This is a genomic window from Glycomyces sp. NPDC047010, from assembly GCF_040644205.1.
Classification (GTDB): domain Bacteria; phylum Actinomycetota; class Actinomycetes; order Mycobacteriales; family Micromonosporaceae; genus Glycomyces.
In genome coordinates this window covers 1-56587 of the sequence record NZ_JBEYVY010000003.1, presented here as the reverse complement: position 1 = coordinate 56587, position 56587 = coordinate 1, and the positions used below count along the sequence as shown (strand labels likewise).

At 71.9% G+C, this 56587-nt stretch carries 49 protein-coding genes (1 of these 49 cut by a window edge); 27 read left to right on the top strand and 22 right to left on the bottom strand.

Going from position 1 to position 56587, the window contains the following annotated elements:
• The 3 genes from AB0A65_RS06650 to AB0A65_RS06640 form a co-directional block, all read left to right on the top strand.
• Positions 1-1257, top strand: partial view of an MFS transporter gene (locus tag AB0A65_RS06650; protein ID WP_359947374.1) — the 3' portion only. It extends 39 nt beyond the left edge of the window; 1257 of the gene's 1296 nt are visible here — the last part of the coding sequence; its start codon lies beyond the left edge, outside the window; its stop codon occupies positions 1255-1257.
• A gap of 86 nt (positions 1258-1343) precedes the next feature.
• The gene (locus AB0A65_RS06645; RefSeq protein ID WP_359947371.1) at positions 1344-3884 is read left to right on the top strand and encodes a tetratricopeptide repeat protein; all 2541 of its coding nucleotides are present in this window, start codon (positions 1344-1346) and stop codon (positions 3882-3884) included.
• 113 nt (positions 3885-3997) lie between these two features.
• A complete protein-coding gene (locus AB0A65_RS06640) occupies positions 3998-4774 on the top strand; it encodes a maleylpyruvate isomerase family mycothiol-dependent enzyme (RefSeq protein ID WP_359947368.1) in 777 nt (258 codons plus the stop codon).
• 182 nt (positions 4775-4956) lie between these two features.
• On the opposite strand, the gene AB0A65_RS06635 is transcribed toward AB0A65_RS06640, so the two are convergent.
• Positions 4957-5460 carry a sigma factor gene (locus AB0A65_RS06635; RefSeq protein WP_359947365.1) on the bottom strand — a complete coding sequence of 168 codons (504 nt, stop codon included), beginning with the start codon at positions 5458-5460 and terminating at the stop codon, positions 4957-4959.
• 434 nt (positions 5461-5894) lie between these two features.
• Between AB0A65_RS06635 and AB0A65_RS06630 the strand changes: the two genes are divergently transcribed.
• Together AB0A65_RS06630 and AB0A65_RS06625 are read left to right on the top strand one after the other, a co-directional pair.
• On the top strand, positions 5895-6845 hold the full coding sequence (locus AB0A65_RS06630) for a sensor histidine kinase (protein ID WP_359947362.1): 951 nt from the start codon (positions 5895-5897) through the stop codon (positions 6843-6845).
• 166 nt (positions 6846-7011) lie between these two features.
• Positions 7012-7953, top strand: a complete 942-nt coding sequence (locus tag AB0A65_RS06625) for an aldo/keto reductase (RefSeq protein ID WP_359947359.1) — start codon at positions 7012-7014, stop codon at positions 7951-7953.
• Between the two features lie 98 nt (positions 7954-8051).
• On the opposite strand, the gene AB0A65_RS06620 is transcribed toward AB0A65_RS06625, so the two are convergent.
• The 4 genes from AB0A65_RS06620 to AB0A65_RS06605 form a co-directional block, all read right to left on the bottom strand.
• On the bottom strand, positions 8052-8465 hold the full coding sequence (locus AB0A65_RS06620) for a glyoxalase superfamily protein (protein WP_359947356.1): 414 nt from the start codon (positions 8463-8465) through the stop codon (positions 8052-8054).
• A gap of 130 nt (positions 8466-8595) precedes the next feature.
• A complete protein-coding gene (locus AB0A65_RS06615) occupies positions 8596-11559 on the bottom strand; it encodes a glycoside hydrolase (protein WP_359947353.1) in 2964 nt (987 codons plus the stop codon).
• Between the two features lie 41 nt (positions 11560-11600).
• A complete protein-coding gene (locus AB0A65_RS06610) occupies positions 11601-12752 on the bottom strand; it encodes a PP2C family protein-serine/threonine phosphatase (protein ID WP_359947350.1) in 1152 nt (383 codons plus the stop codon).
• A gap of 61 nt (positions 12753-12813) precedes the next feature.
• Positions 12814-13272 (bottom strand): helix-turn-helix domain-containing protein, encoded by a 459-nt coding sequence (locus AB0A65_RS06605; protein WP_359947347.1) that lies wholly within the window; start codon positions 13270-13272, stop codon positions 12814-12816.
• A 96-nt stretch (positions 13273-13368) separates the two neighbouring features.
• Between AB0A65_RS06605 and AB0A65_RS06600 the strand changes: the two genes are divergently transcribed.
• A complete protein-coding gene (locus tag AB0A65_RS06600) occupies positions 13369-14229 on the top strand; it encodes an SDR family oxidoreductase (protein ID WP_359947344.1) in 861 nt (286 codons plus the stop codon).
• A gap of 229 nt (positions 14230-14458) precedes the next feature.
• Here the strand turns inward: AB0A65_RS06600 and AB0A65_RS06595 are convergent, their stop codons facing one another.
• Complete coding sequence (locus tag AB0A65_RS06595) at positions 14459-15271, bottom strand: NmrA family NAD(P)-binding protein (protein ID WP_359947341.1); 813 nt, start codon at positions 15269-15271, stop codon at positions 14459-14461.
• A 126-nt stretch (positions 15272-15397) separates the two neighbouring features.
• The gene (locus tag AB0A65_RS06590; RefSeq protein ID WP_359947338.1) at positions 15398-16117 is read right to left on the bottom strand and encodes an MBL fold metallo-hydrolase; all 720 of its coding nucleotides are present in this window, start codon (positions 16115-16117) and stop codon (positions 15398-15400) included.
• Between the two features lie 327 nt (positions 16118-16444).
• On the opposite strand from AB0A65_RS06590, the gene AB0A65_RS06585 reads away from it, so the two are divergent.
• Positions 16445-17632 carry an MFS transporter gene (locus tag AB0A65_RS06585; RefSeq protein WP_359947335.1) on the top strand — a complete coding sequence of 396 codons (1188 nt, stop codon included), beginning with the start codon at positions 16445-16447 and terminating at the stop codon, positions 17630-17632.
• A 94-nt stretch (positions 17633-17726) separates the two neighbouring features.
• Here AB0A65_RS06585 and AB0A65_RS06580 read toward each other — a convergent pair whose 3' ends face one another.
• Together AB0A65_RS06580 and AB0A65_RS06575 are read right to left on the bottom strand one after the other, a co-directional pair.
• Entirely contained in the window at positions 17727-18050 is a 324-nt protein-coding gene (locus tag AB0A65_RS06580) for a hypothetical protein (RefSeq protein ID WP_359947332.1), read from the bottom strand.
• Positions 18043-18369 (bottom strand): hypothetical protein, encoded by a 327-nt coding sequence (locus AB0A65_RS06575; RefSeq protein ID WP_359947329.1) that lies wholly within the window; start codon positions 18367-18369, stop codon positions 18043-18045. Before AB0A65_RS06575 ends, AB0A65_RS06580 begins: the two co-directional genes overlap by 8 nt.
• Before the next feature lie 346 nt (positions 18370-18715).
• Between AB0A65_RS06575 and AB0A65_RS06570 the strand changes: the two genes are divergently transcribed.
• The gene (locus AB0A65_RS06570) at positions 18716-19582 is read left to right on the top strand and encodes a Scr1 family TA system antitoxin-like transcriptional regulator (protein ID WP_359947326.1); all 867 of its coding nucleotides are present in this window, start codon (positions 18716-18718) and stop codon (positions 19580-19582) included.
• On the top strand, positions 19482-19727 hold the full coding sequence (locus tag AB0A65_RS06565) for a DUF397 domain-containing protein (protein ID WP_359947323.1): 246 nt from the start codon (positions 19482-19484) through the stop codon (positions 19725-19727). Before AB0A65_RS06570 ends, AB0A65_RS06565 begins: the two co-directional genes overlap by 101 nt.
• 45 nt (positions 19728-19772) lie before the next feature.
• On the opposite strand, the gene AB0A65_RS06560 is transcribed toward AB0A65_RS06565, so the two are convergent.
• Positions 19773-20081: a metalloregulator ArsR/SmtB family transcription factor gene (locus tag AB0A65_RS06560; RefSeq protein ID WP_359947320.1), complete on the bottom strand. Its 309-nt coding sequence runs from the start codon at positions 20079-20081 to the stop codon at positions 19773-19775.
• 57 nt (positions 20082-20138) lie between these two features.
• Here AB0A65_RS06560 and AB0A65_RS06555 point away from each other — a divergent pair, with 57 nt between their 5' ends.
• The 3 genes from AB0A65_RS06555 (at position 20139) to AB0A65_RS06545 (ending at position 24137) form a co-directional block, all read left to right on the top strand.
• Positions 20139-21998, top strand: a complete 1860-nt coding sequence (locus tag AB0A65_RS06555) for a heavy metal translocating P-type ATPase (RefSeq protein ID WP_359947318.1) — start codon at positions 20139-20141, stop codon at positions 21996-21998.
• 205 nt (positions 21999-22203) lie between these two features.
• The gene (locus AB0A65_RS06550) at positions 22204-23217 is read left to right on the top strand and encodes a DUF1720 domain-containing protein (RefSeq protein WP_359947315.1); all 1014 of its coding nucleotides are present in this window, start codon (positions 22204-22206) and stop codon (positions 23215-23217) included.
• Between the two features lie 98 nt (positions 23218-23315).
• Complete coding sequence (locus AB0A65_RS06545; RefSeq protein ID WP_359947312.1) at positions 23316-24137, top strand: HAD hydrolase family protein; 822 nt, start codon at positions 23316-23318, stop codon at positions 24135-24137.
• Positions 24138-24237: 100 nt separating this feature from the next.
• Here AB0A65_RS06545 and AB0A65_RS06540 read toward each other — a convergent pair whose 3' ends face one another.
• Complete coding sequence (locus AB0A65_RS06540; protein ID WP_359947309.1) at positions 24238-25713, bottom strand: family 43 glycosylhydrolase; 1476 nt, start codon at positions 25711-25713, stop codon at positions 24238-24240.
• Between the two features lie 14 nt (positions 25714-25727).
• The gene (locus AB0A65_RS06535; protein ID WP_359947306.1) at positions 25728-26798 is read right to left on the bottom strand and encodes an arabinan endo-1,5-alpha-L-arabinosidase; all 1071 of its coding nucleotides are present in this window, start codon (positions 26796-26798) and stop codon (positions 25728-25730) included.
• Positions 26799-27119: 321 nt separating this feature from the next.
• Here AB0A65_RS06535 and AB0A65_RS06530 point away from each other — a divergent pair, with 321 nt between their 5' ends.
• The 3 genes from AB0A65_RS06530 to AB0A65_RS06520 all read left to right on the top strand — a co-directional run bounded on the left by AB0A65_RS06530 (position 27120) and on the right by AB0A65_RS06520 (position 31194).
• Positions 27120-27446, top strand: coding sequence for a hypothetical protein (locus AB0A65_RS06530; protein ID WP_359947303.1), 327 nt, complete (start codon positions 27120-27122; stop codon positions 27444-27446).
• The gene (locus tag AB0A65_RS06525) at positions 27439-28362 is read left to right on the top strand and encodes a hypothetical protein (RefSeq protein ID WP_359947301.1); all 924 of its coding nucleotides are present in this window, start codon (positions 27439-27441) and stop codon (positions 28360-28362) included. Before AB0A65_RS06530 ends, AB0A65_RS06525 begins: the two co-directional genes overlap by 8 nt.
• Before the next feature lie 78 nt (positions 28363-28440).
• The gene (locus tag AB0A65_RS06520) at positions 28441-31194 is read left to right on the top strand and encodes a BTAD domain-containing putative transcriptional regulator (protein ID WP_359947298.1); all 2754 of its coding nucleotides are present in this window, start codon (positions 28441-28443) and stop codon (positions 31192-31194) included.
• A gap of 4 nt (positions 31195-31198) precedes the next feature.
• Here AB0A65_RS06520 and AB0A65_RS06515 read toward each other — a convergent pair whose 3' ends face one another.
• A complete protein-coding gene (locus AB0A65_RS06515) occupies positions 31199-32017 on the bottom strand; it encodes an NAD(P)H-binding protein (protein ID WP_359947294.1) in 819 nt (272 codons plus the stop codon).
• A gap of 87 nt (positions 32018-32104) precedes the next feature.
• Here AB0A65_RS06515 and AB0A65_RS06510 point away from each other — a divergent pair, with 87 nt between their 5' ends.
• Positions 32105-32500, top strand: coding sequence for a helix-turn-helix domain-containing protein (locus tag AB0A65_RS06510; protein WP_359947291.1), 396 nt, complete (start codon positions 32105-32107; stop codon positions 32498-32500).
• Here AB0A65_RS06510 and AB0A65_RS06505 read toward each other — a convergent pair.
• Genes AB0A65_RS06505 through AB0A65_RS06490 form a run of 4 tightly spaced genes read right to left on the bottom strand, consistent with a single transcriptional unit; the run spans position 32497 to position 36967 of the window.
• Positions 32497-33330: an RICIN domain-containing protein gene (locus tag AB0A65_RS06505; RefSeq protein ID WP_359947289.1), complete on the bottom strand. Its 834-nt coding sequence runs from the start codon at positions 33328-33330 to the stop codon at positions 32497-32499. The genes AB0A65_RS06510 and AB0A65_RS06505 overlap by 4 nt on opposite strands.
• A 22-nt stretch (positions 33331-33352) precedes the next feature.
• Entirely contained in the window at positions 33353-34060 is a 708-nt protein-coding gene (locus AB0A65_RS06500) for a hypothetical protein (RefSeq protein WP_359947286.1), read from the bottom strand.
• 55 nt (positions 34061-34115) lie between these two features.
• Positions 34116-36611: a hypothetical protein gene (locus AB0A65_RS06495; protein ID WP_359947283.1), complete on the bottom strand. Its 2496-nt coding sequence runs from the start codon at positions 36609-36611 to the stop codon at positions 34116-34118.
• Between the two features lie 26 nt (positions 36612-36637).
• Entirely contained in the window at positions 36638-36967 is a 330-nt protein-coding gene (locus tag AB0A65_RS06490) for a hypothetical protein (protein WP_359947280.1), read from the bottom strand.
• A 257-nt stretch (positions 36968-37224) separates the two neighbouring features.
• Here AB0A65_RS06490 and AB0A65_RS06485 point away from each other — a divergent pair, with 257 nt between their 5' ends.
• The 9 genes from AB0A65_RS06485 (at position 37225) to AB0A65_RS06445 (ending at position 46764) form a co-directional block, all read left to right on the top strand.
• On the top strand, positions 37225-37569 hold the full coding sequence (locus tag AB0A65_RS06485; protein ID WP_359947277.1) for a hypothetical protein: 345 nt from the start codon (positions 37225-37227) through the stop codon (positions 37567-37569).
• A 15-nt stretch (positions 37570-37584) separates the two neighbouring features.
• Complete coding sequence (locus tag AB0A65_RS06480; RefSeq protein WP_359947274.1) at positions 37585-37887, top strand: hypothetical protein; 303 nt, start codon at positions 37585-37587, stop codon at positions 37885-37887.
• Entirely contained in the window at positions 37884-38207 is a 324-nt protein-coding gene (locus AB0A65_RS06475; RefSeq protein ID WP_359947271.1) for an ABC transporter permease, read from the top strand. The genes AB0A65_RS06480 and AB0A65_RS06475 overlap by 4 nt, the downstream gene beginning before the upstream one ends.
• Before the next feature lie 11 nt (positions 38208-38218).
• Positions 38219-39550 carry a type VII secretion integral membrane protein EccD gene (gene eccD / locus AB0A65_RS06470; RefSeq protein ID WP_359947268.1) on the top strand — a complete coding sequence of 444 codons (1332 nt, stop codon included), beginning with the start codon at positions 38219-38221 and terminating at the stop codon, positions 39548-39550.
• Positions 39550-43509, top strand: a complete 3960-nt coding sequence (eccCa, locus tag AB0A65_RS06465; protein WP_359947265.1) for a type VII secretion protein EccCa — start codon at positions 39550-39552, stop codon at positions 43507-43509. Before eccD ends, eccCa begins: the two co-directional genes overlap by 1 nt.
• Before the next feature lie 93 nt (positions 43510-43602).
• Positions 43603-44346: an SDR family oxidoreductase gene (locus AB0A65_RS06460; RefSeq protein ID WP_359947262.1), complete on the top strand. Its 744-nt coding sequence runs from the start codon at positions 43603-43605 to the stop codon at positions 44344-44346.
• A gap of 1 nt (position 44347) precedes the next feature.
• Positions 44348-45565: a metallophosphoesterase gene (locus AB0A65_RS06455; RefSeq protein ID WP_359947260.1), complete on the top strand. Its 1218-nt coding sequence runs from the start codon at positions 44348-44350 to the stop codon at positions 45563-45565.
• 75 nt (positions 45566-45640) lie between these two features.
• Positions 45641-46006 (top strand): nuclear transport factor 2 family protein, encoded by a 366-nt coding sequence (locus tag AB0A65_RS06450; protein WP_359947257.1) that lies wholly within the window; start codon positions 45641-45643, stop codon positions 46004-46006.
• A gap of 56 nt (positions 46007-46062) precedes the next feature.
• Positions 46063-46764, top strand: coding sequence for an alpha/beta hydrolase (locus AB0A65_RS06445; RefSeq protein ID WP_359947254.1), 702 nt, complete (start codon positions 46063-46065; stop codon positions 46762-46764).
• Between the two features lie 36 nt (positions 46765-46800).
• Here the strand turns inward: AB0A65_RS06445 and AB0A65_RS06440 are convergent, their stop codons facing one another.
• A complete protein-coding gene (locus AB0A65_RS06440; RefSeq protein WP_359947251.1) occupies positions 46801-49446 on the bottom strand; it encodes a tetratricopeptide repeat protein in 2646 nt (881 codons plus the stop codon).
• A 206-nt stretch (positions 49447-49652) separates the two neighbouring features.
• On the opposite strand from AB0A65_RS06440, the gene AB0A65_RS06435 reads away from it, so the two are divergent.
• On the top strand, positions 49653-50306 hold the full coding sequence (locus tag AB0A65_RS06435) for a phage antirepressor KilAC domain-containing protein (RefSeq protein ID WP_359947248.1): 654 nt from the start codon (positions 49653-49655) through the stop codon (positions 50304-50306).
• A gap of 133 nt (positions 50307-50439) precedes the next feature.
• On the opposite strand, the gene rhaS is transcribed toward AB0A65_RS06435, so the two are convergent.
• Genes rhaS through AB0A65_RS06415 form a run of 4 tightly spaced genes read right to left on the bottom strand, consistent with a single transcriptional unit; the run spans position 50440 to position 55076 of the window.
• On the bottom strand, positions 50440-51507 hold the full coding sequence (gene rhaS / locus AB0A65_RS06430; protein ID WP_359947245.1) for a rhamnose ABC transporter substrate-binding protein: 1068 nt from the start codon (positions 51505-51507) through the stop codon (positions 50440-50442).
• Between the two features lie 14 nt (positions 51508-51521).
• Entirely contained in the window at positions 51522-52538 is a 1017-nt protein-coding gene (locus AB0A65_RS06425) for an ABC transporter permease (RefSeq protein ID WP_359947242.1), read from the bottom strand.
• Positions 52528-53544 (bottom strand): ABC transporter permease, encoded by a 1017-nt coding sequence (locus tag AB0A65_RS06420; RefSeq protein WP_359947239.1) that lies wholly within the window; start codon positions 53542-53544, stop codon positions 52528-52530. The genes AB0A65_RS06425 and AB0A65_RS06420 overlap by 11 nt, the downstream gene beginning before the upstream one ends.
• Complete coding sequence (locus AB0A65_RS06415) at positions 53541-55076, bottom strand: sugar ABC transporter ATP-binding protein (protein ID WP_359947236.1); 1536 nt, start codon at positions 55074-55076, stop codon at positions 53541-53543. Before AB0A65_RS06415 ends, AB0A65_RS06420 begins: the two co-directional genes overlap by 4 nt.
• Positions 55077-55301: 225 nt before the next feature.
• Between AB0A65_RS06415 and AB0A65_RS06410 the strand changes: the two genes are divergently transcribed.
• On the top strand, positions 55302-56528 hold the full coding sequence (locus tag AB0A65_RS06410; RefSeq protein WP_359947233.1) for a beta-1,3-glucanase family protein: 1227 nt from the start codon (positions 55302-55304) through the stop codon (positions 56526-56528).
• The last annotated feature ends 59 nt before the right edge of the window (positions 56529-56587 follow it).

Here is a 56587-nt window from a genome sequence, read left to right as displayed (position 1 = left end):
ATCGGCGAGTTCAGGGTCCTGTGGCTCGCCCAGGTCCAGTCCCGCATGGGCGACCAGTTCGCGCGGGTCGCGCTCGCCCTGCTGGTGTTCGAGCGCACCGACTCGGCCGCGATCACCGCCCTCGTGTACGCCATGACGCTCATCCCGCCGCTCATCACGGCGCCGCTCCTGGCCGGGATCGCCGACCGGTACTCGCGCCGCACCGTCATGGTCGCCACCGAGGTCGTCAGGGCCGCGCTCAGCGCCCTCATGATCATCCCGACGCTGCCGCTCCCCGTGCTCGCGGTCCTGGTCCTGCTCGTCACCTGCCCGCACCCGCTGTTCTCCGCCGCCCGCACCGCGACCACCCCGCGGGTCCTGCCCGGGCCGCTCTTCCCGGTGGGCCAGGGGATCATGAGCGCCTCCGACAACATCGCGCAGATCCTCGGGTTCACCCTCGGCGGCGCGCTCGTCGCCGCGACCGGCAGCCCGCACCTCGCCATCGCCGTCAACACGGTGACCTTCGCGCTCTCCGCGATCGTGCTCCGGCTCGGCCTGCGGCCCCACCTGCCGGACGCGGCCACGGCCGGCACCGGCACCCGCAGCGGCTTCGCGCTCGCGGGCATCCGCTACGTCGCCGCCGACCGGCGCCTCCTCGGCCTGGCCGGGATGACCTGGCTGTTCGGGTGCTTCGTGGTCCCCGAGGCCCTGGCCGTGCCCTACGCCGCGCAGATCGGCGCCGGGGACGCGGCGGTCGGCTGGCTCATGGCCGCCGACGTCGTCGGCGCCGCGGTCGGGATGATCCTCGTCGCGCGCCTCGGCCCGACCCTGCGCCGCAACCTCACGATCCCCCTCGCCGCGGCCACCGGCGTGCCGCTCGTGCTCACCCTCGCCGGGCCGAGTCTGCCGGTGACCGTCGCACTCTGGACGCTCTCGGGCCCCTTCGGGTCCTATATGGTCCTCGCCCAGGTCGCGTTCACCGAGGGCATCCCGGACGGCATGCGCGCCAGGGCGATCGGCTTCGCCGCCGCGGGGCTCCAGACCGCGCAGGGCCTCGGCATGGCCCTCGCCGGGCTCCTCGCCGAAGCCGTCACCCCCTCGGTCGCGATCGCCTTGAGCGGCGCCGTCGGATCGGTCGCCGCCGTCGCCGTCGGCCTCCACGCCCGCCTCCACCGCACCCCCGACCGGCCACCGGCGGCCCCGCCTGCGGGCCCGGCCGCCGCCGACACGAGCACAGAAGGGAGGGAACGACATGCGCGATCGCGAGTACCGCGGTAACAAGGACTGGCGCCAGGCTCCGGCAGACTGGTAGTCCCCGCCCGCCGCGGCCCGGCGGCCGCGGCGGCTTCACCACGGAGGCACCCATGGCTTCACCAGCGCCCCCGCCCCCGCTCACCGAGCGGCTGGCCGCGCTCCTGACCGAGCACATGGCCCGCACCGGCGACACCGCCGCCGACGCCGCGCGCCTCCTCGGCGTCGCCGAGGAGGCCGTGCGCCGCTGGATCGAGCAGGCCGGCGGCGACCCCGACGCCGCCGAGTTCGCGCACCTCGACACCCCCGCGAAACTCGGCGCCTGGCTGCGCGCCCGCATCGCCGACACCGGGCGCACCGTCCGCGACCTCGCGGACGCCACCGAGTCCGTCAGCACCTCCACGGTCTACAACTGGCTCAAGGGCGACCACGTGCCCCCGCCGCCGGTCGGCGACGAACCCGACCGCTTCGACCTGTTCCTCAGCCACCCCGCCCTCGACCTCGACCTGCGCCAGCGGGTCCGCCTCGACGAGGTCCGGCGCCGCCTCACCGGGACCTCCCTGCGCCCCGCCGCCGACCCGGGCGCCGACTGGCCCGCTCGCGCCCTGCCCGCCGGGAACCGCACCTTCACCGGCCGCACCGACGAGCGGCGGCGCCTCGACCGGCTCCTCGCCCGGCACGCCCGCGGCGACACCGTCGTCTCCGCCCTCACCGGCATGGGCGGCACCGGGAAGACCGCGCTCGCCGTCCACTGGGCGCGCACGCGCGAGGCCCGCGCGACCTTCACCGACGGGTGCCTCTACCTCGACCTGAACGGGTACGCCGCGACCCCGCCGCTCGGCGTCGACACCGCCCTGCGCAAGCTCCTCCAGCAGTTCGGCGCCGACGCCGCGTCGCTCCCCGCCGACACCGACGCGCTCGCCGCCCGCTACCAGGAGACCGTCGCCGGGCGCCGCCTCCTGCTCGTGCTCGACAACGCCCACGCCGAGCCGCAGGTGCGCCCGCTCCTGCCCGCCGGACCCGGATGCCTCACCCTCGTCACCAGCCGCAGCCGGCTCCAGGGCCTCGACGTCACCGGCGGCCCCGTCGCCCACGTGCCGCTCGACGTCCTCACCGCCCGCGAGTCGGCCTCCCTGCTGCGCAAGCTCCTCGGGGCCCTCGTCGTCAAGTCGGCCGCCGACGCGGACATCGACGCCCTCGCCGACGCCTGCGGCCACCTCCCGCTCGCGCTCCAGATCGCCGCGGCCAACTACCTCACCCGCGCCCGGCCCGAGCGCGTCCCGCTCCGGGAGTACACCGGGACGCTCGCCGACCGGCGCATGGACGCGCTCGCCGTGGGCCCCACCGACCCCGCTTTCGCCGTCACGGCCGTGCTCGACGCCTCCTACCGGCACCTGTCCGCCGGGACCCGCCGGACCTACCGGCTCCTCGGGCTCCACCCCGGCCCCGACTGGACGACCGCGGCGGCCGCGTCCCTCACCGCCCGGGACCGCGACACGACGGCGGCGCTCCTGACCGAGCTCGCCGAGGCGAACCTGGTGTCCGAGCACGACGGGCGGTGGTCCTTCCACGACCTGGTCCGCGACCACGCCGCCCTGACCGCCCGCCGCGCCGACGCCGACGGAGTCCGCGCCGAGGCGGTCGCGCGGCTCCTCGACCACTACCTCCACAGCGCGTTCGCCGCCGACCGGGCGCTCGCGCCCGCCCGCGACCCCGTCGACCTCGCGCCCGCGGCCGAGGGGACCGCGCCCGAGCGGCCCGGCACCTCCCAGGAGGCGCTGGCCTGGTTCGGCGCCGAGCAGCGGGTGCTCCACCACGTGTGCGCGCGCGCCGACGCCGACGGGCACGACGCCCGCGCCTGGGCCCTGGCGTGGAGCCTGTCGAACCTCCTCGACCACGGCGGCGCCTGGACCGAGATGGCCGCGGTGTGGCGCAGCGGCCTCGCGGCCGCCCGCAGGCTCGGCGACGACGCGGCCACCGCCATCGCACTGCGCACCCTCGCCTACGCCCACCTGCAACTCGAACAGCACGACACCGCGCAGCGCCACCTGGAGCAGGCCCTCGCCGTCTTCGAACGCCTCGGCGACCGCACCGGGCTCGCGCACACCTACATCATGCTCAGCCACGTCTGCGAGAGCCGGCGGCTCCCCGAGGCGACCCTCGACATGCTCCGGCACGCCCTGGAGCACTACCGCGCCGCGGGCAGCCTCGACGGCGAGGCCCGCGCGCTCAGCGGCATCGGCTGGACCCTCGTCCTCCTCGGCCGCTACGAGGAGGCGATCCCCGACTGCGAACGGGCGCTCGCCCTGCACCTCCAGTGCGGCAACCGGTCCGGCAGCGCCGGCCCCCTCGACAGCCTCGGCTACCTCCACCACCGGCTCGGAAACTACGAGACGGCCGTGGACTACCTGCGCCGGGCCCTCGCCGTCCACCGCGAGCACGCCAACCTGCGGCCCCAGGCCACCGTCCTCGTTCACCTCGGCGAGGCCCACGAGGCCGCGGGCCGCCACGGGGCCGCCCGGGACGCCTGGACGCGGGCGCTCCGGATCTACGACGACCTCGACCACCCCGAGGCCGCAAGCGTGCGGGACCGCCTCGCCGCGCTCCCGCAAGCCGCCGGCGAGGGTCCCGCACCCGGTCTACCCTCGACGTGAGCTCGGCCGCCCACCCGCCGCCGACGGCGTTCCAGCGGATTCCAACGGCGCCTTTCCGCGGCGGTCCGGAGCAGGTGCAATGGCGGGGTCCGCGAGCACTTGGAGGTGCAGTCATGAAGACGTCCGCATACCTGGACGGCGTGGTCGAGCAGACCCGCGAGTTCGCCGGCCTGGTCGACGGGAAGGACGCGGCGGCGCCCGTGCCGACCTGTCCGAAATGGAACCTGTTCGACCTGGTCGACCACGTCGGCTCGGTGCAGCGCATGGTCACGATGCTCGTCAACGACCGGATGTCCGAGCCGAGCGACGCGTTCGCCCGCTACGTGCCGGCCCCGTCCGACTCCGCGCTGTGGCGCGACTGGCTCGACGAGGGCGCGGCCGAGGCGCAGCGGGCCTTCACGTCCGTCACCGGCGACACGCCCGTGTGGGACCCCTCCGGCGCCGCCGCGGGCGTGCCGTTCTGGTCGCGCCGCCTCTTCGGCGAGATCTGCGTCCACGGCGCGGACGGTGCCGCGGCGCTCGGCACCGACTACCGGCTGCGGCCCGACTACGCGGTCGAGGCCGTCGAGGACTGGCTGGACACCCTGACGTCCGAGGGCTACTGGGAGAACCGGCCGGACTTCGCCGACGGCATGCGCGGCGACGGCCAGACCCTGCACTTCCACGCGAACGACGCGGACGGCGAGTGGCTGGCCCGCCGCGAGCGGGACCGGGTGGCGCTGGAGCGCACGCACGGCGGGGCCGACCTCACGGTGAGCGGCCCGGCCTCGGACCTCCTCCTCGTCATCAGCCGGCGCCGGCCGCTCAAGTCGACCCCGTCGCTGGAGATCGCAGGGGACCGGGCGCTGCTCGACCGCTGGATCGAGCACATGGACTGGGTCACCGACTGACCGCGGCGATGATCCCTCCCCTTCCGCCGCAACGCGAACGGAACCTCAGGCGGATCGGCGGCACCGCGGTCGCGCCGCTCGCGGCCGCCATGGCCGGGCTAGGTCCCGTCCGGTGAATCCGGGCGGGCGGCGGGGGCGGTGTGCGGGAAACCCTGGCGGCGTCGGGCTTCCCACACACCTTCTCAGGGTTGGTCGGTGCGGGCGCGGGGGCCGGCGTGGCTGGTGCGCAGGGAGCCGGAGACGGGGGCGGCGAGCAGGCGCCGGTCGAGTTCGGCCAGTGTCGCCTCCATCGCGCGGGAGACGGGTGCCGGCCGGGCGTCGCCCCGGTCGGCGCGGGACGGGGCGTCCTGCGGCCGGGTCGCCTCGCGGCGGTGGCATCGCACCGCGTCGGTCATGGAGAGGATGGCGAAGGTGAGGAAGTCGTCCTCGGCCGGGTCGAACCGGTCGACGGCCTCGATGAGGCCGGTGCAGGCCGAGCGGAGCAGCTCCGCTTCGGAGTCCCTGCCCGCGTAGCACTTCGCGATGTGCGCGGCCAGCGGCAGGTGGCCGGTGATGAGCCGGTCGCGGATCGGGCCGCGTTCGGGGTCGCCGTCCGCGAGCGCGGAGAGCCGGGCGAACAGCGCCGCCCGGATCGGGTCGCCGTCGCGGCCGAGCATGGGGTCGTGGTCGGGTTGCCGTGGAGCCATGATGAGGCACCGCCTTCGAGCGGTCGGGAGTCACCGGCACGCGGCCGGTCGTTCGTCGAGCGGGTCTTGTCTGCGACCAGGCAAATGCCGGTGAGCTGTGGGCGACCCGCTGCGGAGAGGTCCATTCCCAAGGCGGACACCAAGTCCGCCACCCATCGATATCCGCTGGAGTCCTCGAACGACCGTTCCCCGCCCTTGACCGGCATCGCAAGCACTGGTCCACGCGGGTACCCGAAATCCTCCACTGTGCTCTTCAGCCTAGCCGTGCCGAACCGGCCTGTCACGGGGCGTAGCCCCCCTCTTCCCGTCGGACCGCCCCTGGCGGGCGCTCGCATTGAAATCGGGCCGTCACCCGTTTAGACTCGTTCTCAAGGCTTCACGTCGATTCCTGGTGGGTATCCGCTCAAGCTTGTTGCGATCGAAGGAGATCCGCGTTGAAAGCTGAAGCCGGTCCCGCGGCCGACGGGCCCTTCAGCCACACCGCGCTCCTGTACTCGGACGACGACGAGTTCCTGTCGGGCACCGTCCCGTTCGTGGAGACGGCGCTCGCGTTCGGCGATCCTGTCGTGATCGCGGTCCCCCAAGCGCACTTCGGCCTCCTCCGGAAGGCCCTCGGCGACTCGGTCGACCGTGTCCGGCTCCTGAACATGACCGAGGTCGGGGTGAATCCGGGCCGCATCATCCCCGGGGTGCTGCGCGCGTTCACCGACGTCCACTTCGGGCGGCGCTCCTGGGTCGTCGGCGAGTCCACCTGGCCGGGCCGCACCGACGACGAGTACCCCGCCTGCGCGCAGCACGAGGCGCTCATCAACTTCGCGTTCGCCGGGCACGACGTCGCCATGCTGTGCCCCCGCGACGTCGGCGGCATCGGCTCCCGGGAGCTGGCCGACCTGCGCGCCTCGCATCCGGTCTACACCGACGGGGAAGGGGCCCACGCCAGCGCCGACTACGACCCCGGCCGCATCGTCGGCGACTACAACACGCCGCTCAAGCCGCCGCCGAGGTTCGCGGTGGAGCGGCCCGTCGAGACGGACACGGTCGACCACGCGCGGTGGTTCGTCGTCGCCTTCGGGCGGCGGGCCGGCCTCACCGGCATCCAGCTCATCGACCTGGAGATCGCCGTCACCGAGCTGCTCATCAACAGCATCGTCCACGGCGGCGGCCGCGCCGGGTTGCGCATCTGGACCGACGACCGGGCCCTGGTGTGCGCCGTCACCGACGCGGGCCACATCACCGACCCGCTGGCCGGGCGCCGCCCGGTCGACGCGACGCAGCCGTTCGGTCGGGGGCTGCTGCTGGTCAACAGCGTCGTGGACCTCCTGCGCACCTACACGAGCGAGCAGGGCACGGAGACGCGGATCCACCTGCTGCTCCAGGACTCCTGAGCGCGCGGCGCGGCCGGGCCGGCGGGCCGGGCTCGAACGGCCGTCCGGATACCGGAGCGGTGTCCGCGCGGTGTGTGAAAGGATCGCTTCGGAAATCACCCGGCCCGCGCCGGGCCGAGAGGGCGCCGCCGCGCCTCCCCGGGAGCCCACCACGGAAGGCCACGCAATGAGCAAGCTCGGCAGGACCGGCATCGACGTCCACCCGCTCGTACTGGGCACCAACACGTTCGGATGGACCACCGACGAGTCCGAGGCGCACCGCATCCTCGACGCGTTCGCGGACGCGGGCGGCACGCTCGTGGACACCGCGGACTCCTACTCCGCATGGGTCCCCGGCAACGGGGGCGGGAAGTCCGAGACCGTCATCGGCTCCTGGGTCGCGAAGCACCCGGGGCGGCTCATGGTCGCCACGAAGGTCTCGCAGCACCCCGAGTTCAAGGGCCTCTCGGCCGCGAACGTCAAGGCCGCCGCGGAGGCGTCGCTCCGGCGCCTCCAGTCCGAGGCCATCGACGTGTACTACGCGCACTTCGACGACGCGGACACCCCGCTGGAGGAGACCGTCGCCGCGTTCGACGCGCTCGTCACCGACGGCAAGGTCAGGCACGTGGCCGTCTCCAACTACAGCCCCGAGCGCCTGCGCGAGTGGCTCGACATCGCCGAGCGCACCGGCGCCGCCCGCCCGGTCGCCTTGCAGCCCAAGTACAGCCTGGTCAGCCGGGCCACGTTCGAGCTGGGCCTGCGCGACATCGCGGTCGCCGAGGACCTGAGCGTCTTCCCGTACCACGCGCTGGCGAGCGGCTTCCTCACCGGCAAGTACCGCACCGAGGCCGACCTGGAGCAGAGCGTGCGCGGCGGCTCGGCCGCGAAGTACCTGAACCCGACGGGGCTCGCGGTCATCGACGGGCTCGCGACGATCGCGCAGGACCACGGGGTCGCCGTCGGCACCGTCGCGCTCGCCTGGGTCCGCAGCCGCCCCGGCATCGCCGGGCCGATCGCGGGCGCCCGCGAACTCGACCAGCTCGCTCCGCTCCTCGCCTCGGCGGAACTCGACCTCTCGCAGGACGAGCTCGACTCCTTGACCGCGCTCTCGGACGCCGTGGGCGCCTAAGACGCCGACGCCGACGTCGATACCAACACCGGCACCGCCCGGCCGGTCCGCGGCGCGAACGGGAAGCGGGCCGCCCGGCGGTCCGCGGGGCCCGGCGGTCATTTCGCCTCGTCGAACCTGAGGGTGTTGCCGAACGGGTCGCCCACGGTCAGGGTGCGCGATCCCCAGGGGGCGTCCTCGATCCCGGGCCGCGCGTACGGGTAGTCCTTCGCGGCGAGTTCCGCGTGGAACGCCTCGATGCCGCGGATCGGCACGAAGCAGGCCGTCCCCGGGGTCCCGTCGCCGTGGTGCTCGCTCAGGTGCAGCACCGCGGCGCCCCGCTCGACCTGCATGTACAGCGGCAGCTCCGGCTCGAAGCGGTGCTCCCACGCCACCTGGAACCCCAGGTAGCCGAGGTAGAACTCGCGGGCCTTCTCCACTGAGAAGATCCGCAGGATCGGCACCGGCGCAGCGATCGCGATCGGGCCGCCGGTCAGATCCTCGGCCGGAGTGCCGGTCGGGTCCTCGGTCATGTCGTCCCCCTTCGGTCGTCCTCTTGCGACCGCGCAAGCCTAGACCGGGGGTCCGACAGTCCGGCCCGGAACGGGACGGGGCCCCACCGCCGACCTGCGGTGAGGGCCCCGCCCGTGTTCCACCCGCCCGCTAAGCGGCCGGGGCCTTCGCGTAGACCTCGATCTCGCTCAGGATGATCCACCCCGCGGTCCCGCCGGAACCGGCGGTCATGACCACCCGCACGGCGGACGTCTTCGCGTTCACCTCCACGTCGATCACCGGCACCTCGTCGGTCGGCACGTCCACGAACCCCGCGTCGACCCAGTTCCCGTCCGCGTCGAGGTACTGCACCGTCAGCGTGTCTGCATAGGACGGACGGCCGCCGTCGCTCCAGAAGTGGGAGACGACCCGGGTCACGTCCCGCGCCTCCGGCAGCTCCACGGTGATCGCGTCCTCGGTGTTGAACGGCCCGGACTTCCAGTTCGACCACGCCTTGTCCGTCAGGACCCCGTTGCGCAGCCCCGCGGTCGAATAGCCCGGCTCGGTGTAGGTCGCCGAGACGACCGTCCCGTCCGCGAGCGCCGCGTTGGCCTCGACCGGGTCGGTGACCTCCACGTCCACGACCGCGGGCAGCTCCGTCCCGTCCACGAGCACCGCGGTGCCCTCGATCCGCACGGTCCCGTAGTCGTCGAACGCGCCCTCGGCGGGCGCCTCCCACGTCACGGGCACCTCGGCCTCGGTCCCGTGGTCGCCCAGCGCGGTCACGGTCTCCGGCAGCGGCGGCGTGTACCCCGGGTAGGTCTTCGCCGCGGCCGGGGCGGTCTCCGAGAACGTGTCGACGCTGACCTTCGCCTTGGCGCGGAACGTGTTCCCGAGCGCGTCGACCGCCTCGCCGAACACCGTCACCGTCTTCACGCGGTTCCAGGTGGACTCGCGCGGCATGTCCCACTCGACCGGCAGCGCCCCGCGCACGCCGTCGCGGTACACGCCCGGCACCGTGTCCGGCAGGACCGGCACGAACCCGGGCACCGTGTACGCGCTGACCTGCTGCGCCCGCAGCACGGTCTCGTCCACGACGCCCCAGCGCTGGTTGGCGGCCGACGTCGGCGTGTACGTCTGCACCGGCGACCCGTCCGCGGTGGCCTCGCCCCACACGTCCAGGACCAGGCCCGTGCCCACGTTCACCGGCACGTACGTGCCGTCGCCGGTGGTCGACAGGTACCACGTCGCCGCCTCGGACGGCTCCCCGCCGCCGGGCTCCAGGACCGCGAGCCCGTCACTGATCGCCAGACGGGAGCCGTTGGCCGCGTTGACGATCGTGTACTCCTCCGTGTTCGTGTACCCGTCGGTGAGCCGCTCGACCTCCCACAGCTGCCCGCCGTCCGACGCGTCGTCGGTCTCGATGACGATGCCGGTGCCGTCCGCGCTCGGCGCGATCGACTTGCCGCTCTGCACGCCGTCGAAGCGGTACACGTGCCCGTCCTGGAACAGCGGCGCGTCGCAGTCGACGCCCGAGACGCCCTCGACCACGAACGTCGTCACCGACTTCGCCGGCACGGTCAGCGTCGCCTCGTCGCCGCGCACCCGCACCGCGTCGCCCTCGACCAGCGCGCCGTCCGCGCTCGTGACCACCGGGGTCACCGAGGCGCCCCGCGCGACCCGCTCGAACCCGGACAGGTCGAGCGTGACCTCCACGGCCGCATCGGTGCTGTTCGTGTACACCACGTTCGCGCCCTTGCCGTCGGCCTCGACCGCGGCCGTCGTCGCCGCGTTGTCGGTGGCGATCACGTGGTCGCCCGGCTCGATGTAGTGCGTGAAGTTCTGGATCGTGTAGAACTTCGTGTTCACCTTGATCGGGCACGTCTCCAGCGTGTCCTCGTCGGTGCAGTCGAACGGCAGCTGGATCGAGCCCCAGCTGTGGCCCGCGGCCACGTCCTCGACCGGCTGCCACAGCACCCACGCCGTGGGCTCCAGCTCCCGCAGGTCGTCGGTGATCCGCGAGGCGATCCCGATGCCGTTCTCCATCGACGTGTAGTCCTGGCCGGAGGTCCACGACCCCTCGACCTCGCTCATCCACAGCGGCTTGTCCGCGGCCTTCGCGAGGTCGCGGGCGCTGGTGCGCTGGCCGGTGCCGTACGTGTGGACGTTCAGCTGCTCGACGTTCGCCCGGGACTCCTCGGTGTACGCGTTCCAGTTGCGCACGAACGTGCCCGGGTTCGTCTCGTCCATCGCCGACACCACCGCGTCGAGCTCGGACTCCGACAGCTGCTCGGCGAGCGCGTTGATGACCAGCTGCTGCGACTCGGGCCCGGCGTGCGCGCCCTCCTGCCGCCCGCCGGTGGGCTGCACGCCGTCCGGGCCGAGCTGGGTGCCCCAGTAGTTCGTGTTCGGCTCGTTCAGCGGGTCCACGGTGTCGAACTCGATGCCGTGCTCGGCCTCGACGCGCTCCATGACCTCGGTCAGGTACACCGCGAACTCGTCCACGGTGTCGGCCCGGATCTGGTCCTGGTTGGCGTCGAACCCGCCCGAGACGTACCCGGAGACGGTCTGGAAGTACGGCGGCGAGTTCGAGAACGCCTCCCAGTGGGTCACGTCGTCCTTGACGGCGTCGATCCACCACCGCTGATCCGCGTCGGCGTCCCAGTTCCAGTGCTCGGGGTTCTCGGGGTCCCACCAGTCCTTGTCGGCCTGCGTGGTGCCCTCGGGGGCGGCCCACCAGCCGGGGACGGCGGAGGCCCCGCCGCGCAGGTACTCGTTGTCGATGTTCGGGGCGTTGCCGCCGCCGATGTTGTACCTGGCGATGTTCAGGTTCAGGCCCTCGTCGCCGAAGACCATGTCCGCCAGCTCGTCCCGGATCTCGTCGGGGTAGCCGCCGGTGGCGTTCGCGAACCACACGAGGCTGGTGCCCCAGCCCTCGAACTCGGGCTGCTGGTATGACGGGTCGAGGACGACGGTCACCGCGTCGGCGGCGGCCTCCTCGGCGCTGGCGGTGAGCACGGGGAGGCTCGGCGCGGCGACGGCCGCCGCGAGCCCGGCGGCGCCGACGGCGGCGATGCCGCGTCTGAAGCCGTTGCGGCGCAAGCGCTGCGCACGCGGGGGACGGGGGGATGACATCGTCGTCTCCTTCGGGGGTGCCTATCGAGTCATTTGGATATTCACACAGAACCGAACGGTTGTAAACACCCTTCGTATAACCGATTGAATAACTCGGCCGCGGGACCGCTCCCGTACACCCGCGTCACCGCCAGGATCGACACGTCGTCGTCCATCCGCGCCGCGAACCGCAGCGCGTCGTCCCACACGAACTCCACGAGCGCCCGCGGCGACGGCGTCACCAGGCCGTCGAGGTGCTCCGCCAGCGGGTAGTACCGCCCCTCCGCGTCCCGCGCCTCCACCAGCCCGTCCGAGAACGCCAGCAGCGTCGCGTCGATCTCGAACGGCACCGCCGCCGGACCCCGGTGCCGCACCGGCTCGGCCAGCCGCAGCCCCAGCACCGGCGCGGTCTTCAGGTCGACCTCCTCCACCCGCTCCCCCCGCAGCAGCAGCGGCGGCGGGTGCCCGCACGACAGCAGCCGCACCTCGTCGCACTCGTCCGAGAACTCCGCGAGCAGCACCGACGCGAACAGCTCCGGGATGTACCCGTGCGCCCCGTCCTCCAGGATGCGCCGCTCCAGCCGCCACGCCACCCCGCCGAGGTCCTCCTCGTCGAGGATCGCCTCGTGGAACACCGACAGCAGCATCGACGCCGCGCCCACCACGTCGAGCCCGTGCCCCTGCACGTCGCCGAGGATCAGCCGCGTCCCGTACGGGCTCGGCCGCACGTCGAACAGGTCCCCGCCGATGCTCGCGCCCTGCTGCGCCGAGTGGTACAGCCCCGCGCACGCGAGGTCCCCGACCCGCTCGGGCAGGTCCGGCAGGACCGCGCGCTGCGCGGCCTCGGAGACCGACAGGACCGTGACCAGGCCCTTCTCGAAGCGCTGGCGGATCCAGGAGATGCCGATGGCCGTGGCGAAGACGATGGCGACGACGATGATGTCGTCCACCGCGAAGCGCCGCGAGACCGGGATCGGGGCGGCCACGACGATGAGCGCCATGGCCGCGATCGCGCCGGTCCACACGGGTCCGAGCACGAACGCGGCGAGCACGGGGACGACGGCCATGGCGATGCCCGCGTGGAGCGGGTCGGGCTGGAAGAGCAGGAAGAACGAGGCGCCGAAGAGGGCGACGAGCGGCAGCAGCCGGACCCACAGCGGGATAGCCGTGGCCGGACGCAGTCCTCCCAGGAACGTGGCCCGCGCGCTAGCCATGGCCCGAGTCTAGGTGGCCGGTCCGGTCCCACCTGCGGTTTCGCGCAGTTCGGGCGAACCGTTAGGACACTGGGCCTTCCGCGGCGGCCTCGGGCGCGGGGTGCTCGGCGTCGTACCCGGCCTGCGCGTCGAGGACCTCGGGCATGTTGGCGTACAGGTACGTGACCATCTCGCGCAGTCGCGCCTCCATGCCGGCGCCGACCTCGGTGAGGCGGTACTCGACGCGGGAGGGGAAGCCGTCGGAGGCGTGGCGCAGCACCAGGCCGTCGCGTTCGAGGTGGCGAAGGCCCTGCGAGAGGGCCTTGTCGTTGATGCCGGCGACGGCGCGGCGGATCTCGCTGAACCGCCGCGGGCCGTCGTGGAGCGACAGCACAATGAGCGTGCCCCAGCGCCCCGTCACGTGGTCGAGCACCGGCCGCGACGGGCAGTCCTCGGCGAGGACCTGGAACTCGGTGAGGTCGGGGCGACCGCTGAGGTTCTGGAACTCGGCGAGGACGTGCGGGACGGGACGGGTGGCCATGCGTCGATGTTACCTCCGCGATAGTACTTTCATTTTGATTGTACTTTCATTTGGAAAGTGAAATGATCGTCGCAACCGACACTGAAGGAGCAGCAGATGATCGTCGTGACCGGAGCCACCGGCAAACTCGGGACCCTCGTGGTCGAGGGCCTGATCAACCAGGTCCCCGTCGAGCAGATCGCCGTCGTCGTCCGCGACCCGGCCAAGGCCGCCCGCTTCGGCGAGCTGGGCGTCGAGGTCCGCACGGGGGACTACAGCGACCCGGCCTCCCTGGCGGACGCGTTCCACGAGGGCGAGAAGGTCCTCCTCATCTCCGGCAGCGAGGTGGGGCAGCGCGTGCCGCAGCACAAGGCCGTCATCGACGCCGCGAAGGCCGCGGGCGTGGCGCTCCTGGCGTACACGAGCATCCTCGGCGGCCCGGCCGCCGACTTCGAGCTCGCCCGCGAGCACCAGATCACCGAGCGGTACCTCATCGACTCCGGGATTCCGTACGTGCTGCTGCGCAACGGCTGGTACCACGAGAACTTCACCGAGGCCATCGGCCAGAACCTCGCGAACGGCGGCCTGCTCACCAGCACCGCCGAGGGCTCCGGTCTGGCGACCGCCTCGCGCGCCGACTTCGCCGCCGCCGCGGTCGCGGTGCTCACCGGCGAGGGCCACGACAACGCCGAGTACGAGCTCAGCGGCGACCAGGTGTGGACCTACGAGGAGTTCACCGCCGAGGTCGCCCGCGCCGTCGGCCGCGACTTCCCGCTCAACCGCGTCACGCCCGAGGTCCACCGCGGCATCCTCGAAGGCGCCGGCCTGCCGGGCGTCCTCGTCCCGATCCTCGTCGGCGTGGACGACGCCATCTCGCGCGGCCTGCTCTCGACGCAGACCGGCGACCTCTCGCGCCTCATCGGCCGCCCGACCTCCTCGGTCGCCGAGGCCATCGCCCAGGGAGCAAAGGGCCTCTGACCCGAAGCAGCGAAAAGCGGCCCGCAGGAGATCCTGCGGGCCGCATCGCCGCCCGGCGCAGGGAAGTGCCGTCCCGGCCGGTGGCGGTGTGAAAAGCCTTCGCCTGCTTGCGGCCCCCGGCCCTGGCATCGCCTCCGGGGGGATTGTCGGACCCCTCGGGCACTATCGAGCCGGGGGCGGCTCGATTCCGCGCCGTGAGGCGCATGACCCTGCCCGAAAACCGCCGCCGCTAGCGGAACGCCTCCGCGTGCTCGCGGGCCCAGTCCGCGAAGGTCCGCGCGGGTCGGCCCGTCAGGCGCTCGACCGTGTCGGACGCGCGGAGCGTCCACTCCGGCGGGTCGGCGCGCCAGCCCATCACGTAGTCGATCGCGCCCTCGTCGTACCCCAGGGCCTGCATCCGCAGGCGGCCCTGGTCCTCGTCCAGCGCCGTGAACGCCACGTCCCGCCCGATCGCCGCCGCGATGGCCGCGACCTGGTCCGGCACGGACACCACCCCGGGGCCGGTGAGCGGGATCTGCCGCCCCGCAATCGCATCGGTGGTCAGCGCGACCGCGGCGACGGCCGCGATGTCGGCCTCGTGGATCGGCGCGTGCCCGATGTGGGCGAACGGCTCGCTCACGGCGCCGCGCTCGCGGATCTCCTCGGCCCACGTCAAAGCGTTCGACATGAACTCGCCGGGCTGGAGCTCCACCGGGTTCAGCGCCGCGAACGCCTCCTCCACCGGCCCCCGGTACCCGTTCCACAGCAGCGACACCCGCTTCACCCCGGCCCCGAGTGCGGCCGACGCGAGCTGCGCGCTGTGGGGGACCGTCTCGTTCTTCGGCCCGAACGTCGTCATGAGGTGCAGCCCGGTGGCCCCGTCGAGCGCCCGCTCCAGCGACGCGAGGTCGGTGAAGTCGCCCGCGACCGCCTCGACGCCCTCGGGGAGCCGCGCCCCCGCCGGGTCGCGCGTGAGCGCCCGCACGGCGTGCCCGTCCGCGGCCAGCCGCTCGACCAGGTGGCGGCCGACGTTGCCCGTCGCGCCGGTGACCAGGATGGTCATGTTGTCCTCCTCGGGTCCGCCCGGACCGGGTCCGGTCCGCGCACGCCCAAGGCTAGGAACGGGATCGCCGACCGCCCTCGGTCCCGCGTCCCGGTTCCCCCTGCGCCGCTGGTCCTAAGACCCCCGCTACTCGCCCTTCCACCAGATCTCGAAGTCGTCGAAGACGTGCTCGCCGGGCGCCCCGTCGAGCTCCTTCACGGCCCGCTGGAGTTCGCGCAGCTGCGCGACGGTCATCGGCAGCGGCGCCTCGTCGGGCTGGTAGGTCCACCCGCGCGGGTAGGAGACGCCTGGGCGCGTGGACATCTCGACGTGGCAGCCGAGCAGGTGCGACACGGGGTGCTCCTCGCACCACGCCACTATTTTGTCCACAGTGGCCTCGAAGCCCTCCCAGTCCTGCACGTACAGGCGGCCCGGGTAGAACGTGTCGCCGGTGAGCAGCAGGTGCGTCGCCCGGTCGTAGAAGACGGTGGCCGAGCGGTGGTGGCCGGGCCCGGGGATGACGTCGACGGTGCGGCCGCCGAGGTCGAGCTCGCGCGGGGTGAGCGGCCAGTCGTCGAAGCCGTAGTGCGCGACGACCTCGTCCAGGTCGGGGCCGACCACGGTGGTGCGCTCGCGGTCGGCGAACTGGCCGTCGGCGGCCTTGTGGTCGCCGTGCCCGTGGGTGTGGGCCACGACCAGCTCGTAGTCCGGGTTCGGATGCGCCGCGAGCCAGGCCGCGATGTGCGCGTCCACGGTGCGGCGCAGCGGAAAGTACACGGGCTCGGGGGTCGCGCCGGTGTCCACCAGCAGCGCCCGGTCGTTCCCGAAGAGCAGGAACATGAACGGGGCCTCGAAGTTGACGGACATGTTCTGGCGCATGATGACCGTGCGGTCGTCCGCGGCGTGCGACTGGATCTCGGGCGCGGGGTCGTGCTTGGCCGAGGGCCAGCCGGCGTGCCAGTCGACGTTCAGGTTCGGTGATGAGTCGCTGATGGCGGTGCCTCCTTCTGCGGTGCCCCCGAGCCTACGACGGCGCCGCCCAGGGCCGTGCGCACATGCAGCCCGCCACGAGTTTTTGAAATGGTTGGACAAACCACTGGACCAATTGCCGGACGCGGGGAATACTGGGCGGCGGTGCCCCGGGGACACCTCGTCTCGTCCCCGGGGTCCCGCCCCCGCCCCGGAAGGAACCCCGTGACCACCGCCGCCCCGGCCCGCCCGGCCCACCTGGAGGCCAAGCGCCGCCGCGTCCTCGCCCTCGGCGCGCTCGCCTTGGGCGCCTTCGGCATCGGCCTCACCGAGTTCGTCGTGGTCGGCCTCCTCGGGCCGCTCGGCGAGGACCTCAAGGTCTCGATCCCCACCGCCGGGCTCCTCGTCACCGGGTACGCCGCGTCCGTGGCGATCGGCGCCCCGATCATGACCGCGATCGGCGCGAACCTGCCCCGCAAGACGATGCTCGTGGTGCTCATGGCCCTGTTCATCGCCGGGAACGCCCTCGCCGCGGTCGCCACCACCTACGGCACCCTCATGACCGGCCGCATCGTCTCGGCGCTGTGCCACGGCGCGTTCATGGGCATCGGCCCGATCATGGCCGCGAGCCTCGTCGCGCCCGAGAGGCGTTCGCGCGCCATCGCGCTCATGATGACCGGCCTGACGCTCGCCAACGTCATCGGCGTGCCCTTCGGCACCGCCCTCGGCCAGCAGCTCGGCTGGCGCGCCGCGTTCTGGGCGATCACCGTCATCGGCGCGGTCGCGGTCGCCGCGATCCTCGCGTTCGTCCCGGTGCGTCCCAACGACAAGGGGGAGGGGCTGCGCGGCGAGATCGCGGTGTTCCGCCGCCCGCAGGTGTGGCTGGTCCTGACGATCACCATGCTCGGCTGGGGCGCCGCCTACGCCGCGATCACCTTCCTGGAACCGCTGCTCACCCGCGTCTCCGGCTTCGAGACCTCAACGGTCCCTTGGCTGATGCTCCTCTTCGGCGTCGGCCTCACCGCCGGGAACCTCTTGGGCGGGCGCCTCGCCGACCGGGCCGTCATGCCCGCCCTCTACGGCACGCTCACCGCCGCCACGGCCGCGCTCGTCGTGTTCGCGTTCGCCGTCCACTCCCCGGTCCCGGCCGCGATCATGGTCTTCGTCATCGGCGCCGCCGGGTTCGCCATGGTCCCGGTCCTCCAGACCCGCGTGCTCGACGCCGCCGAGGGCGCCCCCTCGCTCGCCTCCTCGGTCAACGCCTCCGCGTTCAACGTCGGCATCGCCCTCTCCGCCTGGTTCGGCGGCCTCGCCATCGACGCGGACTGGGGCCTGACGGCTCCGATCTGGATCGGCGTCGCCATGGGCGTCGCGGCCCTCGCGGTCACGGCGGCGGCCTCCCAGAGGACGTGAGAGGGCCGGTCGACCTCCACCAAGATCGACCGGCCCTCGGACGCCCGACGGCCCGCCCGAGGTTCAATCGCCGGGCGCCGAGCGGCTTTGGGGGCTAAGCGGTGTCGGGTTCGGCGATGAGCGCTTCGCACTGCTCGATGATCCAGGGGCACCACTGGTCGCCGCGCCAGGAGGGCGCCCATTCGGGGACGTCCTCGGGGTCGTCGGTGAAGCGGTAGCACTCGCGGGCGCCGGCGCCGTCCTCGACGTCCAGGAGGTACTCGATGATCTTGGGGCTCCGCGCCGGATGCGAGCCGAGGGAGTACAACGTGAACGTCGCGGGCCCGCGGGTGAAGTCGCCCAGGTAGCCGTCGATCCCGGGCTTGCCGTCGGAGCGGAGGTTGTACGGGTCGTTGTCGGGGCGCACGCCGCTACCCATTGCAGTACCTCGTCTTGGCCGGGGTCGGGAGGCTCCCGTTGTGGAAGACATGGAACGCCGCCGAACGCGCCCACTCCCGCCACTCCGTTGAGCGGGAGCGCCACTCGTCGCCCCAGGTGGCGTGGAGGTCCTGCGAGGTGAGGCCCGAGACGATCAGGACCAGGTCGGCTCGGTTGTCGTTGGCGCACACCTGGAACGAGTCGGGCGCGTCCGCGCTGGAGGCGTAGACGGTGTAGCGGTTCGCACCGTCGCTGAAGCTCCCGCGCTCAAGCGGGTCGGGCGCCGGCGCGGTTCTCGGGCGGGTACTCGGATACGACATCGCTTCCTCCATTAGAGATTGTCGGATTCCCGACACTTCTGAGGCCGGGGGACCGCATTAGGTCGCTGGGAGGCACGGCCCCCCGGCCCTCCACCACTCGCAAGATGGGCAACCAAACCTGCGATGAGACCACCATAAACCACGTTTCGCCAGGTCAATGGCTATGTCCCCCTGGAGTTTCCGGCGATCAAGAACGGAGTTCCATGGTGGGTGTTCAATTTCGGGGCACCGAAATGGAACCCCGTTGTGGAGCCCCGAAACTTCAACGAGTCGTGATGAATGTTGTTGGCATTCTTCGTGCGATCATCGCTACTACCGGTGATTCGCGCAGCATAGGGAGGCCGCGATGGCAGGCAATGTCTTGAACGAGAAGCTCGTGCGCTCGTACTTGTTCGCGGAAGTCAACACCATCTGCCGGGACAGCGGATGGACACGGAACCAGTTCGCAAGAGTCATGAGAAAGAGCAGCAACACGGTCCGAGCCTGGCTCGACCAGGAGCGCCTCCCCGATCTCGGCAATCTGCTGTTGATCTGCGAGCGCGGAGGAGTGGATGAGGCGCGCAAACGATTCATCCTGCATGTCAGGGAGCAACTGCACACCGGGCAGGAACTGGTTTCTGACCTCGACAAGCGAAGCCTCTACATCGTCGAGAGCGGCGAGCGGACCTACCCGCACCACACCAAGTGGGACCCGCTTCTGTTTCCTGCGCTGGTGCAGACTGAGGCTGTTCACATGAAGGTGCTGGCAGATCCCATGGATGATCCGGCCGACAAGATCAAGCACTGGTTGCGAAAGGAACGTAGAGCAGAGACGTTCTTCGCGCGCTTCAGCGGCGATGACCACCCAACCGCCGAGATATTCGTACCATCCGGTGCGATCGCCGACCTCGGCCTGCTCACAGCGAAGGAGCGGGCAGCCCAGATCGACCGGTTGCTCTGGGCCGACTCACTCCCTGGCTGCGAGGTCTTCGTGGTTCAGCCTCCGCACCTCGCCACCTATGCGTTTGACTCGTTTAGCTCGAATGACCTTCCCGATTCAGGGCCGAATTTTGTGTATGTGGAACATCTCGACCAGAGCCGCCACGTGGTCGATGAGGCGAAACTCGCCTTGTATGATCAAGCCCGCAGCTTCCTGCGGACTCGCGCGCAAGGGATTGGAAGGTTTCTCGATGGTGGAGCACACCGGCTGGCGGAAGAGCACTCGAAGCAATAACTCGGCCCAAGCAGACTGTGTCGAGGCCCGGAACACTGCCGCTGGCTTCCAGGTGCGGGACTCCAAGCTCGGGCATGACTCCCCGGTCTTCGACCTCGGTGCTGCCGACTTCACGAGCCTGCTCCGCGCCACGGGCCGCAGCTAAGGCCCCCAGAATCGAACGGCCCCCGCGCTTCGCGCGGGGGCTTTCTCAGTCTCCGAGGGCGAGGACCTGCTCCAGGAGCGGCTTCACGCGGTCGTCGGCCGCGACGTAGTAGACAAAGGTGCCTTCGCGGCGCGTCGTGACGAGCCCGGCGAGGCGAAGTTTTGCAAGGTGCTGGCTGACGGCGGTGGGGCGGGCGCCGGTGAGGTCGGCGAGGCACGCGACGTTCTCCTCGCCCTGGAGCAGCGCCCACATGAGCTTGAGGCGGGTCGGGTCGGCCAGGATGCGCAGCGCGTCGGCGGCGGCCCGGGCCTGGTCGTCGCCGGGCATCGTGAAGTTCGGCAGCCCCTCGTGCATGTGGCCGAGCCTACCCCATCTTGCTATCTGCGTGATTGCGAATATACGATGATGCGCATGTTCGCTTCCATGTTCCGGTTGGCCGATGTCCGCTGGGCCTCCCTCGCGCTCGCCTTCTTCGCGATCGGCGCCGCCGCACAGTTCTCGGGCGCCCCCGCCTGGGCGTGGCTCCCCGCGTACCTCGCCTGCTACCTCGCGGGCGGCTGGGGCCCGGCATGGGAGGGGATCACCGCGCTCGCCAAGCCCCGCTTCGAGGTCGACCTCCTCATGGTCATCGCCGCCGTAGCCGCCGCGGCGATCGGCCAGTGGTTCGACGGGGCCCTGCTCATCGTCATCTTCGCGACCTCCGGCGCCCTGGAGGCCGTGCTCACCGAGCGCACCGCCGACTCGGTCCGCTCCCTCCTCGAACACGCCCCCGACCGGGCCGTGCGCCTGCGCGACGGTCGCGAGGATACCGTGGACGCGGCCGGCCTCGCCCCCGGCGACACCGTCCTCATCCGCCCCGGCGACCGCGTCCCCGCCGACGGCACGGTCACCGCGGGGGAGTCCGAGGTCGACGAGTCGACCCTCACCGGCGAGGCCCTGCCCGGCCGCAAAGCGATTGGCGCGCAGGTGCTCGCGGGCACGGTGAACGGCACGGGCGCGCTCGAAGTGCACGTCGACCGCTCCAGCGCCGACTCCGTGCTGGCGCGCGTGGCCCGCCAGGTCGAGGAGGCGTCGGAGGCGAAGTCCAAGACCCAGTTGACGATCGAGCGGGTCGAGCAGCCATACTCGCTCGTCGTGGTCGCCGCGACGCTCGCGCTCATCGGGATTCCGCTGCTGGCCGGGGCCGCGTTCGAGCCGACCCTGCTGCGCGCCATGACGTTCATGATCGTCGCGAGCCCCTGCGCGATCGTCCTCGCCACCATGCCGCCGCTCCTCGCCGCCGTCGCCCTCGCGGGGCGCCGCGGCGTGCTCGTCAAGAGCGCCCTGATGATCGAACGCCTCGCCGAGGTCGACCGGGCCGCCTTCGACAAGACCGGCACCCTCACCCACGGCCGCCCCCGCGTCGAGCGCATCGAGGCCCTCGACGGCGACGAAGCCCGCCTGCGCCGCCTCGTCGCCGCGGCCGAGGCCCGCTCCGAGCACCCGCTCGGCCGCGTCCTCGCCGCGATCGGGGACCCGAACGGCGCCACCGACTTCCAGGCCGTGCCCGGCCGCGGCGTGCGCGCCCGCGTCGACGGCGCCGATGTCCAGGTCGGCCACCCCGTGCTCTTCGAAGACGCCGAGGACGACCCCGCGGCCCGCCGCCTCGTCGCCGAGCTCGAAGCGCAGGGGCTCACCGTGGCCGTCGTGATCGCCGACAAGCGCCCGGTCGGCGTCATCGGCCTCACCGACACCGTCAGACCCGAAGCCGCCCAAGCGATCACCGCTCTAGAGACCCGACTCGGCACCGAGGCCCGCCTTCTCACCGGCGACCACCCGGCCGCCGCCCGCCGCGTCGGCGCCGCCGTCGGCATCGACCGCATCGACGCGGCGCTCCTCCCCGGCGACAAGGCCGACCGGCTCGCCGGGACCCGCACCCTCTACTGCGGCGACGGGATCAACGACGCGCCCGCGCTCGCCGCCTCGCACGTGGGCGTCGCCATGGGCGGCACCGCCTCCGACCTCGCGCTCCAATCCGCCGACGTCGTCCTGGTCGGCCAGCGCCTCACCGCCCTCCCCGCGGCGGTCGACCTGGCCCGCAAGGCGACCCGCGTCGCCCGCGCCAACCTCGTGTTCGCCGCCGCCGTGATCGCGGTCCTCGCCACCTGGGACCTCGTGGGCGACCTGCCGCTCGTCCTCGGCGTCGCCGGGCACGAGCTGTCCACGGTCATCGTCGGCCTCAACGGCCTGCGCCTGCTCAGCGGCCGCCATTGGAAGGAGGACCGGGCCTAGCGCCGGTGGGACCGTCCCGGGTGCGTTCCTCACCACATTCCTGGTCACCGGGGCGCTCGCGGCACTGGGCCTCGCCCTGGCCCCGCGCCTGCGCGCCCGCCCCTGACCCGCGCGGGCGGGGAACGGGTGTCGCAGGTGGCCCATATGATGGCCGCCAACCCCTGATGCCCCACCCCTCCCCGCCCGCAACACGGAGAGTCAGCCCATGACCTACCCGCCCCCCAGCCCCTACGACCCCAACCAGGCCCAGGGCTACGGCCAGCCCCCGCAGCCCGGTTCCCAGCCCGGGTTCGGCTCCCAGCCCCAGCCCGGTTACGGCTCCCAGCCGCAGCCCGGTTACGGCTCCCAGCCGCAGCCCGGCGGCTACGGCGCCCCGCCCCCGCCCTACGGCGCGACCCCGCCGCCCCCGCCCGGATTCCCGCCCCCGCAGCAGCCCGGCCCGTACGGCGCGCCGCCGATGCCCCCGCCGAACCGCGGCGGCGGCATCGGGGCGAAGGTGCTCAGCGTCATCGGCGTGATCGTCGTCGGCATCATCGTGGTGGTCGTGAAGGCCCTCATCCGCGACGCGGGCGACTCCAACGACGCGAACAACGACTCGACGGACTCTTCCACCGACACCGTCCTCACCGACGAGCAGATGGACGCCGCCGAGGCCGCCGAGGTCGGCGACTGCATGACCGACGTGACCGGCAGCGGCGACATGGTCGTCGAATGCTCCGACGCCACCGCGTTCTGGACCATCACCCTCGTCTCCGACGACTCCGGCGCCCAGGTCGACATGTTCGGCGACCTCACCGACTCCTCGGTGGGCGGCACCGTCTGCGGCGAGGAGTACCTCGGCTGGACGCCCGGCGAGCTGTGGAAGTCCTACCAGTACGTGTACACCGAAGAGGTCGAAGGACTCGGCGGCCCCGTCGACTACTTCTACTGCGTCGAGGCCATCGACAAGGAGGACGCCAACGGCGGCCGCCCCGCCACGCCCAACACCGGCGACTGCACCGACGGCACCCTCCTCACCTTCGACTGCTCCAACACCTCGGCCCTGTACGTCGTGGACGCCGTCGAGGTCTACAACCCGCCGATCGACGAGCTCACCTTCGACTACACCACCGCCCTCGGCGGCTGCGAAGGCTCCGACTACTACGCCACCCCGGTGACCGTGGAGGAGTCCTTCACCAGCAACGTCTACATGGCCTATTGCAGCAGCGACAACGCCTGACGACCTGACCTGACGGGGGCGGCCCGCGGCTCGCGACGAGCCGCAGGCCGCCCCCAAACCCGTTGCGCGAAACGCCCACCGGACCGAATACTCAGGGCGTGCGCAACTACCGTGTGATCGCGACAGACCTGGACGGCACCCTCCTCGACCCCCGGCACCTCCTCACCGAACGCAACCGCGAGGCCCTCCTCGCCGCCCGCGCCCACGGCATCACCGTGGTCGCCGTGACCGCACGCACCCCGCGCGGCCTCCACCTCGTCCCCGGCCTCCCCGAGACCGTCGACTTCGCGATCTGCAACAACGGCGCGGTCCTCTACGAACCCGCCACCGGCGCCATCGACGTGCGCCGCACCATCCCCGCCCCCGCCGTCGCCGAACTCCACGCCCGCGCCCGCCACGCGATCCCCGACGCGCTCTTCACCATCGAGACCGGCACCGCGATCTACGCCGAGGGCACCGACCCGGTCGCCCGCTCCCACTACGGCGACCCCTGGACCGACGTCGCCGCGCTCGAAGACGTCCTCGCCGACCTCGACGGCGTTGTGGAATACCGGGTCCAGCACCGCGACATGGACGGCCCGTCAATGCGCGCCGCCCTCGACCGCATCCCGACCCCCGGCATGGTCCGGTGGGCCTGGGGGAGCTTCCCGGTCCTGGAGTACAACGCCGACACCGTCAACAAGGGCGACGCGCTGGCCGCTTGGTGCGCCGAGCGGGGCTTCGCGGCCGACGACGTGGTGGCTTTCGGCGACATGCCCAACGACGTGTCGATGCTCGCCTGGGCGGGCCGCTCGTACGCGATGGCCGGGGCGCCGTCCGAAGTGGTGGAAGCCGCCGGGTTCGCGGCCGCCTCGAACCGGGAGGACGGCGTCGCGCGGGCCGTCGAGGACCTCCTCCCCGAACCGGTCCGGACCGACTGAGCCGCAGACGGATCGGGCGGGACCTGGGAAGTGAGGCCCCGTCCGACGATGCGCGAAAGCGGTCCCCTCGCAATGCGAGGGGACCGCTCTCGTCATGGCGCTACTCGCCCGAAGGCGCCGGGATCACCACCCCGGACGGGAGGGGGGTCCCGAAGTTCGGGGTGCCGTTCGCGTTCCAGGTGATGGGCTGGACGCGGGTCTGGCGGGTGGAGCCGCAGCCCTGGGCCGAGGTGGTGTTGCCGTGGTAGACGAGCCACTCCTCCGTGCCGTCGGGCGAGGTGAAGAAGCCGTTGTGGCCCGGGCCGAAGACGCCGCCGCCCTGCTGGAGGACGGGGGTGGAGGTCTTGGTCCAGGAGGAGGCCGAGAGCGGGTTGGAGCCGGTCAGTTCGAGCAGGCCCAGCTTGTAGTCCGGGGTGTTGCACGAGGACGCGGAGAACGTGACGAAGGTGCGTCCGTTGTGCTGGAGCACCGCGGGGGCCTCGTTCGTCCTGCCGCCCTGGATCTCCCAGCTGTAGGTCGGCTGCGAGATGGTGACGTGCGAGCCGGTCACGGTCCACGGGTTCGACATCGCGGCGATGCGGATCGACTGGTCGGCGCCCACCCACTCCGACCACATCAGGTAGAGCGAGCCGTTGTATTCCAGGTACGAGCCGTCGATGTTCCACTGGTTCGGCAGCGGCGTCCCCATGAACTCGTACGGCCCCATCGGGGTCGAGGAGGTCGAGCGGAGGACGTGGAGCTTCTGGCCGTCGAAGTTCGTCTGCGAGTTCCCGGAGGTGTACATCAGGTACCAGGTGCCGCCGATGCGGTGGAACTCCGGCGCCCAGTGCGAGCAGCAGCGCGCGGCGGTGCCGCTGTCGTTCCACACCACGGTGTCCGAGGCCGACTTGAGGCCGTCGAGGGTCGTGGCGCGGCGCATCGTGACCGTCGAGTCCCAGGTGGTCGTGGACATGTAGTAGTACCCGTCCCAGTACTCGATCCACGGGTCGGCGCCGTTGGTGCGCAGCGGGTTCGAGACCGTGGCCTCGCCGGACGCGGGGACCGCGTCGAGGCGCCACTTCTGCGCGTTCAGGCCGTTGTAGGTGTACTGCGAGATGCGGGCACCGGTGGAAGTGGACCACTCCCACAGGTCGAGGGCCTTGCCCGAGAAGCGGTTGATGAAGCTGTACGTGCCGTCGGCGTGCTCGGTCACGGACCACTGCTGGTTGGTGCCGCCGAGGTCGGTCCACTGTGCGATTGTGGCGCCGTCGGCGGCGTTCCACTCGTACACCTCCAGGACCTGGCTGGAGTGCCGGGCCTGGATCTTGTAGTAGCCGGAGCCGACGTCCACGAAGCGGAACTGCTGGCAGGTGCACTGGTTCGGCGTGTACTGGTTGAGGATCGTCCCCGCCGTGGTGGAGGCGTTGAGGATGTCCAGCGCCAGGCCCGAGTGGGCGCTGGTGATGGTGAACCAGGTGTTCGTGGTGACGGCGGCCTTGGCCGGCGTCGCCGTGGCGATCGACAGGCCGAAGGCCGCGAGCGCCGCTATGACGACGCCGGCGAGCAGGGCCCGGCCGCGTGCGAGGGTCGAGGACATTGGTGGTGCTCCGATCAGCTTCCGTTGAGGACGGGCCAGCCCGCCGAGTTCCATTCGATCCGCTCGATGTCGAGCGTGAAGCCGCCGTTCGATCCGTACGCGTGGTAGGCCATGATGCCGCGGTGGATCGACTGGCCGCCCGCGGCGACGTTGCTCCCGTACGCGCCCAGGACGACCGTGCCGCCCCCGTTGCGCATGTCCACTCCGGACGCGTCCGTGAACGGCCCGGTGGGGGAGGTGGAGCGGCCGACGGTGATCTTGTACGTCGAGTTCGCCCCGGCGCAGCAGGTCCCGATGGACGTGAACAGGTAGTAGTAGTCGCCGTGCTTCGTCATCGAGGGCGCCTCGATGCCGCCGCCCTTGGTGGCCAGGCGGATCGGGGTCGCGCCCGCGGCGGGCTTGCCCGAGGGCCAGTCGAGCTGGATCGTGTGGATGCCCTGCCACCAGGAGCCGAAGACCATCCAGTGGCGGCCCGAGTCGTCCACGACGATGTTCGGGTCGATCGCGTTGTACGCGTTCCCGCTGTAGGACTGGAAGACCACGCCCTTGTCGGTCCAGCCGTAGCCCGCGGCGGACGGGTCGAGCGTCGGGCTCGTCGCCAGGCCGATCGCCGAGCGCTGCGAGCCGAACGTGGAGGCCGCGTAGTAGAGGTAGTAGAGGCCCTGCGCGGCGTCGTAGTGGACCTCGGGCGCCCAGAGGTTCGAGACCCCGGGGATCTGCTGGGTGATCCACGCGGGCTTGGCGTTCCAGATGGTGCCGAGCGACTGCCAGGTCTGGCCGCCGTTGGTGGAGCGGCGGATCGACGGGGTGCCGCCGCCCTGGTTCGCGTCGCCGGTGGCGAACACGTACCACGGTTCGCCCGAGCACCCGGCCCACAGCGCGGGGTCGTGGGCGCCGAGACTGCCGCCGACCGAACTCGGCTGGGCGGGCGCGCAATCCTGCTGGGCCGCGACGCCGTCGGTGCTGTCGTCCGCCTGCGCATTCGCGTTGACGGCCAGGAAGGTCGCCGCGCTGACGAGTGCCGCGACGGCTACTGCCAGCGTCGCGGTGAGCCGCCTGCTGCGGCCGGTGGTCTCGGTGCTCATGGGTGGCCTCCTCTGCCCTCCTCGATGAGGGCGATCGGATCGGTGGGCCGAGATCGATGCCGGGCGGCTCTCGGCGCTCGCGGGCGTTATGCCCGAGAATTGGGTATCCATGTATATCGATGTGTAGAGGCAGGCTAACTGAGTTTTACCGCTAACACAAGAAATATCTACAACGTTGCAGAACTTTCTCGCGCCCTGCCTTCGCGACCTGTGCCGAATCCGTGCAATCCCCGTGCAGCCCTCAGCCAATCTCGTTCCCAGCTGCAAGGGCACCAACGGCGACTCCGTTCCACCGCCGTGACCGTAGAGGAGACCGACTCAGTGAGCTATGAAGGATTCGACGTCGACACCGAGACGGTGCGGGAGGCCGCCGGGTTCCTGCGCGTCCTCGGCGGCGACTTCGCCGAGATCGCCGGATACGTGGAAGAGGCCGACCCCGACTGGTGGATGTGGGGAGGCACCGGACTGCTGATGGCGCAGCAGTACGAGATCGCGGCAGGGCATATCCGGATCATCCTGGACAAGTTCGATCCGGCGGTGCAGGGCATCGCCGCGCGCATCGAGGACAGCTGCGCCGAGTACGAGGACGCGGACGGCCAGTCCGCCGACGACCTCTGTGGCGCAGGCGAGGAGAGCACCTATGTCTGACGGAGTAGTGGACCTGACGGGCGCGCCCCAGCACACCGGCTTCGGCGAGGGCACGGGAGAAGCGGCCGAGGACACCTCAGGCGACTTCTTCGCCTCCCTGGGCAAGGCGGCGCAGGGGCTCCCGATCGTCTCGCACGGGTTCAACATCGACAAGATCTGCCACACCGCCGGTGAGCCGCTCGACCGCCTGTTCGACGGCGACGCCTCGATGGACGACCTGCTCGTCCTCGCCCAGCAGGTCGTCGCCATCGAACAGGAGCTCATCGCGTTCATCGAAGAGCGCCTCGCCTTCAGGACCGGCCAGGTCGACCTCGGCTACCTCACCGGTGCCCTGACCAAGCTGGGGCTCGACTTCCTGCTCGGCGTCTGCCAGCCGTTCCAGGACGCCGTCGGCTTCATCCTCGGGAATCCCGAGCGCATCAAGGTGAGCTCTGCGATGTGGTCCACCGCAAAGGACTCGCTCGGCACCGTGAACGAGCACCTCGGATCGACGACGGTCGACAGGCTCGCACCGAACTGGAGCGGACTGGCGAGAGACGCGGCAGTCCAGCGCTTGGGCGAACTCCAGGGCGCGGTGCAGACAGCGGCCGGGCTCTCGTTCCTCATCAGCACCCTCATGGACCTCACCTCGGGGTTCGCCGAGGCCCTGAACAACCGCGCCAAATCGTTCGTGGCCGACTTGTTGTCCGGGCTCGTCAACGCCCTGCTCTTCCTGCTCTCGCCCGATCCCTTCGTCAAGGTGGACGCCATCCTCGGCGCCGTCCTGATGATCGTCAAGCTCACCCTCGAAGCCGTCAACCTCGCACTCCAGGCCGCCCGCATGTACCTCGCCGCCTCGGCGCTGCTCGACGCACTCGCCGCGCAGTTCACCGAGACCGTCGCGCTCCTCGACGCGATGTCCGCCGACCCCTGCTGACCGCACCTGCCGGACCCCGCCTCCGCACCGGCGTCGATAGGCTGAAGCCTTGGCGCACAGGTGCGAGGAGGCCGCGCGGTGGAGTTTCGGGTACTGGGGCCGCTGGAGCTGGAGCACGAGGGGCAGGCCGTCGCACTGAACGGGGCGATACCGCGCCGGGCGCTCGCCCTGCTGCTGCTCGAAGCGGGTCGGGTCGTGCCCATGCACCGACTCGTCGAAGCGCTCTGGGACGACGAGCCGCCCTCGACGGCCAGGCGCCAGGTGCAGAACACCATGGCGGCCCTGCGACGGTCCATGCCCGAGGACGACTCGATCGAACGGATCGGCAACGGATACCGGCTCACCACAACATATCTCGACTCGGAGGCGTTCCGCTTCGAGGTCTCCCAGGCGAAGCGGGCCGCCGCCGACGGCCGGTTCGGCGAGGCCGAATCCCTGCTGAGACTGGCTCTCCGCCGCTGGCGGGGACCCGCGCTGGCGGGAATCGGCGGCCGCCTCGTCGCTTCGGCGGCACGGCATCTGGACCAGGAGCGGCTCGCCGCCGAAGGGGCGCTCATCGACGCCCTCACTGCTTTGGGCAGGCACGGCGACGCCATCGCCGATGCCCGCCGCGTCCTCGAAGCACACCCGCTCGACCAGCCGCTCGCGGGCAAGCTGATGCTCGCCCTCTACCGCTCCGGCGATGCCGCCGCCGCACTTCGGGTCTATGAGGACCTCCGAGCCAGGATCGCCGACGAACTGGGCGTCGACCCGCACCGGACGCTGCGTGACCTGCACACCGCCATCCTTCGGGAAGACCAGTCCCTCGACCCGCCCGCGGCGGAATCGCGGGCGCCCGCGACCCGGCCCGCGCTGCTGCCCGCGGCGCCGCACGGGTTCACCGGCCGCGTCAGCGAGCTCGCCGAACTGGATGCGCTGCAAGCGGAGCACGGCAGCACGAGGATCGCCGTCATCGCCGGGACCGGCGGCATCGGAAAGACGACACTGGCCGTCGAATGGTCCCGCCGCGCCTCCGGGAGCTTTCCCGACGGGCAGCTCTACGCCAACATGCGGGGCTTCGACCCGCTCGGCACTCCCGTCGACCCGTACGAGGCGGTCCGCGGATTCCTCGTCGCCCTCGGCACCGCTCCCGAAGACCTCCCGCCCACACCTGCGGCGCAAGTGGACCGGTACCGGAGCCTGCTCGCCGATCGCCGCGTCCTCGTCGTCCTCGACAACGCGACGAACGCCGCACAGGTCCGGCCGCTCCTCCCCGGCGGACCCGCGAACTTCACCCTCGTCACCAGCCGCAACCCGCTGTCGAGCCTGGTCGCCGCCGAGGGGGCGCGGCCCATGCGCCTTGGCAGGCTGTCCCCGGGCGAAGGGATGGCGATACTGCGGAGCCGGATCGGCACGCAGCGCGTCGACGCAGAACCCGCGGCCGCAGAGCACATCACCGCACTGTGCGCCGGCCTCCCGCTCGCCCTGGCCGTCGCCGCCGCCCGCGCCGCCGTTAATCCAGGATTCCCGCTCGCGGACATCGCCGAGGCGTTGAGCGGCACCGGCGACCGGCTCGACGCGCTCGCCGACGACGATCCCCTGGTAGACGTCCGGACCGTCTTCTCCTGGTCCTATACACAACTCGAACCCCAGGCGGCCCAGATGTTCCGCCTGCTCGGCCTCCATCCGGGCCCTGACTGCTCGCTGCCCGGCGCAGCGAGCCTCGCCGGCCTCCCGGTCCAGACCGTTCGGAACACGCTCGGGGACTTGACCGATACGAACCTGATCGAGGAGCACCGCCCCGGCCGGTACGTCCTTCACGACCTCCTGCGCGTCTACGCTGCCGAGCTGGTGGCGGCGGCGGAGCCGCAAGCGGTCCGGACCGAGTCGTCGGCCCGCATGTTCGACCATCTCGTCCACTCGGCTGCCAATGCCGTGCAACGCGTGCGACCACGCCCAATGCGTTGGGAACCGGAACCCGTCCGCACGGGAGCCGTGGAGGAGACGTTCAGCGACTTCGACCGGGCTCTGGCCTGGCTCACCGCAGAGGACGAAGTGATCGCGGCCGCAACCGCGCTGGCTGTTCAGACCGGGTTCGACGCGGAGGCATGGCGACTGAGCTGGTCGCACGTCGGCTTCCTGGCAAAACGCGGCGATGCCGACGCGACCATCACCTCGCAGCGGATGGCGCTCCGGGCGGCACAGCGCCTCAGCGACATCCCCGCCGCCGTCTTCTCCCACCGGGTCCTGGCGGGAAAGCTGGCGAAGCGCGACGGCGTGCCCGAAGCCCGGAAGCACCTCCAGGAGGCCCTGCACCTGGCCGACGCGAGCGGCGACCTGCCGCTGCGAGGCCAGGTCGGCCTCAACTTCGCGCTCCTCCATCAGGATCTCCGTGAACACGAAGATGCGGCATCGCAGGCCCTCGACGCGCTGGCCGTCTTCGAGATGATCGGCGACGAGACCTGGCAGGCCAGCGCACTCAACAGCGCCGGATGGAACCTGGCGCAGGTCGGGCGGTTCAGCGACGCTCTCGACCACTGCCGCAGAGCGCTCGAACTGTTCGAGAGGATCGGGCGCCTCGACGGTCAGACCGTCACGCTCGACAGCATCGGGTACGCCCTGCTGCACAGCGGCGCGCACCAGGAAGCGGTCGACGCGTACCGGCGCTCGCTCAAGCTCGCCGAGGCCATCCGGGAGCGCCCCACTGAAGCCGAGTCCGCCGAGCACCTCGGCGACGCCCTGCTCGCCGTCGGCGACCGGGGCGCCGCCGAGGATGCCTGGGTGCACGCGCTCGAAATATACGTCGAGCTCGGCAGCCCTGCCGCGGACCGGGTCCGCCTCAAGCTCGGATAGCCCCTCAGCGGAACGCGGCGGCGTTCCGCTTCGCCCACTCCGCGAACGAGGTCGCCGGGCGGCCCAGCACCTGCTCGACGTCGGGAGTGGGCCGCTGCTCGGCGGGGGAGGGCTCGCCCAGTGCGCCGAGGGTGGCGTCCACGACCCGTTCGGGCATGAAGCCGAGCATGCGGGCCCGCGCCTCCTCGCGGGTCAGCTCGGTGAACCCGACGGGTTCGCCGATCGCCGCCGCGATGGCCGCCGCCTGCTGCCGCGGGGAGACCGCGTCAGGTCCGGTCAGCGTGTGGATCCTGCCCGCGTGGCCGGGCTCGCGCAGGGCCAGTGCCGCCACCGCGGCGATGTCGGCGGGGTCCACGGCTGGGATCGCGGTGTCGCCGAACGGCGCCTCGACCACGCGCCGCTCCTGGACCGACCCGGCCCAGGCGTACGCGTTGGAGGCGAAGTTCCCGGGCCGGAGCATCGTCCACTCCAGGCCCGACTCCATTACGGCCGCTTCGAGGTTCGAGGCGTGGCGGCCGGTGCCGACGCCGTGGGAGGAGAGCAGCACGACGCGGCGCACGCCGCTCGCCCGCGCCACGTCCATGAGGGCGCCCATGTCGCCGCGCACGATGAAGTCCCCGGCGGTCAGGACGAACAACGCTTCGGCGCCGTCGAGGGCGGGCTTGAGGGTCTCGGGCTCGGCGAGGTCGGCGCGGTGGTGCGTGACGCCCTCCGCGGGCGCGGCCTCGCCGCGGGCCACGGTGGCGACCTGTTCCCCTGCGGCGGTGAGGGCCTCCACGAGCGGGCGGCCGACGTTGCCGGTGGCTCCGGTGACGGTGATCATTTCGTGCTCCTTCGTTGGGGTTCCGGACCCCAAGGTAGGAGCCGCGGAGCCGATCGGGAAGGACGCACTTTGAAGTAAGCTCATGACATGCCGGTAGGAAATCAGGTGGTCAAGGCCGGTCCGCCGGACGGTCGTGAGGTCTTTCACTCCAACTGCGCCGCAGTGCAGGTCTTCGGTCACGTCACGAGCCGCTGGGGCATCTGGGTCCTCCTCGGGCTCCACGACGGGCCCCAGCGCTTCTTCGAGCTGCGCGAGCGCATCGAGGGCGTCAGCGAGAAGATGCTCTCCCAGACCCTCCGCAACCTCGTGCGCGACGGACTCGTCTGGCGCCGCGTCGAACCCACCGTCCCGCCCCAGGTCACCTACGGCCTCACCGAGGTCGGAGGCGGCACCGCCGAGCACCTGTCCAGCATGTTCGGCTGGATCAAGGACAACGCCGGCGCGATCGTCGACAGGCAGGCCCGCTACGACGAGGCGCGCTAGACCAGCGAGAACCGCTGGGCCGCGTTCCCCGAATCGCAGGAGTCGGTCGCGGTCGGTTCACCCGAAGTGGACGATCGGTCTTCGAGGATGCCGACGCACAGGCCGGAGGCGCTGGTCCTGATCGTGTACTCGCCGCCGCCGAGGGGTGTCAGCTCCCAGAACTGGGTCTCGGTGAACTCGCACGAGTACGCGGCCATGAGGTAGCCCTCCTGGTCGGCGGGGGCGTCGGCGCCCATGCAGGCGCTCCAGTCGGAGAAGTGCATGTTGAACACGTAGACGCCCTCGTCCCAGGCGACGACCTGGAGCGTCGAGGGGTTCGTGGAGCTGCACGAGGCGAGCACGACCACGGTGCGGCCCTCGTTGTACGGCTCGGGGCCGGTGCTCAGGCACAGGCCGCTGGCCGCCTGCTTGATCCGGTACCAGCCGTCGGCCGGGTACGCCGGTTCCGGTTCGGCCGCTTCGGTCTCGGGCTCCTCGGTAGTGTCGCGCGGGGCGTCGGCGACCTCCTCTGCCGTGGTCGCCGAGGGCGACGGGGACGGGCTCGGGGAGGGTGAGGCGGACAGGGTCTCCGAAGGGGACGGTGTGGACGCGAGGGAGGTCTCGATCTGCTGCGCCGCCGCCTCGCGCTCGGCGCTGCGGCCCGCCGTCATGATCGCCGCGATGACAGCGACGGTGAGCACTAGGGCCACGACGGCAGCGACCCCGGAGAGGGTCTGGCTGGTGCCCAGGCGCATCCGCGCCCGCTCGAATCGTTCGCGGAGGCGCGCGGGCAGGTCGTTCTGCGAGGCGTGCCGGGGCCCGCGGGGCGCGGGAGGCGGCCAGGGTTCCACAGGAGGGGTCCTTACAGGAGGGTCAGGGGACCAGCAGGGCGAACCGCTGGTTCGGGTCGTCGGGGTCGCACGCGGCGGTCGCGAGGGCCGCGCCCGCCTCGGCGGTGGCGCCCTCCAGGAGCCCGAGGCACAGGCCCGAGGCGAGGACGGCGAGGGTGTAGGAGTCGGCTCCGGCGCCGGTGAGCTGGAACCGCTGGAGGTCGGAGTCCGCGCATTCGTAACCGGCGCTGAGGTATCCGGGCTCGTCGGCGGGGTCGTCGGCGCCCCAGCACGCCTGCCAGTCGTCCTGGGCGAAGTCGAGCTTCACGGTGTAGACGCCCGCGCCCTCGGAGGCGAAGCCGAAGCTCGCCGGGTACGTGGCGGCGCAGTCGCCGAGGACCATGACGGTCCGCTCGGCGTTCCCCGGCTCGGGCCCGGAGGTCGCGCACAGGCCGGTGGCCTCCTGGCGGACGAGGTAGGCGCCGTCGGCGGGCAGCGTCGGGGCCGTGTCCCCTCCTGTTGCGGCGCTTGCGGTCTCCTCGGAGGAGGGGGTGCCCTGCGGCTGGTCCTCGCCCCCGCCGCCGGAGGCGAGGACGGCGGCCACGATCGCCACCAGCAGCACCACGGCGACCACGGCCGCGGTCGCGGCGACGGCGCGGTTGGCGCCGATGCGGTCGCGCAGCCCGGAGAGCGAGGACTGGATCTTGTCGGGCAGGTCGCGCTGCGGGGCACGGGGATCGGTCTGGGTCACGGGACGGGCTTCCTAGTGGGGGTGGCGGGACGGGCCGGGGCCCGTCCCGGGGCTGCTACTGGTCTTTGCGCTGGTCGACGAAGGCGTCGACGTAGCTCTCGTACAGCTTGCCGGTCTTGTCGTCGAACAGCTCCTGGAGCGCGGCGTTGGCCTCGCGGAAGTCGAGGTTGCCGCGGTGCTGGTCGCTGCTGGGCGGGTCGTTGGCCTTGAGCAGCTCGTCGGAGGGGCGCAGGCGGTACTCGCCGTCGGCGCCCTTCTCGACCAGGCGCGAGTCGATCGCCCGCACGTCGGCGATGTCCACACCGGACTTCGGGTCCGCGAGGAGGTTGGAGACGACGCTGTGGGTGACCTCGAAGCCGAACTTCTCGTACTCGGGGTCGCCCTCGCGGTCGCCCTGGGCGGGGGCGCTGTTGTCGGAGAACTGCCAGATGCCGCTGGACTCGACCTGGTTGGGGCCCCACTTGCCCAGTTCGAGGCCCTCCTTGATGAGCATCGCGCCGACGCCCTTGATGGGCTTGACGGCGGGCAGTTCCGTGACGATCTCCTTGAGGATCGTGGAGGCCGAGCGCACCCACGTGGCGTGCTGCTTGTCCACGGTCGCCTCGTCGGCGGCGTCGCCGGTGGCGTCCTCGTACACGTTCTTGAAGGCGGTGTCCATGAGCCCGATGAGGCCGCCGTCCTCCAGGGCCTCCTTGCGGGCGTCCTGCCAGCCCTTCCAGTCGCCCATGTCGCCCGCCTCGGCGATGACCTTCGCGTAGGCCGCCTCGCCGAGCGCGTTCCCGGCGGTCTTGTCGCCCATGACGAGTTCGACGAACCGGGCGCGGGTGCCCTTGTCCAGGAACATGTCGTCGGCGCGCGGGTCGTCGCTGAGCGTCAGCTCCGAGTCGCGGTCCACATTGGGCGCGTCGAGGTAGTCGATGTACGTGATGGCCGTGCGGCCCATCGACTGCGCGATGAGCGGGTTCGCCACGCCCAGCGGGGCCTTGTCGAACCCGCCGATGTCGCCGTAGCCGTCGGTGAAGAAGGTGTAGGCCGACTCGTCCCAGTGCTCGGCGGGCTTGTCGTTCGTCATGGTGGTGATGAGGTGGTAGGCGGCCTCGGTCGCCAGGTCCTGGAGTCCCTTGTCGCCGGAGGTCGCCGCGCGGGGGATCCAGTCGATGAGCTTGGCGCCGGTGGCGCCGCCGTCCTCCCATCGGTGCCCGAACATCTCGCGCAGCACGTGCTCGGCGGTGTCCTCCTTGTAGAATGGGTGCTCGACGTCGCCGTTGAGGATCGCGGTGTTCGCCTCGAAGTTGGCGGTGCTGTGGTCCAGGAGCGTCCGGGCGGTGCCCTCGCTGATCGTGAACACCGCGCCGCTCCCGTCGGAGTCGAGGTGCTCGGCGGCCGCGATGGTGATCGCGGCCGAGAAGTCCCTGCCGCCCTGCATGAGCGCCATGCCGTCGTCGTCGAGCGCGTCGAACATGGACGCGAGGGCGCGCAGGTCGTCGCCGTCGGAGGGCTCCGACATGCGGTAGGGGAGCGCGTCCTTGCCCTTGCCGCCCGCGTAGGCGGCCACGAAGCCGCGCACGCTCGCGGGCAGCCGGGAGGTGCCGCCGCCGAGCCGCTCGTCGGAGACGGCGAGGAGGCCGCCGCCCATGCCGCCGAGGATGAGCGCCTTGTCGGCGTCGGACCAGCCGGTGTCCCCGAGCAGCTCGGGCATGTCGAAGATGCTCTTGTCGATTGCGCCGAAGAACCGCTCCAGGTAGGCGAGCTCCCCGGCCGACAGCTCGCCGCCGAGGGGCTGGAGGTGGTGGGCGCGCTCGACGAGCGCCCGGAGCACGCCGAGCTGGCCGCGGACCTCGGCGGGGAGGTCGTCGATGTTCCCGCGGGCGATCGCGTCGAGGAGGTCCTTGCCGAGGACGCCGCCCCAGTCGCCGGTCAGGGGCATCGGGGCGTTCATGCCGAACACGTTGAACAGCGACCACGAGTCGACCCCGCCGTCAGCCGCCATGGCCTGCAGGTTCTTCGGGGTCGGGCCGCCCTTGAGCATCCCGCCCGCGTCGGCGGCGTCGCCCTTGAACTTCTCGTAGGCGGCGTTCGCGGCGGCGTTCATCTCGGCGAGCTTGAGCTGCCCGGCATAGGCCGTGGCCTCCTCGGCCGCGGCCTCCCGCTCGGCGGGCGTCAGGTTCGGCGTGCCGCCGCCCACCTCGGACTCGCGTATGCCGAACTTGTCGCCGACCGCGGCCTCCCACTCGGCGACCAGTGCCTTGACGGCCTCCTTGTACTCGCGCACCGAGCCCGCCCACTTGACGGTGACGGCCGAGCCCCACACCGCGCCCTCCATGGCGGCGGTCGCGGCGGACAGGAACTCGCCGCCGCGGGTGCGGATCGGCTCGGACACGAGCTCGGAGAACTCGACGGCGGTGGTCGTCATGCGGGTGGAGGTCTCGGTGCCGCGGCCGATGATGCGGCCGCTCTGGGCGTCCAGCGCCCGGGCCGAGTCCTCAAGGGAGTCCTCGTCGGCGGTGGTGGTCGGGGGATCGAAGCTGCCCAGGGTCGGGATGGTCGCCATCGTCGTCGCCCCTCCTTCGGGGTGGTTCAGGGGTTGATGGTCGGGAGCTTCGGGCGGGGGACGTCGAGAAGGAAGCCGCCGGAGTTGTCCAGGTCGGTGGCGGTGCCGTCCGAGACGGTGATCTTCGCGTTGCCGCCGACGCTCTCGCCGTGCGCGGCCGTCTTGGCGAGATCGGTCGACCACCGCTCGCCGAAGTCCTCGTAGCCGCCGGTGACCTCCGGTTCGCCCGCGGCCGCGATGCACGACTCCAGGGTGCCCATGAGGTCGCCCCGCAGGCCGCCGTAGCTCTCGGCGAGCGTCATCGTCTCGTCTCCGCCGGAACTCGCCCGGGCGGGGTTCATACCCACGTAGTCCATTGGTCCTCCAGGGGGTGCGGACTCGCGACTGCGGCTCAGCGTACCGCCGTTCACCGGGTATTGGAATAACATCGGATGAACTGTCTCGGTTGCGCCACAACGGAAGTGACCAATGGGGCGGGAGTCGTGGAACCGCTTCCCGGATGTACTCGCGGGCCGCCTCGGCTCTTTACTTCCGCTTCATGCGCGTGCCAACATGTACCGATACGCTCCCCAGCACGGGCCATTCACATCCTTGCCTATAAGGAGGAACCCCCATGGCCGGAAACGAGTTCGGTCTCACCGAGGCCAATGCGCTCAACGTCAGCGCGAACGACCACTCCCTCTCCGTCGAAGAGCTCTTCGGGCAGCTCCAGGCCCTGATCCAGGAGATGGAGAACGACGTCAACGCCCAGGGCGGCAACGCGCTCACCGCGTTCCGGACCGCCAAGGCCGAGTTCGTCACCGCGTACAACGCCCTCGCCGACAAGTACGGCGTCTCCTCGATGGCGCAGGGCGCCACCAGCACCGACGGCTTCACCACCGACGACTCCAACGAGGCCGGGTACACCACCGCCGGCGGCGGACTCCCCGGTATCAAGCCGATCAACATCGCCGTCTAGAAGGGACAGTCCATCATGCCTGGCACCGGATACGAACTGTACGGCAACGTCGGCGAGCTCCAGAACCTCGCGGGCGTCCAGCACACCTACCGCGGCCGCTTCGAGGCCATCCTGGGGCAGATCCAGTCGGCGGTCGGCACCGTCACCCCCAAGTGGGTCGGCGCCGGGACCGCCGGCTTCCAGACCTTCAACACCACCACCGAGTCCGAGTTCACCGACGTCCAGGCCGCGTTCAACAAGCTCGCGACCGCCACCGAGGACGCCGGGACCAACTGGAACGGCGCGATCTCCCGCATCGACGCCCGGTGGGGTTCTTGACCGACCCCCGACCGGCGCCCGACCCCGGCACCGAACTCGCGCCGATGGTCATGCGGCGCACCGGCCAGAGCGAGCGCTACGTGCTCCAGGCCGCCGCGCTGCGCCGCCGCCAGCTCCGCGCCGCCGTCCTGTACGGCTCCGCCCGGAGCTGGCGGCAGCGCCAGCCCCTGTGGCCCGCCGCGCTCATCGGCGTGATCGCGGTGGCCCTCATCGTCGCCGCCATCGCCGTCGCCGGCGCGTTCCAGAAGCAGAAAGAGCGCGACGCACAGGAACAGGCCGAGCGCGACGCCGCGGTCTCCGCGCCCTACGACCAAGACTGAAAAGGCCCACCTTGCCCGGTCGATACAGCACCGTCACGATCGTCGGCCCCCGCGCCACCCGCGACCTCGCGCTCCCCGACGACCTGCCGGTCGCCGAACTCCTCCCGCAACTCCTGCGGCACACCGGACCCGACGAGCCCGACGCCGACGGCACCGGCTGGGCCCTGTCCACCATGGACGGCGCCACGTTCGGCCCCGGCGACACCCTCGCCGCCGCCCGCGTCCCCGACGGCGGCGTGCTCCTCCTCCACGACGCCACCGCCGCGGCCCTCCCCGACACCGTCGAGGACGTGCGCGACGCCGTGGAGGACGCCGTCGACGCCGGAGGCGCCCGCTGGGAGTCCGGCACCGGCCGCCTCCTCGCCGTCGGCACCGCCGGGCTCCTCGTCGCCGCGGCCGCGCTCAGCCCCGGCGCCGACGCCGCGGTGCTCCTCACCGGCGGCCTCGTCTGCCTCCTCGCCGTCCTCATGTCCTGGTGGTCCGCCCGCCAGCACGACCTCATGACCCACCTCGCGCTCACCGGCGGCGTCCTCTGGGCCGGGCGCACCGGCCACACCGCCGTCGAGGTTCTCGCCGCGGACGGCCACGCCCACACCGCGACCCGCATGATCGGCGCCGGCATCGCCGCCCTCGCGTTCGTGGTCGTCGCCCGCGCCGGGGCCCGCCTCGCCACCGCCTACGCCGTCGGCGTCGCCGTCGCGCTCGCCCTCGGCGCCCTCGCCTGGGCCCTGTGGTCGCGCATGGGCCTCACCGCCGTCCGCGCCGAGACCCTCGCACTCCTCATCGCGCTCTTCGCGATCGCCCTCGTGCCCCGCCTCGCCATGTCCTCCGCGGGCCTGTTCGCCCTCGACCGCGACGTGCGCGCGGGCGACCCCACCAGCGACGAGCACCTGGCCCGCCGCCTCCAGGCGACCGACGCCCGCCTCACCGGCGCCGTCTGCGGCCTCGCCGCGACCGCCGCCGCGGCCTCCGCCCTCCTTGCGGCCCAACCCGACCCGTGGGCGTCCCTCATGGGCGCGGGCGGCGCGCTGGCGCTGCTGACGCGCTCCCGGATCTTCGAGCTGGTGCGCCACGTCGCCCCGCTGCGCCTCACCGGCATGGCCGCACTCGCCTGGGCCGCATGGCTGTGGATCGGCCACTCCGACCCGCTCCTGTCGTGGCTGCCCGCGCTCGCGGTGCTCGCCGGGCTCGCGTACGTCTCGGTCGCCTCCGTGTCCCGCTCGGCGGTCTCGGCCGCGTGGTGGCGGCGCGTGGTCGCCGTCGCCGAGACGCTGCTCGTCGCCGGGATGATCGCCCTCGCCGGGCACCTCTCGGGCCTGTACGCGATGATCGGCGGGATCTGATGGGCACCGAGGTCGTCCGCCGCCCGGCCCGGCGCCCCGCGCCCGAGGTCGCCACCGACCCGATCACGCTCGCCTCGCCTCCGGCCCTTGGGGACCCGCCGTCGGCGGCGATGGGCGCGCCGATGCTCATGATGCCGCTCATGTCCGGCTCGGGCGCGATGATCATGGTCCTGTCGAACCTCCAGCGGCCCCTGTACGCGACGGCCGGGCTGCTCATGCTCGTCGCGAGCGTCGCCATGGGCATGGTCCTGTTCGTGGCCATGCGGTCCGGGCCGCGGCGCAAGCTCCGGCAGGAGCGCGAACGCTACCTCGACTACCTCGAAGACGCCCGGCACACGATCCGCGAGGCCGTGAAGGCCCAGCGCGACCACGCCGCCCGCCGCCACCCGCACCCCGGCCTGCTCCTGGGCCTCGCGTGCGACCCGGGGCGCCGCTGGGAGCGGCGCGGCACCGACCCCGACCTGCTGCACGTCAGGTGCGGGCTCGCCTCGGTGCCGCTGAGCCGGTCGCTGTCGCTGAAGATCGACGAGCAGAGCCCCCTCGTCGTCTACGACCCCGTGTGCCATTCGGGCGCAGAGGAACTCGTGGAGCAGTACGCGAACCTCGCCGACCAGCCGCTCACCGTCCCCGTCGGGGACGTCGGCGAGACCGCGATCATCGGCGAGTTCGCGCGCACCCGTGCCGCCGCGCAGGGGATGCTCGCGCAGCTCGCCGTCCTCGTCGCCCCCGAGGACCTGCGCATCGCGATCGTCGCCCACCCCCGCGTCGCTCCCCAGTGGACCCCGATGTCGTGGCTGCCGCACCTCCTCGCCGACCCCACGTCCGCGGAGGCCCCGGTCCCGCTCATCTGCGCGACCACCGCCGAACTCGCCGAACTCCTCGCCGCCGACCTGGCGGTGCGCTCCGCGGAGCTGCGGCGCCGCCGCGGCGGCCCGCCCGGGCCCGGCACGCGGCGGCTCCTCGTCGTCGTGGACGGCGAGCACCAGGTGTCCCTGCCGGGGATCGTGCCCGACGCCGAAGGGCTCGAACTCCTCGGCGTCCACGTCTGGACCCTCGTCGCCGAGCAGCGCCAGGAACCCGAGCACACCGCCGCCAGGATCAAAGTGGACGCCGACGCGATCGCCGTGACCCGCATCGAGAGAGCGGATGGCGCGGTCGCCGAGACCACCGCCACCGGCCGCCCCGACCGGCTCGACCCCGCCGACCTGGCCGCCGTCGCCCGCGCCGTCAGCCCGTGGCGCCTCGCGCTCGACGACGTCTCCCACGCCCTCACCGGGGTCCACGGCCTCACCGACATCCTCGGCGTCGCCGACCCGGCCGATGTGGACTGGCGCCGCACCTGGGCTCCGAGAGAGGAGTCCTCGCTGCTGCGCGTCCCGTTCGCCGTGGACGCCGACGGCCGCGCCGTCGAGCTCGACCTCAAGGAGTCGGCGCTCGGCGGCATGGGCCCGCACGGGCTCATCGTGGGCGCCACCGGCTCCGGCAAGTCCGAGGCGCTGCGCACGCTCGTGGCGGCGCTCGCGGTGCGCCACCCGCCCGACCGCCTCGCACTGCTCACTGTGGACTTCAAGGGCGGGGCGACGTTCGCGGACTGCGACGACCTGCCGCACTCGGCGGGCGCGATCACGAACCTGGCCGACGACCTCGGCCTGGTCGACCGGTTCGCCGAGGCCCTCTACGGGGAGATGACGCGCCGCCAGCAGATCCTCAAGGACGCCGGGAACCTCCCGAACGTCCACGCCTATGCGCGCCTTCGGGAGTCGAACCCTGAGCTGGAGCCGCTGCCGCACCTGCTGGTCATCATCGACGAGTTCTCCGAGCTGCTCACGGCCAAGCCCGACTTCTCGGACCTGTTCGTCGCGGTGGGCCGCATCGGCCGGTCCATCGGCGTCCACCTGCTGCTCGCCACCCAGCGCCTCGAAGCGGCGCACCTGCGCGGCCTCGAATCGCACCTGTCGTACCGGATCGGCCTGCGCACCTTCTCCGAGGCCGAGAGCCGCGAGGCCATCGGCGTCCCCGACGCCTACCGGCTCCCGCCCGAGCCCGGCTCCGGGTACCTCAAAGTGGACACGACGATCTTCACGAGGTTCAAGGCCGCCATGGTCTCCGGCAGGTACACGCCGCCGCGCGACGTGGAGCAGCGGAGCCTCCCGGTGCTCCCGTGGCCGGTGCCGCCGGTCGTGAACGTCCTCGACGCGCTCGTCAACTCCGCGGCACTGCGTCCAGAGCAGCCCGACCCCGAGCACTCGGTGCTCCGCGTCCTCGTCGCCTCGCTCGCCCACGCCGCCCGGACCGACGCGATCGCCGCGGTCCGCCCGGTGTGGCTGCCGCCGCTCCCGGACTCCATGCCGCTCAATGCCCTCGACACCTCGCCCGCCGAACCGGGCGGCCGGATCGCCGCGGTCCTCGGCCTCGCCGACCACCCGCGCGAGCAGCGCCAGGACGCCCTCGAATGGGACCTGTCGGGCGCGGACGCGAACCTCGCCGTGCTCGGCGCCCCGTCCTCGGGGAAGTCCACGCTCCTGCGGACCCTCGTCTCCTCACTCGCACTGCGGTACCCTCCGAACGCGCTCGCCGCGTACGTGGTCGACTTCGGCGGCGGCGCCCTCGGGGGCCTCTCGCGGCTCCCGCACGTCGCCGTCGCGGCCGGGCGCGCCGAGCCCGAACTCGTCGCCCGCACCCTCGCCGAGGTCCGCTCGCTCCTCGACGTCCGCGAGAACCTCATGCGCGCCAAGGGCATCGACTCGGCCGCGGGCCTGCGGCGGGCCGCGGCCGACGGCGCGGTGGACGTCCCCGGCGACCTCCTTCTGGCGATCGACGGCTGGGGCGGCCTCACCGAGGCCAAAGAGGACGCGAACGACCTGGTCATGGAGATCGCCTCGCGCGGCCCCGCGCTCGGCGTCCATACCGTGCTCACCGCCGTGAACTCCACGCAGATCCGCTCCCGCCTCGCCGCCTCGATCTCCGGGCGCGTCGAGCTGCGCCTCGCCGACGCGTTCGACTCCGGCATCGACCGCAAGCTCATCGAGCAGCTCCCCAAGGAGTCCCCGGGCCGGGTCCTCACCGCCGACAAGCGGTTCGCGCACATCGCCCTGCCCCGCATCGACGGCTCCGACTCCGCAGAGGACCTCGCCGAGGGGTTCGCCGACCTCGTCGAAGCGGTGCGCCGCCGCTGGCCCGGACCCGGCGCGGCCCCCGTCAAGGCCCTCCCCACCGACCTCGCGCTCCGCGACCTCGTCCCGCCCCTGCGCGAACCCGCGGACGGCGACCCGTACGCGCTCGCGCCCGTGGTCGGCGTCGCCGAGAGCGACCTGCGGCCCGCCGCGATCGACTTCACCGCCGACCCGCACCTGGTCGTCTTCGGCGACACGCAGACCGGCAAGACCACGCTCCTGCGCGCGATCATGCGCCAGATCGTGCGCCGCCCCGGCGCCGAGGCCGGGATCTTCCTCGTGGACTACCGCCGCTCCCACCTCGAAGAGGTCCCCGAAGGCAACCTCGTCACGTACTGCAACACCGGCCCGCACGCCGCCCAGAACGCGTTCGAGCTCGCCGAGGCCCTGAAGCAGCGCCTCCCCGGCCCCGAGGTCACCCCGCGGCAGCTGCGCGACCGCACCTGGTGGACCGGCCCCGAGGTGTTCGTGGTCGTCGACGACTACGACCTGGTGCCCACCTCCGCGGGCAACCCCCTCGCGCCGCTCACCGAACTCGCCGCCCACGGCGCCGACCTCGGCCTCCACCTCATCCTCGCCCGCCGCACCGGCGGCGCCAGCCGCGCCGTCTACGAACCGCTGCTGCGCCAGCTGTGCGACATGTCCAGCCCCGGCCTCATGTTCTCCGGCGACCGCCTCGAAGGACGCCTCCTCCACGGCACCGCCAGCCGCCGGCTCCCGCCCGGCCGAGCACTCCTCGTCCGCCGCGGCGCACCCCCCGACCTCGTCCAAGTCGCCCGCCCCTGACCGAAGCCGCGGCGGCTCGATACCCGATGCGCCGCGCCTCCCCCGAGGCGCCGCCGCGCTAGAGTCGGGCGGACCCGACCGAAGGAGCACCGCATGGCACGCACCGCAGTGGTCAGCGGCGGCGGCACGGGCATCGGCCTCGCCGTCGCCGAACACCTCGCCGCCGCAGGCGACGACGTCATCCTCACCGGCCGCCGCGAAGACGTCCTCGCCAGAGCCGCAGGCAAGATCGGCCCGCAAGCCTCCTATGTGGCCGCCGACCTCGAAACCGTCGAAGGCGCCCACCAGGTGCTGCAGCACGCCTCCGAGCACGCCGGCCGCATCGACGTCATCGCCGCCGTCGCGGGCGGCAACACCGCCGCGAAAGCCCCTGCCGACCTCGCCGGGCTCGAACGCGCCTCCTGGGCCTGGACCGCGAACCTGCGGCTCAACGTCATGACCGCCGTCCACCTCGTGGAGGGCCTCAAACCCATCCTCAACGACGGCGGCCGCATCCTCCTGTTCAGCTCCATCGCCGCCTACCGCGGCTCCGGCACCGGCAGCTACGGCGCCTCCAAGGCCGCCCTGCACCCGTACTCGATCGACCTGTCCTCCGAACTCGGCGCCCGCGGCATCACCGCGAACGTCATCGCCCCCGGGTACATCGAGGACACCGAGTTCTTCGGCACCAGCATGACCGAGCAGCGCCGGACCATGCTCATCGGACAGACCGACGACAAGCGGCCCGGCAACCCCGGCGACATCGCCGCCCTCGCGGCCTGGCTCGCCTCGCCCGAAGCAGGGCACGTGACCGCCCAGATCATCCAGTCCAACGGCGGCGCCCTGGCCGGGCGCTGACGTGGACGCACTCTGGTCGACCGTCCCCGACATCGCGATCCCCGTCGGGTTCGCCGTCCTCCACTTCTACCTGTGGACGCGCCTGGTCCGCGACACCACCCGCCGCGGCTCGCGCTGGCGCATCGTCGGCGCCGCGGCCCTCGGGGTCCTGGGCGCGTTCGGGATGCTCGCCGTGATCTTCACGCCGTCCGTCCACGCCCCCATGGGGTTCCAGGCCGCAGTCGGCTGGCCCGGCTGGATCTGGTTCGGCGTCCTCATCTACCTCTCCGGCGTCCTCATCATCGCCGAACCAGTGCGCTGGCTCCTGCTGCGCCGCACCCGCGTCAAGTCCGAGAAGAGTCCCCTCAGGAGACTCGTCTCCGAACCCGAGGCCACCCCCGAAGGGCTCTCGCGGCGCCGCGTCGTCTCCCGCGCGATCGGCCTCGGCGCCACCGCGGTCGCACTCGGCACCGTCGGCGACGGCCTCTACGAGGGCTACCGCACGCCGCGCCTGAAACCGGTCGAGCTGGCCCTCCCGCGCCTCGACCGCGCGTTCGACGGGTACCGCATCGCGATCGTCGGCGACACCCACTTCTCCGCGATCCGCGGCAGCGGCTACTGCCGCCGCGTCGTCGACCGGATCAACGGCACGCAGGCCGACCTCATCGCGTTCGTCGGCGACCTCGCCAGCAACGAGGCCGACCAGCTCCGCGAGGCCACCGAGCCCCTCGCCGGGCTCACCTCCCGCGACGGCGCGTTCTTCGTGTCCGGGAACGCCGAGCACTACGTGGGCGCCGACGCCTGGTACGAGCGCGTCGAGGAGCTCGGCATGACCAGCCTCCCCAACACGCGCGTCGAACTCGCCGGGTTCGACCTAGCGGGCGTCAACGACCTCATCGTCGAGCAGCGCCACATGGAGGCCACCGAGACCGGCCCCGACTTCGATGCGGCCCTAGGCGACCGCGACCCCGCCCGCCCGGTCGTGCTCCTCGCCCACCAGCCCAGCGCCGTCGACCGCCTCGCCGGGTACGGCGTCGACCTCCAGCTCTCCGGCCACACCCACGGCGGCCAGATGTGGCCCGTCCACGTCCTCTCGCGCTGGCGCAGCGGCCAGCTCACCGGCCTCGAAACCCACCACGGCACCCAGGTCTACGTCACCAACGGCGCCGGCACCAACGGCCCCCCGATCCGCGTCGGCGCCAACGCGGACATCACGGTCATGACCCTCCGCGCGGGCTAGTTCCCGTGGTCCGGCCCGGATTGTCGGTGGCCGCGGGTAGCGTCGGCCGTCCGCCACAGCGAAGGGAACCGCACCATGTCCCGCAACACCGAGACCGTCAACCGCTACCTCGACGGCTTCCGCAAGAGCGACCACGAGCAGATCCTGTCCTGCCTGACCGACGACATCACCTGGACCGTCTACGGCGCGTTCCAGCTGAGCGGCAAGTCGGCGTACGACGCCGCGATCGAGGGCCCCGGGTTCATCGGGCCGCCGACGCTCGACCTGGTGCGCATGGTCGAGCAGGGCGACACGGTGATGGCCGAGATCACGGGCTCGTCGACCCGCGACAACGGGGAGGAGATGCGCATGTCCATGGCCGAGGTCTTCCTGATGAGGGACGGCCTCATCTGCGAGCGCCGCGCCTGGGTCATCGAGTTGAAGGAGAACGACTACCGCTGACCTGCGGGTCCGCGAACCGGCACGGAATGTCGGTCCCTGCCGTTAGGGTCGGGGCCATGGACATCATTCTGATCCCCGGTTTCTGGCTCGACGCGTCCTCCTGGGACGAGATCACCCCGTCCCTGGAGAAGGCCGGCCACCGGACCCACGCGCTGACCCTGCCGGGCATGGAGTCGGTCGACGCCGACCGCTCCGGCATCGGCCTGCGCGACCACGTCGAGTACGTCATCGCGAAGGTCGACGAACTCGACGGCCCGGTGGTCCTCGTCGGCCACTCCGGCGGCGGCGCGGTCGCCCACGCGGTCGCCGACGCCCGCCCGGACCGCATCGCCCGCGTCGTCTACGTCGACTCGGCCCCCCTCGGCCCCGGCGGCGTCATCAACGACGAGCTCCCGGTCGTGGACGGCGAGATCCCGCTCCCGGACTGGAACGTCTTCGAGGACGAAGACCTCGTGGACCTCACCCCGGAGCTCCGGGAGTCCTTCCGCGCCAGGTCGATCCCCACCCCCAAAGGCGTCGCCTACGACAAGCAGGTCCTCTCCGACGAGCGCCGCTTCGACGTCCCGATCACCATGATCTGCTGCGAGTTCGGCAGCGCCATGGTCCTCGCCTGGATCGAGCAGGGCGTCCCGTTCGTCAAGGAGCCCGCCTCCGTCAAGGACGTCACCTACATCGACCTCCCGACCGGCCACTGGCCCCAGTTCACCAAGCCTGCTGAGCTTGCTGAGGCCCTGGTGTCCGCTGTCGGCAAGGCTTAGCGTGCGTTGACCGCGGTGCCGCTCGTGGCACCGCGGTCACTCCGCCTCGGGGAGGCCGTCCCGGTACTCGGTCGCGACCGACCGGAACTCCTCCAGCCCTGCGACCTCGACCCCGGGGCAGGCGGCCAGGAACGCTAGGTCGTTGAGGAAGTCGTCCACCGGGTCGGCGGGCGGCTGTGATTGCAGCGTCGCGTCGAGCAGCTCCCGCGCTTCCTCTGCGCGGCCGAGGAGCAGCAGGTCGACGGCAAGGTCGAACTCGGGCTCGAAAGGGTCCGCGTCCGTTTCCGACCTGCGCAGCTCCATCGAGGCGAGGACCTCGCGCCGTGCCTCGTCGCGCCGGTCCGCGGCCATCAGCGCCACCGCGTGCAGCGAGCGCATCGCGGTGTCCGAGGGGAACTCGGCGACCATGCGGGTGGTCTCAGCAAGTGCCGCCTCGGAGTCTCCGCTCGCGAGGTGCCCCATGACGCGCCGCTCGTACACCCACCCGCTGCCGACTCCGAGCCCGATGAGCCGCTCGACGTCGGGGACGAGGGCGTCGTACCGCCGGAGATCGAACAGCGTGTCGTTCCGCAACTCCAGAGCCCATTCGTAATCGGGGTCGAAGACGATCGCCTGGTCGAAATCGGCCAGGGCCTCTTCCATTCGCCCCGCCTCGTGGTGGACCGATCCGCGGAAGGCGTACGCGGTACTGCTGTCGGGGGCGAGTTCGACGGCGCGGCCGTAGTCCAAGAGCGCGGCGTCCTCGTCGCCCGAACCGTTGTGCACCCCAGCGCGAAGGATGTAGTTCCAGTACTCGTCGGGACTGATGCCGATGGCGCGGTCGAGTTCGAGGAGCGCCTGCTCCTGAAGACCCTGGAGATGGAAGGTGTAGCCGCGCTGTGCAATGCTCCCGCTGTCCTCCGGCGCGAGTGAAAGCGCGTGGTCGAAGTCGGCGACCGCCTCCTCATAGCGTTGCAGTAGCTGCAAGACCACGCCCCGCTGGGTGTAGTGGGCCGCGCGCTCCAGGTCGAGCTCGATGATGCGGTTCCAATCGGCCAGCGACTCCTCGTACCGACCGTGGATCCGGTGCGACCAAGCGCGATTCTCCAAGGTGATCTTCCGGGTCTCCGGATCAAGCTCGCCGCTGTCGATGAGCGACGTCAGGAAGGCGGTCTCGTCGCCTTCGTCCTTGAGCAGTTCAGTCATGCGTGGCCCCCATGTGCGCAGGTGTTCGGAATCGGTTGTCGTCCCTGCCTCGGTGAGCATCGCGGCCCAGCGCCGGGCGAGGACGATGCTGGTGTCCACGGCCGAGACGACCCGGCTGAGCACCTCCGGAAATGTGGAGACCGGTGCCTTGCAGAGCCGGTGGTACGACTCCTCCAAGAGGAGGGCTCGCCACTGTTCGTCGTCCCAGCACTGGTCGGCTTCGAGTCCGAGGGCGTCACGTTCGTCGGCGAAGTGGTCGGCGAGCGCTTGATGCCGCTCGCGCCACTGCTGCGGGGAGGCGACGCGTGCCGATCGGAGCATGGGGTCGCGGACGGCGTCGTGGTAGCGCCAGTAGTCGCCCGCGAGGGAGACGAACGGCAGGCCGCAGAGCCAGTCGAACAGGTCGGCGTGTTCGGCGGGTATCAGGTCGCGGTTGAAACGACGGGGGAGTGCGGCGGCCTCGGCGAGCTTGCGCCGATGCTCGTCGGGCTCCCACTTGAGGAAGCGCTTGACGGCGTCGTCGGTGGGGTCGAGGACCGCGCCGGGGTCCTGGGGGCTGTTCTCGGCGAGGGTCGCCAGCCACATCGGGATGCGGCCGGAGAGCGAGAGGATCACTGCGACAACGGCTTCGTCCGTGACGCCGCGCTGGGCGAGGAGGCCGCGGGCCTCCTCCTCGGTGAACGGTTCGAGCGGGAAGGCCGCGATGAGGCTGCGCAGGGGGGACCAGCGGTTGTCGGCCAGCGCGAGCTGCCCGGCGATGGCCGTGACGACCCTCGCCGAAAGGCCGCCGAACTTGCCCGAGAACAGGTTGAGGAGCCAGTCCTCCAGGTACGGGGCGGTCCGCTCGAACGTGTCGAAGCACAGCACGACCGGTCGCTGTGCGGCGATCGCGTTGAGCGACTCGATGAACGCGCGTGTCAATACGTCCACTGGGGACAGCAGTAGGTCGATGTCGGACTTCTTGCCGAACTTCTGGACCAGGTAGGCGCGGAACCGGTTGGCCTGGGAGGCGAGCGCGTCGGCGTCCACGAACTCGGTGACCGCGCCCGCGACCGGCACGGTCTTGGCGAGGGCCATGCCCGCCCGGACGGTGGTCGAGGTGAGCATGTCCCCAAGGGGCGCATTGGGGTCGCCCTCCAGCTCCCGGCGGCGCTGGCGGTACGTGGCGAGCTGGGCCTCGAACTCGGTGAGGCGGGCGTCCTGGGCCGCGAGGTCGGCGGCGACGGCGGCCATGGTCTCGACGACCTCGAAGTACTCCTCGTCGACGTACGCGCAGGCGGCGCCCTCGGCCCCGGCGATGCGGCGGAACTGCTGGAGGAGGAAGGACTTGCCGACGCCGGCGATGCCGTGGACGTTGACGATGTAGCGGCGCGCGGGGTCGGCGGGCGGGAGGTGGAGGTTGCCGCGGAACTCGGCGAGCCGCGCTTCGCGGCCGACGAAGGTGTCCTGCTGGCGACTGCGCAGGACGTCCTGGATGGTCGGGGCCGCGTCGTCCAAGTGCTCACTCCAGGGGGTGCGGATGGTCGCCTCCAAGGGTAGGGCAGGGCGGCAAGACGAGGTGTCCCGGAGCTCCGAAATTCACCCGCTGAACTGGGAAAATCGGGGTGCTCAGGAGTGGGGAAAATGTCGTACCCCGAACGTATGATCGAAGGTAGGACGGTCCTTGGAAGCCGCTGAGGACGCCCTCCCGAGAGGAGCCGAACATGCTCGAATCCGCCCCCGTTCAGCAGCCCGCCGCGCGGGACGCCATGCCGCACCTCGGTTACCGCGCGTGGCAGCGCTATCAGGACGCCGCGCAGACGGCCGTGGTCCTTCGCGGGATCGCCGCCGACGTCGCGGTCGCGCCGACCCCTGTGGACGCCGACGAACTCGACGAGATCGAGGTGGCCCGCCGCTACCTCGCCGCGCTGGAAGCCAAGCACCGCTTGCAGATCAAGCTCGCCGACATCGCGCCGGCGGCGGCCTCGTGGGAGGTGCTCGCCTCCGGGCGCGGCGACTTCTCGGTCGCCGACTCCGCGAAGATCCTCTCTCGGGACCCGTCGATCGAGATCGGGCAGAACCGCCTGTTCGCCGCGCTCGGGGACCTCGGGTGGACGTACCGCCAGCGGAGCGACCACTCGTGGCGCGTCTACCAGTCCGCCATCGCGGCCGGGAGGCTCTCCGAGATCCCCCAGTCGCACTCCCACCCCCGGACCGGGCGGCGCGTCATCGACCCGCCGCAGATCCGCGTGACCGCCAAGGGCCTCGGCGAACTCCGCGAGCGCCTCGCCGGCGGCCGCACGGAGGTCCTGGTCGAACTGCCCCGCCGGGTCCCCGGCGAGGCCCTCGCAGAGATCGAGGCCGCCCGGGAGCAGTGATGCGAGAGGGGTGCGATGTCGTACCCCTCGGGCAGACTTGATTCCGGGGCGGGTGCATCCCCCCACCGATGCGCCTGCCCTCGATCCGCCCCTTGGCCGGGCGGCCGCGCGAGCGGCCGCCCGGTTGCGGGCGTCAGAAGTCGAAGTCGTCGATGTTGTCCGCGTTGAACCTCGTGGGCGGGCCGAGGGTCACGATCCCATCGGCGCCCACCGTGTACTCGCCGAGCTCGCCCGCGGTGAACACCTCGCCCTCGGCGCCGGTGATGATGCCCGACGCTGCCGCCGCGCCCGTGTACGCGGCCAGCTCGCCGAGGGCCGTCGGGTCCCAGAGCGCGAACTCCGTGACCGTCCCGTCAGTGACGAACTCGCGCATCTGGTTCGGCGTCCCCAGCCCGGTCAGGGCCACCTGGCCCTTGAACTCCGAACCCGAGAGGTACCGTGCCGCCGCGGCGATCCCCACCGTCGTGGGGGAGATGATCGCCTTCAGGTCCGGGTGGGCCTGGAGGAGGCCCTGCGTCTCGGAGAACGACTTCTCGTCCTCGTCGTCGCCGTACACGACGTCGACCAGCTCCATGTCGGCGTAGCTGGGGTTCGACTCCAGCTCGGCCTGCATGACCTCGATCCACGCGTTCTGGTTGGTGGCGTTGGCGGTCGCCGAGAGGATCGCGATCTCGCCGGTGGCGTCGATCTGCTCCGCGGCCATCTCCAGCAGCGCCAGCCCGACCTCGTCGCTGTCCACCTGCGACACGAACAGGTCCCGGCACGACGGGTCCACATCGGAGTCGAACGTGACGACGACCGACCCGCCCGTGCGGGCCTGCTCCAGCGAGGAGCACAGCGCGTTCGGGTCGTTGGCCGACAGGAGGATCACGTCGGTGGCCTGCTGGCTCAGCGTGTCGATGTAGGACACCTGCGAGGACGCCGACGCGTCCGAGGGCCCGGTGTACTCGAACGTCCCCTCCAGGGCGGTCGCCGCGGCCTCCGCGCCGGTGCTGGAGGCGTCGAAGTACGGGTTGTTCACCGACTTCGGGAGCATCGCGAACGACAGGCCGGTCGCATACTCGGCGTTCGGGTCGGCGCTGGCGTCGCCCGCGGGGCCGCCGTCCGCGTCGTCGTCGCCCTGGGTGGTGCCGCCGCATCCGGCGAGGAGGGCCGCGGCCAGGATCGGGGTGGTGAGGAGGGTCAGGCGTCTGCGGTTCATGGGCTTGCTGCCTTTCATGCGGTTCGGCCGGTGGAGGTGGTGCGGCGTCTGCGGAGTGCGGTCCGCAAGGCGCCCATGGCGTTCGGTGCGAGGACGGCGGCGATGAGGAGTGAGCCGGTGACGACGGTGAGCGCCTCGGTCGAGACGTGCGCCAGGCGCAGCGCGTTCTGCACCGACACCAGCAGGACCACGGCGGCGAGCACCCCTGGCAGGGCGCCCTTGCCGCCGAAGATCGAGACGCCGCCGAGGAGCACGACCGCGATGACGGTGAGTTCGAGCCCGGCCGCGTTGTCGGCGCGCGCCGAGGAGTACCGGAGCGTCCACAGGACGCCGACGAGGCCGGCCATCGCCCCGGACGCGACGTACAGCCAGAACTTCAAGCGCCCCACGCCGATCCCCGCGTACGCGGCGGCGACCGGGTTGGCGCCCGCGGCGTAGATCGAGCGGCCCACCGGGGTCGCGTGGAGCACCACCCCGCAGACCAGGGCCAGGACCAGCAGCGGGACGAGCACGTTCGGCACGGGCCCGCCGCCGATCGTCCCGAGCGTCCACCCGGTGAACAGCCGCGGCCAGTCGGCGACCGCCGTGTCGCCGAGGACCACGTACGCCAAGCCCCGGTACAGCGCGAGCGTGCCGATGGTGACCGCGAGTGACGGCAGCCCGAACCCGGTCACGAACAGGCCGTTCACCGCCCCGAGGACCGCGCCGAGCAGCACGGCCACCGGCATGATCGCCTCCAGCGCCATGCCGCCGTTCCACATCGCGCCCATCGCGGCCCCGGTGAGGCCCACGGTGCTCGCCACCGACAGGTCGATCTCCCCGGTCGTGACGATGAGCGTCATCGTCAGCGCCAGCAGCAGGATCGGCGCCAGGTCCAGGATGATGTACCCGGCGTTCCGCGCGGTCCCGAAGTGCTCCACCGTCACCGAGGCGACCACGAGGAACACCAAGGTGACCGCGATGATCGCGGCGTCCCACGTCACGAGAGGCCGCGCGAGGCGGCGCAGATCAATCGGCCGGTCAGTCGACATGGGACCCCTTCGTTCGCAGTGCCCTTGCGGCCCTGACGCTCACGAGCCGGTCCAGCGCGATGGCCGCGAGGATCAGCGCCCCGACGATCGCCTGCTGCCAGAACTGGTCGATGCGCAGCACCGGCAGGGCGTTGTCGATGACGGTGAGCAGCAGCGCCCCGAGCCCGGCGCCGAGCGCCGTCCCGGACCCGCCGAAGATCGCGACGCCGCCGACCACGACCGCGGCGACCACGTCGAGCTCCATCCCGTACCCCGCCGAGGCGTCCACGGTCCCGAACCGCGCCGCGTACAGCACCCCGCCGAGGCCGGCCAACGCCCCCGACAGCACGTACGCCGTCATCAGCCGCCGCCCGGCCGGGACGCCCGCGAGGCGCGCCGCCTCCGGGTTCGACCCGAGCGCGTACAGGTCCCGCCCGGCCCGGTACCGGCCCAGGAACACCGCGACCGCGGCCAGGACCAGCACGGACACCGCGAACAGGTACGGCACGCCGAGCACGTGCCCGCTCCCGAAGTCGAGGAACCCGCGCGGCAGGTCCGAGGCGTTGATCCGCGACCCGCCCGCGATGAAGTACACGACGCCGCGCAGCACGTACAGCATCCCCAGCGTCGCCACCAGCGGCGGCACGCGTCCGAAGTGGATGACCGCGCCGTTGAGCGCCCCGCACGCCGCGCCGACCGCGAGCCCCAAGAGCAGCGCGAGCGGCGTCCCCATCCCGGTGGCGCTCAACGCGCTCCCGGTGACGTACGCCGACAGGCCCAGCACCGAGCCCACCGACAGGTCGATCCCGCGCGTCAGGACCACCACGGTCATCCCGCACGCCAGCAGCAGCGTCACCGCCGCCGCGAACAGCAGGTCCCGCACCGACTGCGCGCTCAGGAACCGCGGGTTCAGCGCCGTCGTGACCCCCACGAGCACCGCGAGCGCGACGACGAGCCCGAGCGCCCGGAACCGCAGCACCAGGTCGAGCCCCGCGGACCCCGTCCGCGCCTTCGCGAGCGCCGTCATGCCGCCCCCGTCGCCAGCACCATCACCGACTCCTCGGTCGCCTCGTCCCGCGCCAGCTCACCGGCGATCCGCCCCTCGCGCATCACCAGGACCCGGTCGGCCATCCCCAGCACCTCCAAGAGCTCCGAGGAGACCATGAGCACCGCGACCCCCTCCGCCGCAAGGGACGACAGCAGCCGGTGCACCTCGGCCTTCGTGCCCACGTCGATGCCGCGGGTCGGCTCGTCCACGATGAGCACCTTCGGGTCCGTCGCCAGCCACTTCGCGAGCACGACCTTCTGCTGGTTCCCGCCCGAGAGCGTCCCGGCCGCGTCCGCGAGGTCCCCGAACTTCACGTTCAGTCGCGCGCTCCAGTCCGCCGCCGCGCGCCGCTCCGCGCCCCCGACGAGGAACCCGAAGCGCGACAAGCGGTTCCGGCGCGTGATCGTCGCATTGCGCATGACCGACAGGTCCAGGAGCAGCCCCTGCTGGCGCCGGTCCTCCGGCACCAGCGCCACCCCGGCGCGCATCGCCGCCCGCGGGCTCCCCGCGGGCAGCTCCCGTCCGTCCACAGTCACCTTTCCGGCGTCGCGCGGCGCGATCCCGAAGACCGCCTGCACGACCTCGCTGCGGCCCGCGCCCACGAGCCCTGCGAGCGCCACGATCTCCCCGGCGCGCACCGTGAAGCTCACGTCCCGGCACAGCCCCTCGCGCGTCAGCCCCGCGACCTCCAGGACCGGAGCGCCGGGCTCGACCTCCTGCTTGGGGAACATCGCGCCCAGCTCGCGACCGACCATGCGCCGCACCAGCTCCTCCACCGTGACGTCCGCGAGGAGGTCGGTGGAGACGTGCGCGCCGTCGCGCATCACGGTGACGCGCTGGCACAGCGCCTCGACCTCGTCGAAGCGGTGGGAGATGAACAGGACCGCGGCGCCGTCCTCGCGCAGGGCCCGCACGACCCCGAAGAGCCGCTCGACCTCGACGCCGGAGAGCGCGGCGGTGGGCTCGTCCATGACCAGCACGCGGGCGTCGCGGGAGATGGCCTTGGCGATCTCGACGAGCTGCTGGTCGGCGATCGACAGGCCCTTCGCGGGCCGGTCGGGGTCTATGGGGACGCCGAGGCGATCGAAGAGCGCGGCGGCGTCGCGGTGCATGGCGGCGCGGTCGATGAGGCCAAAGCGGCCCTTGGGCTGTCGCCCGATGAAGAGGTTCTCGGCGACGGAGAGGTCCCCGAAGAGCGCGGGCTCCTGGTAGATCACGGCGATCCCGGCGTCCATCGCGGCGGCGGTGTCGCCGAAGGCCACGGGGGCGCCGCCGAGCTCGACGATCCCGGCGTCGGGGCGGTACAGCCCCGCCAGGATCTTGATCAATGTGGACTTCCCGGCGCCGTTCTCGCCCACGAGCGCATGGGCCTCGCCGGCGTAGAGGTCCAGGGACGCGCCGCGCAGGGCCCGGACGGCGCCGAAGGACTTGGCGACGCCCCTGAGCGAGACGACGGGAGGTGCGGGCGGTGGCGGGGCTGCCGGGGCGGGGTCGGTTTCGAGAGCGGTCAAGAGGCCCCCAGGGAATGAATCGTTTCAATACGTCGATCTAATCGGTACTCTACAAACCCGAACGCCCCCAGGTCAATACCCGGTCGATTCCCGACACCGCTCACCCCGGGTGCGCAACCGGGACCTGTCCGTAAAACACTGGTATTTCCGCGTTCGCCCCTTTGATCTTTTAACAAACCATGTTAATGTGCGAATTCCTCGATATCCGCACCACGGAGGTTCGCGATGGTCTCAAGAAGAACCATGATCGCCCTGACCGCGGCCGGAGGGGCCGTCGCCGCCAGCTCGCCCTGGTGGCGCACCTGGGCCGTCCCCGCGGCCGACGCCGCGCCCGCCACCTGCGAACTCGCGCTCGCCAACGACACCGACACGGGCAACGTCCACGCCTACGTCACCGGCCGCGAGTTCGGCACCGACCGCATGATGCTCCTGCGCCCCGGCGGCCAGGGCCCCTACTACATCGAGCAGCCCGGGAGCACGAACACGCCGCTCCCCGTCGACTGCGCGATCCCGCTCAACGCGCCCGGCGCCGCGCCCGTGGTGGTCACGCTGCCGCGCATGTACGGCGCCCGCGTCTACTTCGCGCGCGAGTCCAAACTGGAGTTCTTCGTGAACCCCGGCCCCGCGCTCGTCGAGCCCGCGTTCCAGAACGTCAACGACGCCAACTACGGCAAGGTCGCCTCGTTCTGCGAGTTCACCTTCAACGACGTGCAGCTGTTCGTGAACGTCAGCTACGTCGACCTCGTCACCGCCCTCCCGATCGCCCTGCGCCTCCAAGGCGACGGCGACCACTCGGTGGCCGCCCTCGACCGCGGCGCGGTCGAGAGCATCGCCGCCGACCTCGAAGCCCAGGCCGCCGCCGACGGCCAGCCCTGGGACACCCTGGTCATGCGCGACGGGAGCGGCAAGATCCTGCGCGTCATGTCCCCGCAGAACATCATGGCCCCCTACTTCGGCCAGCCCGACATGCCCTTCAACGGCTACTGGAGCGGCTACGCGGACCAGGTCTGGGACCACTACCGCAGCAACGACCTCCGCATCGACCTCCAAGGCGGGCGCGGGACCCTCACCGGCCGCGTGCAGGGCGACAACCTCGTCTTCAACGACGGCTCCACCTTCGGTAAGCCCGACGACCGCGACATCTTCACCTGCAACCACGGGCCGTTCGCCAACGTGCCCAGCGACTCCGACGCGAAGAAGGCCGCACTCGCGCGCCTCGCCGCCGCGTTCAACCGCAGCACCGTCCACAACCACCCGGACCAGCCGAACGGCGCCCCGGTCGCGGACTTCTACGCCAACGACGTCACCAACCACTACGCGCGCGCCGTCCATGACAACTCGCCGATCGGCTACGCGTTCCCCTACGACGACGTCACCCCCGACGGCGTCCCCGACCAGTCCGGCGTCGCCTTCGACGGCAACCCGACCCGACTCACCCTGACCGTCACCTGACGGCCCCGCGACCGGGGCGACCGAATCGCCGCGCACGGTCAGAGAGCGCTCTCTGACCG

Bases quoted from the DNA above. Each gene is read 5' to 3' on its own strand.
- AB0A65_RS06645 (WP_359947371.1), top strand. From the start codon at position 1,344: ATGGCTTCACCAGCGCCCCCGCCCCCGCTCACCGAGCGGCTGGCCGCG.
- AB0A65_RS06640 (WP_359947368.1), top strand. From the start codon at position 3,998: ATGAAGACGTCCGCATACCTGGACGGCGTGGTCGAGCAGACCCGCGAG.
- AB0A65_RS06635 (WP_359947365.1), bottom strand. From the start codon at position 5,460: ATGGCTCCACGGCAACCCGACCACGACCCCATGCTCGGCCGCGACGGC.
- AB0A65_RS06625 (WP_359947359.1), top strand. From the start codon at position 7,012: ATGAGCAAGCTCGGCAGGACCGGCATCGACGTCCACCCGCTCGTACTG.
- AB0A65_RS06620 (WP_359947356.1), bottom strand. From the start codon at position 8,465: ATGACCGAGGACCCGACCGGCACTCCGGCCGAGGATCTGACCGGCGGC.
- AB0A65_RS06615 (WP_359947353.1), bottom strand. From the start codon at position 11,559: ATGTCATCCCCCCGTCCCCCGCGTGCGCAGCGCTTGCGCCGCAACGGC.
- AB0A65_RS06610 (WP_359947350.1), bottom strand. From the start codon at position 12,752: ATGGCTAGCGCGCGGGCCACGTTCCTGGGAGGACTGCGTCCGGCCACG.
- AB0A65_RS06605 (WP_359947347.1), bottom strand. From the start codon at position 13,272: ATGGCCACCCGTCCCGTCCCGCACGTCCTCGCCGAGTTCCAGAACCTC.
- AB0A65_RS06600 (WP_359947344.1), top strand. From the start codon at position 13,369: ATGATCGTCGTGACCGGAGCCACCGGCAAACTCGGGACCCTCGTGGTC.
- AB0A65_RS06595 (WP_359947341.1), bottom strand. From the start codon at position 15,271: ATGACCATCCTGGTCACCGGCGCGACGGGCAACGTCGGCCGCCACCTG.
- AB0A65_RS06590 (WP_359947338.1), bottom strand. From the start codon at position 16,117: ATGTCCGTCAACTTCGAGGCCCCGTTCATGTTCCTGCTCTTCGGGAAC.
- AB0A65_RS06580 (WP_359947332.1), bottom strand. From the start codon at position 18,050: ATGGGTAGCGGCGTGCGCCCCGACAACGACCCGTACAACCTCCGCTCC.
- AB0A65_RS06575 (WP_359947329.1), bottom strand. From the start codon at position 18,369: ATGTCGTATCCGAGTACCCGCCCGAGAACCGCGCCGGCGCCCGACCCG.
- AB0A65_RS06570 (WP_359947326.1), top strand. From the start codon at position 18,716: ATGGCAGGCAATGTCTTGAACGAGAAGCTCGTGCGCTCGTACTTGTTC.
- AB0A65_RS06565 (WP_359947323.1), top strand. From the start codon at position 19,482: ATGATCAAGCCCGCAGCTTCCTGCGGACTCGCGCGCAAGGGATTGGAA.
- AB0A65_RS06560 (WP_359947320.1), bottom strand. From the start codon at position 20,081: ATGCACGAGGGGCTGCCGAACTTCACGATGCCCGGCGACGACCAGGCC.
- AB0A65_RS06555 (WP_359947318.1), top strand. From the start codon at position 20,139: ATGTTCGCTTCCATGTTCCGGTTGGCCGATGTCCGCTGGGCCTCCCTC.
- AB0A65_RS06550 (WP_359947315.1), top strand. From the start codon at position 22,204: ATGACCTACCCGCCCCCCAGCCCCTACGACCCCAACCAGGCCCAGGGC.
- AB0A65_RS06540 (WP_359947309.1), bottom strand. From the start codon at position 25,713: ATGTCCTCGACCCTCGCACGCGGCCGGGCCCTGCTCGCCGGCGTCGTC.
- AB0A65_RS06535 (WP_359947306.1), bottom strand. From the start codon at position 26,798: ATGAGCACCGAGACCACCGGCCGCAGCAGGCGGCTCACCGCGACGCTG.
- AB0A65_RS06525 (WP_359947301.1), top strand. From the start codon at position 27,439: ATGTCTGACGGAGTAGTGGACCTGACGGGCGCGCCCCAGCACACCGGC.
- AB0A65_RS06515 (WP_359947294.1), bottom strand. From the start codon at position 32,017: ATGATCACCGTCACCGGAGCCACCGGCAACGTCGGCCGCCCGCTCGTG.
- AB0A65_RS06510 (WP_359947291.1), top strand. From the start codon at position 32,105: ATGCCGGTAGGAAATCAGGTGGTCAAGGCCGGTCCGCCGGACGGTCGT.
- AB0A65_RS06495 (WP_359947283.1), bottom strand. From the start codon at position 36,611: ATGGCGACCATCCCGACCCTGGGCAGCTTCGATCCCCCGACCACCACC.
- AB0A65_RS06490 (WP_359947280.1), bottom strand. From the start codon at position 36,967: ATGGACTACGTGGGTATGAACCCCGCCCGGGCGAGTTCCGGCGGAGAC.
- AB0A65_RS06485 (WP_359947277.1), top strand. From the start codon at position 37,225: ATGGCCGGAAACGAGTTCGGTCTCACCGAGGCCAATGCGCTCAACGTC.
- AB0A65_RS06480 (WP_359947274.1), top strand. From the start codon at position 37,585: ATGCCTGGCACCGGATACGAACTGTACGGCAACGTCGGCGAGCTCCAG.
- eccCa (WP_359947265.1), top strand. From the start codon at position 39,550: ATGGGCACCGAGGTCGTCCGCCGCCCGGCCCGGCGCCCCGCGCCCGAG.
- AB0A65_RS06460 (WP_359947262.1), top strand. From the start codon at position 43,603: ATGGCACGCACCGCAGTGGTCAGCGGCGGCGGCACGGGCATCGGCCTC.
- AB0A65_RS06450 (WP_359947257.1), top strand. From the start codon at position 45,641: ATGTCCCGCAACACCGAGACCGTCAACCGCTACCTCGACGGCTTCCGC.
- AB0A65_RS06445 (WP_359947254.1), top strand. From the start codon at position 46,063: ATGGACATCATTCTGATCCCCGGTTTCTGGCTCGACGCGTCCTCCTGG.
- AB0A65_RS06435 (WP_359947248.1), top strand. From the start codon at position 49,653: ATGCTCGAATCCGCCCCCGTTCAGCAGCCCGCCGCGCGGGACGCCATG.
- rhaS (WP_359947245.1), bottom strand. From the start codon at position 51,507: ATGAACCGCAGACGCCTGACCCTCCTCACCACCCCGATCCTGGCCGCG.
- AB0A65_RS06425 (WP_359947242.1), bottom strand. From the start codon at position 52,538: ATGTCGACTGACCGGCCGATTGATCTGCGCCGCCTCGCGCGGCCTCTC.
- AB0A65_RS06420 (WP_359947239.1), bottom strand. From the start codon at position 53,544: ATGACGGCGCTCGCGAAGGCGCGGACGGGGTCCGCGGGGCTCGACCTG.
- AB0A65_RS06410 (WP_359947233.1), top strand. From the start codon at position 55,302: ATGGTCTCAAGAAGAACCATGATCGCCCTGACCGCGGCCGGAGGGGCC.